The 57,671-nt window shown below is 44.9% G+C and carries 55 protein-coding genes (2 of these 55 cut by a window edge); 32 read left to right on the top strand and 23 right to left on the bottom strand.

Annotated elements, in window-relative coordinates:
* Positions 1–817 carry the 3' portion of a DUF5103 domain-containing protein gene (locus JHD69_RS01460; protein ID WP_199136599.1) on the top strand. Its footprint begins 446 nt before the window's first position, so the window shows 817 of its 1,263 coding nt (coding positions 447–1,263); its start codon lies off the left edge, out of view; the stop codon is at positions 815–817.
* Between the two features lie 69 nt (positions 818–886).
* Positions 887–1,534: a hypothetical protein gene (locus JHD69_RS01455; protein ID WP_199136597.1), complete on the top strand. Its 648-nt coding sequence runs from the start codon at positions 887–889 to the stop codon at positions 1,532–1,534.
* Between the two features lie 4 nt (positions 1,535–1,538).
* Here the strand turns inward: JHD69_RS01455 and JHD69_RS01450 are convergent, their stop codons facing one another.
* Positions 1,539–3,020, bottom strand: coding sequence for an alpha-amylase (locus tag JHD69_RS01450; RefSeq protein ID WP_199136595.1), 1,482 nt, complete (start codon positions 3,018–3,020; stop codon positions 1,539–1,541).
* Positions 3,021–3,200: 180 nt separating this feature from the next.
* Here JHD69_RS01450 and JHD69_RS01445 point away from each other — a divergent pair, with 180 nt between their 5' ends.
* Complete coding sequence (locus JHD69_RS01445; protein WP_199136593.1) at positions 3,201–3,722, top strand: acyl-CoA thioesterase; 522 nt, start codon at positions 3,201–3,203, stop codon at positions 3,720–3,722.
* Positions 3,723–3,759: 37 nt separating this feature from the next.
* Positions 3,760–4,944 carry a cation:proton antiporter gene (locus JHD69_RS01440; protein ID WP_199136591.1) on the top strand — a complete coding sequence of 395 codons (1,185 nt, stop codon included), beginning with the start codon at positions 3,760–3,762 and terminating at the stop codon, positions 4,942–4,944.
* A 340-nt stretch (positions 4,945–5,284) separates the two neighbouring features.
* Here the strand turns inward: JHD69_RS01440 and JHD69_RS01435 are convergent, their stop codons facing one another.
* The 3 genes from JHD69_RS01435 to JHD69_RS01425 all read right to left on the bottom strand — a co-directional run bounded on the left by JHD69_RS01435 (position 5,285) and on the right by JHD69_RS01425 (position 7,546).
* Positions 5,285–5,689: an EVE domain-containing protein gene (locus tag JHD69_RS01435; protein ID WP_199136589.1), complete on the bottom strand. Its 405-nt coding sequence runs from the start codon at positions 5,687–5,689 to the stop codon at positions 5,285–5,287.
* Positions 5,690–5,788: 99 nt separating this feature from the next.
* Positions 5,789–6,499, bottom strand: a complete 711-nt coding sequence (locus JHD69_RS01430) for a LytR/AlgR family response regulator transcription factor (RefSeq protein ID WP_199136587.1) — start codon at positions 6,497–6,499, stop codon at positions 5,789–5,791.
* On the bottom strand, positions 6,500–7,546 hold the full coding sequence (locus JHD69_RS01425) for a sensor histidine kinase (protein ID WP_199136585.1): 1,047 nt from the start codon (positions 7,544–7,546) through the stop codon (positions 6,500–6,502). It lies immediately after the preceding gene.
* A gap of 61 nt (positions 7,547–7,607) precedes the next feature.
* Between JHD69_RS01425 and JHD69_RS01420 the strand changes: the two genes are divergently transcribed.
* The 4 genes from JHD69_RS01420 (at position 7,608) to JHD69_RS01405 (ending at position 11,704) form a co-directional block, all read left to right on the top strand.
* A complete protein-coding gene (locus JHD69_RS01420) occupies positions 7,608–10,175 on the top strand; it encodes an outer membrane beta-barrel family protein (RefSeq protein WP_199136583.1) in 2,568 nt (855 codons plus the stop codon).
* An 81-nt stretch (positions 10,176–10,256) separates the two neighbouring features.
* Positions 10,257–10,778: a hypothetical protein gene (locus tag JHD69_RS01415; RefSeq protein WP_199136581.1), complete on the top strand. Its 522-nt coding sequence runs from the start codon at positions 10,257–10,259 to the stop codon at positions 10,776–10,778.
* 114 nt (positions 10,779–10,892) lie between these two features.
* Positions 10,893–11,213, top strand: coding sequence for an ArsR/SmtB family transcription factor (locus tag JHD69_RS01410; protein ID WP_199136579.1), 321 nt, complete (start codon positions 10,893–10,895; stop codon positions 11,211–11,213).
* The gene (locus JHD69_RS01405) at positions 11,210–11,704 is read left to right on the top strand and encodes an SRPBCC family protein (RefSeq protein ID WP_199136577.1); all 495 of its coding nucleotides are present in this window, start codon (positions 11,210–11,212) and stop codon (positions 11,702–11,704) included. Before JHD69_RS01410 ends, JHD69_RS01405 begins: the two co-directional genes overlap by 4 nt.
* 52 nt (positions 11,705–11,756) lie before the next feature.
* Here the strand turns inward: JHD69_RS01405 and JHD69_RS01400 are convergent, their stop codons facing one another.
* The 3 genes from JHD69_RS01400 to holA all read right to left on the bottom strand — a co-directional run bounded on the left by JHD69_RS01400 (position 11,757) and on the right by holA (position 16,080).
* The gene (locus JHD69_RS01400; RefSeq protein ID WP_199136575.1) at positions 11,757–14,333 is read right to left on the bottom strand and encodes a zinc-dependent metalloprotease; all 2,577 of its coding nucleotides are present in this window, start codon (positions 14,331–14,333) and stop codon (positions 11,757–11,759) included.
* Positions 14,334–14,522: 189 nt separating this feature from the next.
* Positions 14,523–14,882 (bottom strand): VOC family protein, encoded by a 360-nt coding sequence (locus tag JHD69_RS01395; RefSeq protein ID WP_199136573.1) that lies wholly within the window; start codon positions 14,880–14,882, stop codon positions 14,523–14,525.
* Between the two features lie 172 nt (positions 14,883–15,054).
* Complete coding sequence (gene holA, locus JHD69_RS01390; protein ID WP_199136571.1) at positions 15,055–16,080, bottom strand: DNA polymerase III subunit delta; 1,026 nt, start codon at positions 16,078–16,080, stop codon at positions 15,055–15,057.
* Positions 16,081–16,290: 210 nt separating this feature from the next.
* On the opposite strand from holA, the gene JHD69_RS01385 reads away from it, so the two are divergent.
* Positions 16,291–16,752, top strand: coding sequence for a type I restriction enzyme HsdR N-terminal domain-containing protein (locus JHD69_RS01385; RefSeq protein ID WP_199136569.1), 462 nt, complete (start codon positions 16,291–16,293; stop codon positions 16,750–16,752).
* Positions 16,753–16,761: 9 nt separating this feature from the next.
* Here JHD69_RS01385 and JHD69_RS01380 read toward each other — a convergent pair whose 3' ends face one another.
* From JHD69_RS01380 to JHD69_RS01355, 6 genes are all read right to left on the bottom strand, one after another.
* Complete coding sequence (locus JHD69_RS01380) at positions 16,762–17,949, bottom strand: Gfo/Idh/MocA family protein (protein ID WP_199136567.1); 1,188 nt, start codon at positions 17,947–17,949, stop codon at positions 16,762–16,764.
* The gene (locus JHD69_RS01375) at positions 17,949–19,313 is read right to left on the bottom strand and encodes a 3-keto-disaccharide hydrolase (protein WP_199136565.1); all 1,365 of its coding nucleotides are present in this window, start codon (positions 19,311–19,313) and stop codon (positions 17,949–17,951) included. The genes JHD69_RS01380 and JHD69_RS01375 overlap by 1 nt, the downstream gene beginning before the upstream one ends.
* 35 nt (positions 19,314–19,348) lie before the next feature.
* Positions 19,349–20,704: a Gfo/Idh/MocA family protein gene (locus JHD69_RS01370; protein ID WP_199136563.1), complete on the bottom strand. Its 1,356-nt coding sequence runs from the start codon at positions 20,702–20,704 to the stop codon at positions 19,349–19,351.
* 240 nt (positions 20,705–20,944) lie between these two features.
* Positions 20,945–21,484, bottom strand: a complete 540-nt coding sequence (locus tag JHD69_RS01365; protein ID WP_199136561.1) for a hypothetical protein — start codon at positions 21,482–21,484, stop codon at positions 20,945–20,947.
* 3 nt (positions 21,485–21,487) lie between these two features.
* The gene (locus tag JHD69_RS01360; RefSeq protein ID WP_199136559.1) at positions 21,488–22,216 is read right to left on the bottom strand and encodes a hypothetical protein; all 729 of its coding nucleotides are present in this window, start codon (positions 22,214–22,216) and stop codon (positions 21,488–21,490) included.
* A 1-nt stretch (position 22,217) separates the two neighbouring features.
* On the bottom strand, positions 22,218–24,893 hold the full coding sequence (locus JHD69_RS01355; protein ID WP_199136557.1) for a valine--tRNA ligase: 2,676 nt from the start codon (positions 24,891–24,893) through the stop codon (positions 22,218–22,220).
* A 214-nt stretch (positions 24,894–25,107) separates the two neighbouring features.
* Here JHD69_RS01355 and JHD69_RS01350 point away from each other — a divergent pair, with 214 nt between their 5' ends.
* Entirely contained in the window at positions 25,108–25,476 is a 369-nt protein-coding gene (locus JHD69_RS01350) for a VOC family protein (protein WP_199136548.1), read from the top strand.
* Here the strand turns inward: JHD69_RS01350 and JHD69_RS01345 are convergent.
* Together JHD69_RS01345 and JHD69_RS01340 are read right to left on the bottom strand one after the other, a co-directional pair.
* Positions 25,463–26,092, bottom strand: coding sequence for a Uma2 family endonuclease (locus JHD69_RS01345; RefSeq protein ID WP_370583443.1), 630 nt, complete (start codon positions 26,090–26,092; stop codon positions 25,463–25,465). The genes JHD69_RS01350 and JHD69_RS01345 overlap by 14 nt on opposite strands.
* A gap of 30 nt (positions 26,093–26,122) precedes the next feature.
* Positions 26,123–28,093, bottom strand: coding sequence for a heavy metal translocating P-type ATPase (locus tag JHD69_RS01340; RefSeq protein ID WP_199136546.1), 1,971 nt, complete (start codon positions 28,091–28,093; stop codon positions 26,123–26,125).
* Between the two features lie 283 nt (positions 28,094–28,376).
* Between JHD69_RS01340 and JHD69_RS01335 the strand changes: the two genes are divergently transcribed.
* On the top strand, positions 28,377–30,413 hold the full coding sequence (locus JHD69_RS01335; protein ID WP_199136544.1) for a M13 family metallopeptidase: 2,037 nt from the start codon (positions 28,377–28,379) through the stop codon (positions 30,411–30,413).
* Between the two features lie 235 nt (positions 30,414–30,648).
* On the opposite strand, the gene JHD69_RS01330 is transcribed toward JHD69_RS01335, so the two are convergent.
* Positions 30,649–30,987: an MmcQ/YjbR family DNA-binding protein gene (locus tag JHD69_RS01330; protein ID WP_199136543.1), complete on the bottom strand. Its 339-nt coding sequence runs from the start codon at positions 30,985–30,987 to the stop codon at positions 30,649–30,651.
* A 45-nt stretch (positions 30,988–31,032) separates the two neighbouring features.
* Here JHD69_RS01330 and mnmD point away from each other — a divergent pair, with 45 nt between their 5' ends.
* From mnmD to JHD69_RS01305, 5 genes are all read left to right on the top strand, one after another.
* On the top strand, positions 31,033–31,701 hold the full coding sequence (gene mnmD / locus JHD69_RS01325; protein ID WP_199136541.1) for a tRNA (5-methylaminomethyl-2-thiouridine)(34)-methyltransferase MnmD: 669 nt from the start codon (positions 31,033–31,035) through the stop codon (positions 31,699–31,701).
* A 137-nt stretch (positions 31,702–31,838) separates the two neighbouring features.
* Positions 31,839–32,954: an AI-2E family transporter gene (locus tag JHD69_RS01320; protein WP_199136539.1), complete on the top strand. Its 1,116-nt coding sequence runs from the start codon at positions 31,839–31,841 to the stop codon at positions 32,952–32,954.
* Positions 32,938–33,258: a hypothetical protein gene (locus tag JHD69_RS01315; protein ID WP_233165617.1), complete on the top strand. Its 321-nt coding sequence runs from the start codon at positions 32,938–32,940 to the stop codon at positions 33,256–33,258. Before JHD69_RS01320 ends, JHD69_RS01315 begins: the two co-directional genes overlap by 17 nt.
* Position 33,259: 1 nt before the next feature.
* Positions 33,260–34,066: a nucleoside triphosphate pyrophosphohydrolase gene (gene mazG / locus JHD69_RS01310; protein ID WP_199136537.1), complete on the top strand. Its 807-nt coding sequence runs from the start codon at positions 33,260–33,262 to the stop codon at positions 34,064–34,066.
* A gap of 23 nt (positions 34,067–34,089) precedes the next feature.
* Positions 34,090–34,791, top strand: coding sequence for a M949_RS01915 family surface polysaccharide biosynthesis protein (locus tag JHD69_RS01305; RefSeq protein ID WP_199136535.1), 702 nt, complete (start codon positions 34,090–34,092; stop codon positions 34,789–34,791).
* A gap of 125 nt (positions 34,792–34,916) precedes the next feature.
* Here the strand turns inward: JHD69_RS01305 and JHD69_RS01300 are convergent, their stop codons facing one another.
* On the bottom strand, positions 34,917–36,218 hold the full coding sequence (locus JHD69_RS01300; RefSeq protein WP_199136533.1) for a DEAD/DEAH box helicase: 1,302 nt from the start codon (positions 36,216–36,218) through the stop codon (positions 34,917–34,919).
* 139 nt (positions 36,219–36,357) lie between these two features.
* Here JHD69_RS01300 and JHD69_RS01295 point away from each other — a divergent pair, with 139 nt between their 5' ends.
* From JHD69_RS01295 to truA, 10 genes are all read left to right on the top strand, one after another.
* Positions 36,358–36,753: a hypothetical protein gene (locus JHD69_RS01295; RefSeq protein ID WP_199136531.1), complete on the top strand. Its 396-nt coding sequence runs from the start codon at positions 36,358–36,360 to the stop codon at positions 36,751–36,753.
* Positions 36,754–36,789: 36 nt separating this feature from the next.
* Positions 36,790–37,308, top strand: coding sequence for an RNA polymerase sigma factor (locus JHD69_RS01290; RefSeq protein WP_233165616.1), 519 nt, complete (start codon positions 36,790–36,792; stop codon positions 37,306–37,308).
* Positions 37,305–38,636, top strand: a complete 1,332-nt coding sequence (locus JHD69_RS01285) for a hypothetical protein (RefSeq protein ID WP_199136526.1) — start codon at positions 37,305–37,307, stop codon at positions 38,634–38,636. The genes JHD69_RS01290 and JHD69_RS01285 overlap by 4 nt, the downstream gene beginning before the upstream one ends.
* 9 nt (positions 38,637–38,645) lie before the next feature.
* The gene (locus JHD69_RS01280; protein WP_199136524.1) at positions 38,646–39,092 is read left to right on the top strand and encodes a hypothetical protein; all 447 of its coding nucleotides are present in this window, start codon (positions 38,646–38,648) and stop codon (positions 39,090–39,092) included.
* 11 nt (positions 39,093–39,103) lie between these two features.
* A complete protein-coding gene (locus JHD69_RS01275; protein WP_199136522.1) occupies positions 39,104–39,556 on the top strand; it encodes a hypothetical protein in 453 nt (150 codons plus the stop codon).
* A gap of 313 nt (positions 39,557–39,869) precedes the next feature.
* Complete coding sequence (locus JHD69_RS01270; RefSeq protein ID WP_233165615.1) at positions 39,870–42,278, top strand: alpha/beta hydrolase family protein; 2,409 nt, start codon at positions 39,870–39,872, stop codon at positions 42,276–42,278.
* A 118-nt stretch (positions 42,279–42,396) separates the two neighbouring features.
* Positions 42,397–43,260, top strand: a complete 864-nt coding sequence (locus JHD69_RS01265) for a ThuA domain-containing protein (RefSeq protein ID WP_199136520.1) — start codon at positions 42,397–42,399, stop codon at positions 43,258–43,260.
* Between the two features lie 3 nt (positions 43,261–43,263).
* Positions 43,264–43,755: an SRPBCC family protein gene (locus JHD69_RS01260; protein WP_199136518.1), complete on the top strand. Its 492-nt coding sequence runs from the start codon at positions 43,264–43,266 to the stop codon at positions 43,753–43,755.
* 3 nt (positions 43,756–43,758) lie between these two features.
* Entirely contained in the window at positions 43,759–44,232 is a 474-nt protein-coding gene (locus tag JHD69_RS01255; RefSeq protein ID WP_199136516.1) for a DinB family protein, read from the top strand.
* 110 nt (positions 44,233–44,342) lie between these two features.
* Positions 44,343–45,146: a tRNA pseudouridine(38-40) synthase TruA gene (gene truA, locus JHD69_RS01250; RefSeq protein ID WP_199136514.1), complete on the top strand. Its 804-nt coding sequence runs from the start codon at positions 44,343–44,345 to the stop codon at positions 45,144–45,146.
* Here truA and JHD69_RS01245 read toward each other — a convergent pair.
* A complete protein-coding gene (locus JHD69_RS01245; RefSeq protein ID WP_199136512.1) occupies positions 45,136–46,482 on the bottom strand; it encodes an alkaline phosphatase family protein in 1,347 nt (448 codons plus the stop codon). The genes truA and JHD69_RS01245 overlap by 11 nt on opposite strands.
* 77 nt (positions 46,483–46,559) lie before the next feature.
* Here JHD69_RS01245 and JHD69_RS01240 point away from each other — a divergent pair, with 77 nt between their 5' ends.
* The gene (locus JHD69_RS01240; protein ID WP_199136510.1) at positions 46,560–47,168 is read left to right on the top strand and encodes a YdeI/OmpD-associated family protein; all 609 of its coding nucleotides are present in this window, start codon (positions 46,560–46,562) and stop codon (positions 47,166–47,168) included.
* A 38-nt stretch (positions 47,169–47,206) separates the two neighbouring features.
* Here the strand turns inward: JHD69_RS01240 and JHD69_RS01235 are convergent, their stop codons facing one another.
* Positions 47,207–48,421 carry an ABC transporter permease gene (locus JHD69_RS01235; protein WP_199136508.1) on the bottom strand — a complete coding sequence of 405 codons (1,215 nt, stop codon included), beginning with the start codon at positions 48,419–48,421 and terminating at the stop codon, positions 47,207–47,209.
* 80 nt (positions 48,422–48,501) lie between these two features.
* On the opposite strand from JHD69_RS01235, the gene JHD69_RS01230 reads away from it, so the two are divergent.
* Positions 48,502–49,725, top strand: coding sequence for an exo-beta-N-acetylmuramidase NamZ family protein (locus JHD69_RS01230; protein ID WP_199136506.1), 1,224 nt, complete (start codon positions 48,502–48,504; stop codon positions 49,723–49,725).
* 87 nt (positions 49,726–49,812) lie between these two features.
* Positions 49,813–50,733, top strand: coding sequence for a ketopantoate reductase family protein (locus tag JHD69_RS01225; RefSeq protein ID WP_199136504.1), 921 nt, complete (start codon positions 49,813–49,815; stop codon positions 50,731–50,733).
* Positions 50,734–50,741: 8 nt separating this feature from the next.
* Here the strand turns inward: JHD69_RS01225 and JHD69_RS01220 are convergent, their stop codons facing one another.
* Entirely contained in the window at positions 50,742–51,785 is a 1,044-nt protein-coding gene (locus tag JHD69_RS01220; protein WP_199136502.1) for a DNA topoisomerase IB, read from the bottom strand.
* 86 nt (positions 51,786–51,871) lie between these two features.
* On the opposite strand from JHD69_RS01220, the gene fmt reads away from it, so the two are divergent.
* Positions 51,872–52,780 (top strand): methionyl-tRNA formyltransferase, encoded by a 909-nt coding sequence (gene fmt / locus JHD69_RS01215; RefSeq protein WP_199136500.1) that lies wholly within the window; start codon positions 51,872–51,874, stop codon positions 52,778–52,780.
* A gap of 45 nt (positions 52,781–52,825) precedes the next feature.
* Here the strand turns inward: fmt and JHD69_RS01210 are convergent, their stop codons facing one another.
* The 3 genes from JHD69_RS01210 to JHD69_RS01200 all read right to left on the bottom strand — a co-directional run bounded on the left by JHD69_RS01210 (position 52,826) and on the right by JHD69_RS01200 (position 55,720).
* Positions 52,826–53,575: a hypothetical protein gene (locus JHD69_RS01210; RefSeq protein WP_199136498.1), complete on the bottom strand. Its 750-nt coding sequence runs from the start codon at positions 53,573–53,575 to the stop codon at positions 52,826–52,828.
* Positions 53,576–53,842: 267 nt separating this feature from the next.
* Positions 53,843–54,691, bottom strand: a complete 849-nt coding sequence (locus tag JHD69_RS01205; protein WP_199136496.1) for an aminotransferase class IV — start codon at positions 54,689–54,691, stop codon at positions 53,843–53,845.
* Between the two features lie 3 nt (positions 54,692–54,694).
* Positions 54,695–55,720 carry an RluA family pseudouridine synthase gene (locus tag JHD69_RS01200; protein WP_199136494.1) on the bottom strand — a complete coding sequence of 342 codons (1,026 nt, stop codon included), beginning with the start codon at positions 55,718–55,720 and terminating at the stop codon, positions 54,695–54,697.
* A gap of 202 nt (positions 55,721–55,922) precedes the next feature.
* On the opposite strand from JHD69_RS01200, the gene JHD69_RS01195 reads away from it, so the two are divergent.
* Both JHD69_RS01195 and JHD69_RS01190 read left to right on the top strand, forming a co-directional pair.
* Positions 55,923–56,966 carry a DUF6588 family protein gene (locus tag JHD69_RS01195; RefSeq protein WP_199136492.1) on the top strand — a complete coding sequence of 348 codons (1,044 nt, stop codon included), beginning with the start codon at positions 55,923–55,925 and terminating at the stop codon, positions 56,964–56,966.
* Between the two features lie 56 nt (positions 56,967–57,022).
* Positions 57,023–57,671, top strand: partial view of a 1-aminocyclopropane-1-carboxylate deaminase/D-cysteine desulfhydrase gene (locus JHD69_RS01190; protein WP_199136490.1) — the 5' portion only. Its footprint extends 230 nt past the window's final position; only the first 649 of its 879 coding nucleotides appear in the window; the start codon lies at positions 57,023–57,025; the stop codon falls past the right edge of the window.

The raw sequence follows: 57,671 nt of genomic DNA, 5'->3' as shown, positions 1-57,671 counted from the left end.
CGTAATCATTACCCAGCGCTTTTACGTTGTAGACAATTTAGCCAATATTGGTGCCGAGCTGTTGCCAAGCAGCCAGGTAGAATTTCGCAACAGCAAACAGCGGGTAAGCTTTAGCATTTTTCATCAAATGGCTATCCAAAACCCTTATCTGCAGGTAAAGGCTGTGGTGATGCAAAATGGCATTCCGCAAACCGCCGTGGTAAATGCCAAACCTGCCTTTGTAAAACCTGGAACCCTCACCTACAACGAACTGGGCACCAACGAGTTTTGGGCAGGCAACGAGTTCCGCAAATTTGACATCAGGAGCTTCCGGTACAAAGCCGAGCACGTGCAGGATATTTACCGAGACACTGCTATCAATGTGATCCTTTTTGCAGACCAGGCCACCGGCACTGCCCGATACAGCAATCAATTTGACGAAAACGGCGATTTTTTTGTACGCAACCAAGACGGTCGTGATAACATTACCGATAGCGATTATGCCAATGTGCTTTTTACCCTAAGCGCAGTCCCGCCAAGCGCCAAAGGCAGTGCTTATGTAGTGGGCCGGTTTAACAATTATGCCCTCAACGAAGATAGCAGGCTCAATTACGATATCAGCCGCAAGCGCTTTTATGGCAACATCAAGGTAAAGCAAGGTGTTTACGACTTCAAATATGTTTGGGTTGACGGCAATGGCAAATTTGATGATACCGTTTTTGAGGGCTCTTTTTTCGAAACTGGCAATACCTATCAGATACTGGCTTATTATCGCAAGCCAGGTGGCCGTTGGGATGAACTGATTGGCTTTGCCAATATCTCCAATGTCAAAAAATAGAGCATTTGCAGACTGTCAAATCTAAGGCTATTCTGTTATTTTAGGTGCAATCTTCAGCGCTTAAAGTCCATGCCCACAAAGAAAGAATCTACAGACATCCTTCAACCTGTCTCAAACGATAAGGCCATAGATATCCACATTGCCCATAAGCGTGAGGCATTTGATGTTATGCGCGCCAATCAGGATGCCGAAATTGCACATGCACAAGATGCCATTGGCGTACTCAAAACCATCTTACAAACCACCATCATCATTTTTGGAGGCTTAATAGGAAGCTTTATTACGCTCAGCACCAAAGTGAACCCAAGCTCTTACCTGATCTGTTCAGGCATCATCAGCCTCTTGATTATTTGTATCGTCCTGCATTTTACAAGGGCCACCCGAAAGAAAATAGACCAGAGCAACTCCAAGTATGTAATCTACCGCGAAGAATATCATAACGAACGCACCTTTTTAGGCATAGCACCTTTCGAATTCGACATCGATGCTTACAATAAAGCGCACAAGAAAAGTCCATATATACCGGGAGGGGGCTATAAATTCACCAAAAGGATCTTGAACTCGTTTACCTGGATCGTCGTAATTACCGCTTTGATTGGTACCGGCATTGTATGGCTCGCAATTAAAGAAAAAAACAATTCCATCGAAATCAAGAACCAACAAAAAAAGCAAGACCAAACCGAAGCTCCAAAACCTGCAGATACCATTTGTTGCTGATGGCTCAGGCCATGGCCTCTTTAGGCACCCAAACGCTTACGCTGCCTGCATTGCACAGAAAAGTAGCATTTCCATCATCGTCAATTGTAATCTCCTCCTGTCTTTTGCCCAAGGCATCTACAAAAACCCGACCTGCAAAAGCCTTGCCTAGTTGCATTTCCTTAAAGCCTTCGTCGCCGTTGCACATGAGCACGGCCAAGCCAGAGTTTTCGTGTTCGGCATCGCCGGTTCGGGTCCAGCCGATGCAATTGGCATGGTTAAGGTAATCCTGTTGTTCGCCATAGGCCAAATCGCGCCTGATTTTTAGTAAAACAGGCAGTTCGGCAACCGTAGCCAAATCAACCTGTTGCGCCTTGTCTTCGTAGCTGGCACCATAAATATCGGTAAAGAACACACATGGCGTACCTTGTATGCGCAGCAAAATGAGCGCATAAGCCAACGGCCGGAACCAATAGTCGACAAAGGATTCCAGTGCCTGCATGGGTTGCGAATCGTGGTTATCCACAAAAGTAACGGCCAGTTCGGGCCTGCTGCCCACCAAGGTATTATCAAAAATACGGCTCATATCGTAATCCTGACCTTCGATAGAAGCCAGGTAAAGGTTGTGGTGCAGCAACGAATCGAACAGCTGTGTACGGCCACCGGTAATTTCGAGGTACTGATCGAGGTCGCCAACATTTTGGATATCCCAGTTCTCGGCTACAAAGTAGAAGTTCCGACCACATTCTTGCTCCATTTCGTCCATCCACTCGATCAGAAATTCGGGCGAAATGTGTTTAACGGCATCCAGCCGGAAACCATCTACCTTGGTGTTTTCATAATACCATTTGCCCCAATATTTAAGCTCTTCGCGTACAGCAGGGTTTCTAAAATCAATATCGTCGAACATCAGGTAATCATAATTGCCCAGTTCGTTGGAGGGCACTTTCTCCCAGCCTTCGCCATAGCCATTTTCGATCATAAAAATCCCCGACTCCTTCAGGTCTTCTGCCCAATCTACGCCACTAAAGCATTGATGGTCCCAAACAAATTCAGAATATTGGCCTTTGCGCCCCGGAAAGGTAAACCGGGTCCAAGCCTCGATTTCGAACACGTCAGATGTAAATTCGTTTCTGTTTTCTTCGTTTACCCGTCTTACGCTCACCTTCTCAAGCTCGTCACCACCGGCTTTATGGTTAAAGATGGTATCGGCAATGGCCTGCAGGCCCTGCTGGTGCAAAGCCTCAATGGCTTGTTGGTATTCTTCCTTGGTTCCGTATTTGGTGGCGATGCTGTTCTTTTGGTCAAACTCGCCCAAATCGAACAGATCGTAGGTATCGTAGCCGATAGAAAAGGTACCATTTGTGCCTTTATAGGCCGGCGGGAGCCAAAGCCCGGTAATGCCCATTGCGGCCAAGTTTTCAGCCTCTTTTTTTACTTTTGTCCACAAATTATCGGCTTCATTGTAGTACCAGTGGAAATACTGGATAAGCGTTGGGTTCTGCATATTTTTAAAGGCTAAATAAGGGTAACAGGAAAGTGCAATTTATGTTTTAAACGAACTGCTATTTTAGCAATTTAAGCCTTGGCAAACAAGCATTTTGCCATTCTTTACCGTGACCATACGGATGGCTTTTGCCAAAAAGTACAACAAAACCCATCTTTTTTATCTACTTTTGCAGCCATTATGAGTATAAAAGCTAAAAGCCCTAAAGATTCGTTCACGATCATGAACGAGCTGGTATTGCCCAACGACACCAACACCCTGAACAACTTAATGGGGGGACGTTTGTTGCATTGGATGGATATCGCAGCGGCTATTTCGGCACAAAAGCACTGCAACAGGATTGTAGTTACGGCCTCGGTTGACAATGTTTCCTTTAAACAGGCCATTAAACTGGGCGATGTCATTACCATCGAAGCCAAGGTTACCCGTTCGTTTAACACTTCGGTTGAAGTACGTTTAGACGTTTGGGCAGAAAACATCCCTTCTGGCAGCAGAGCGAAGTCGAACGAAGCTTATTATACTTTCGTAGCGGTTGATCAAAGTGGCAGAACCATCCCTGTGCCCGAGTTGAAGCCAGAAACCAATGAAGAAATCGAGTTGTTTAACGGGGCCTTGCGCCGTAGGCAATTGCGTTTAATCTTGGGTGGCAAAATGGAACCCAACGACGCTAGCGAACTCAAGGCCCTATTTTTTAAGGAATAAATCCTGACCATTTGGTCGGCTTAACAACGAAAACGGCATGACGACCTACACTACTTTGATTATTTTAAGCGGATTGGTAATCTTTTCCTATCTGTTTGATTTGGTGGCCAGCAAAACCAAGTTGCCTTCGGTTTTATTGCTCCTGTTGCTGGGCATTGGCCTACGCCTGCTGGTAGACAACCTGCACCTGCAAACCTTCAATTTTTTGCGCATCCTGCCTACTTTGGGTACCGTGGGATTGATATTGATTGTTTTTGAGGGTTCTCTTGACCTTAAGTACGACCAGCAGAAAAACAAAATTATCAAAGGCGCCTTTTTTTCGGCCTTCTTTATTCTTTTGGCCACCATTGCCTGCATTACCTTTATCATTTATCAGGTAACGGGCAGGGAGCTTTACCTCTGTCTCGTTAATGCAGTGCCTTTTAGCGTCATCAGCTCGGCCATTGCCATCCCCTCTGTTGCCGGATTGGGCAAAAAGAGCAAGGAATTTATCGTTTACGAGAGCTCTTTCTCAGATATTTTGGGCATTATCATTTTCAATTTTGCCATTTCAAATCCGCATGTTTCGGCCAGTTCTTTTGCCGCGCTGGGCCTTGACATGGCTATAGTCATTGTATTTTCGGTCATTGCCTGTATATTTTTACTTTACCTGATGGGCAAGATTTCCCATCACATCAAGTTCTTCCTGATCATTTCCATCCTCATCTTGGTTTATGCCATTGGGCAATCGCACCACCTTTCGTCGCTGGTGCTGATCTTGGCTTTTGGCCTCTTTTTAAACAACGCCGATACCATTAGGCATGCCTGGTTCAGAACGGTGTTTTTGTACGAAAACCTGGCCAAAGATCTGTCTCAGCTACACCAGCTTTCGGCCGAGAGTGCCTTTATTATACGCACCTTCTTCTTTGTGATTTTCGGCTTTACCATTAACATTTACGACCTGAACAACCAAAATGTACTGGTTAATGGCTTTCTGATTTTGCTGAGCATTTACGTCATCAGGTTTGTGTACCTCTTGCTCTTCAGGCGGGAGAATGTAATGCCCGAAGGCTTTGTTACGCCACGTGGCCTGATCAGCATCTTGTTGTACTATAATCTGCCTCCCAGCATGCAACTGCCCGAAATTGGCACTTCTTTCTTGTTTGTAGTGGTATTGGGCACCAGTTTGATCATGAGCATTGGTTTATTGGCGAGCAAGAGGAAGTTGGGGGCTGAAGGTTAAAAGTGGAAAGTCGAAGGTTGAAAGTTAAAAGTGGAAAGTTTTAAGTTTTAAGTAGTAAGGAATAAGTTTTAGGTAATAAGTATCGTCATGCTGAACTTGTTTCAGTATTTTAACTAGAGAGACCCTGACCTGTAGCGGAGCGGAAAGCTACGAAGTAAAATAAATTCAGGGTGACGCATTATTAGCTTATTAGCTAATTAATCCTTGCTCCTTTATCCTTTAGCTAACTCACAATAAGACATTCCCCTTCTGTCCTTCGACAGGCTCAGGATGACAATATTTATCTTTGCTCTTTTATCTTTATTTTTGACAACCCACAACTTACAACCGTAAACTCACCTTAACTTCCCATTTCCAGAATCTTATCGAACTCTGTTGCTTTTAGGGGCATCACCGACAAACGGCCCTGACGGACCAAGGAAATGTCTTTCAGGCTTTCTTCGGCTTTGATCTGCTCGAGGCTCACTGGTTTGGCCAGGCTTTGTACAGGCGCCAAATCAACCACTACCCAATTCGGATCGCTGGTGGTTGGATCTTGATAGGCTTCTTTGACCACCTTGGCAATACCAACTACATTTTTGCCTTCGTTGCTGTGGTAAAAAAGCACCAAATCGCCTTCTTTCATGGCCCTGAGGTTGTTGCGGGCCTGAAAATTGCGCACGCCATCCCAAAAGGTGCGTCCGTCTTGGTTAAATTTTTCCCAACTGTATTTAAAAGGTTCTGATTTGACTAGCCAATGGTTCATGTTTCGGTATTTAAGCCCCGAAATTACTAAAATGGAACGGATTTAGGAAAAGGATAATTTTCAATCTGGCAAGAAAACTTGTTAAAATTTATCGTGAATTTACAACCCACAAACCCTTAAAAAGCCTTCTCTAAAATTAGCCGAAATGGGCACTTCCTGATTGCGGATAAAAACCCGATTGCCTTCAATATGGCTGATGTGATTTTTGTTAATGATGAAAGAGCGGTGCACCCGGATGAAACGGTTTTTAGGCAAGACTTCTTCCAAGCTGGTGAGTGTGGCTGTTGGCATCAGTTGCTTATCGCTCAAAAATACCTTGGTATAGTTGCCAAAAGCCTCGAGGTAAAGGATATCATCAAAAGCTACCTTAAAAATTTTGTTATCGCTTTTAATGAACATAAAGTCGTCGACAGGAATTGTTTCGACTACAGGCGTGGGTGTTGTAGCTGGCGCCAGCTTTTCGGCTACTTTATCCACCGCCATTAAAAAACGTTCGAAAGAAAAGGGTTTAAGCAGGTAATCGCTGGCCGAAAGTTCGAAGGCATCAACCGCATATTCCTTGTAGGCCGTGGTAAAGATCACCTGTGGCGCTTTTTTTAGCGTTTTCAAAAAACCAATGCCATCAATTACCGGCATATTGATGTCGAGAAAGATCAAATCGATAGGCTGTTTTTGCAATTGGATGCGCGCCTCCATGGCGTCCTCGCACGAAGCCACTACCTCGAGCAGAGGGTATTGCTTGGCATAGCCTTCAATAATCTGCCTGGCAATAGGTTCATCGTCAACAATCAAACATTTGATGGTGTTCATCTATTTCATTTTTAATTGGAGGCTTACGTTGTACATGCCTTCGTCTTTGCTGATTTTCAATTCGTATTGGTTGGGGTAAAGCACCTTTAGCCTTTGGTATGTATTGCTTAGTCCCAAGCCGCTACTCAGGTTCTTCGTTTTTTCTTCGTGCTCATCAAAACTGTTTCTGATGGAAAACAAAATCCAGTCTTCCCAGGTTTTCAGCGTTATATCGATCACTATTGATTTCTGCGCTGTATTTTTGGAGTGCTTAAAAGCATTTTCAATGAATACGATCAACAACATGGGGGCTATCTTGATGTGCTCTGTGCCCACCTGCTCTAAATTACAGGTCAACGACAAGCGATTGCCAATCCTGATCTTTTCGAAATCGATATAATTGTGAATATAGGCCAGCTCGCTCTTTAACGGAACCAACAGTTCTTTGGCTTCGTAAACCGAATAACGCAACAATTCTGACAGTTTTAACAACAAGTCCGGGATTTTCTCATGATCGCTAATAGAAAGCCCATACATGTTATTGAGCGTATTGAACAAGAAATGGGGACTCAATTGCGATTGCAACAACTGCAGTTCGCTCTTGCTCTGCGTAGCCAAGGCATTGGCTTGATCTATGCGCAAATTGAAGCGTTTAACCAGGAATTTAAGCCAGGCGCCCAAGGCCGAACTCAGCAAAATAAAAAGTGCCCAAAACAACAGCAGGTTAACGGCTGGCAGGTGTGGCAACTGGATATCGGCATGAATAAAAAGCCCTACAAAACAAGCCACTACGACCAAACCTAAGGCTGTAATTGCCTTTTTAAGCAAACGTTCGCTCTTCAATTGCCAAGAATCGGCCAGGTACCAACCCAAATACAAAAACAAGAAGAAAGCAACAGTTACTGCAAAACCAAGCTCTTCGGCATTATTGCCCGATACCAACTTGATATAGAAAAGCGAAGCCCAATACACGGGCACCACAGCCATAACGGTAAAGTAGAACAACAAGCGGTTGCCCCACTTTCGCGGTGTTTTGCCTTTTTTCTGTTGGGTATTGCTTGTATCCATATGGCTTCGATCAGTTAAAGGTGGACAATTTTTTTTGTTCCTTAAATAATTGCTGTCCGAAATGCTCAAATTGCTGATGAAACTCAGTTTTTGGCTGATGAAAAATCTCGACAGGGATAAATCGCATTCCATCAGTTCAAACCCTCAGTTCGTCATTTATTTTTCTACGGCTAAGCATCAAATTGAATTTTTGTTTCAGATCAACAAAAGCAACATGAAAACGCCAGCTATCAAATTCGTCATCGTCTTATTTATTTCGCTATTTGCCTTCTCCAATTCATCTTTTGCCCAGAACAAAGCAATGCGCATTCGTGGTGTGTTAATTGATTCTGCCAGCAAAGCACCCTTAGAATTTCTAACTATTGGATTACTCAATGCTGCCGATAGTCTTTTGCAAACCAGCTTAAGCAAGGCTGATGGCTCTTTTAGCTTTAGCGAATTAAAGGCAGGCAATTACAACCTCCGCATTCAGGGCATGGGCTATAAAAGCAAAAAGATGAGCGTAAGCTTAAGCGAGCAATCGCCTTTACATGAGCTTAATACCATATACATGATCGGAGAAGCCAAAAATTTGCGTACTGTGAATATCACTGGGCAGAAACCTTTGGTTAAGCAAGATGCCGACAAAATCAGCTACGATTTACAGGCCGATCCGCAAAGCAAGGTAAGCAGTGTATTAGAAATGATGCGCAAAATACCTTTCATTACGGTTGATGCCGATGAAAACATCCAGTTAAAAGGCAGTTCGAGCTATCGCGTGTTTATCAATGGCAAACCTTCGGGACTGGTAGAAAGAAATCCGAAGGATATTTTGCGAAGCATCCCTGCTTCTACCATTAAAAGCATCGAAGTGATGACTAATCCATCTGCCAAATACGATGGTGAGGGCTTGGCCGGTATTATCAATATTATTACTGTTAAACAGGCTTTTGATGGCTACCAAGGTTCGTTAAACCTGAACGGAAAAGCACCCATTGGTGGCCCTGGAACGGGAGGCACATTCAGCTTAAAATATGGCAAGCTTGGGCTTACTGCGCTAGCAGGCGCCAGCAGGTTCAATCAGCCTAATACCTTTGCAACAACTAACAGACAAAGCACAAAAAGTTACCTAGTACAGGAGAGCAACCGCAAATCGACAAACAACACGGCCTATTCGGGCATTGAGTTGAGCTACGAATTGGATAGTCTTCATTTGCTTTCAGGGCAGTTTAATTGGAATGGCAATCGGCTTAATGGCTCCGGAAATCAATTGAGCCAATTTTTCGCCAGCAACAACCTCATTCAGCAATACGGCCTGATCAATCAGAACCAACGCAATGGCAATGGTATCGATGCAAGCTTAAATTATCAGTTGGGCTTTGCCAAAAACAAGAATCAGCTCCTCACTTTTTCTTATCGTTACCTGCGCAACGAAGGCCATTTGAACACCGATCAAGATTTCGAGCAGCTTATTAACTACAATATGCCCGCTTTTAGGCAAAGCAATAACGAAGGCTTAACAGAACAAACCGTACAGGTAGATTATGTACAGCCATTTGGAAAATTACTAATGGAAACCGGTTTGAAAGGTATTTTCAGAAATAACAGCAGCGATTTCAATTATTTAGGTTACAACGGCACGAGTTTCGTTTTAGACCCTTCGAAATCAGATAGCTTTGCAAATGGACAAAAAGTTTATGCCTTTTATAATTCTTACGGTTATAATGTGGGAAAATGGCAATTCAGAGCTGGAATTAGGTTAGAAAAAACCATTATCGATGCCAATTTCAATACAGGAAGCCAACAGGTGGTACAAAATTATTGGAATGCCATGCCAAATGCCGCCATCAGCAGAAAATTAAGCGAATTTAGCAGCCTGAGCTTCAGCTACAGTAAGCGCATCCAACGCCCTTCTATTTATCAATTGAATCCTTTTATCGACCGCTCCAATCCAGATTTCGAAAGAATGGGCAACCCTAGCCTACGACCAACCACCAGCGACCTGCTACAGTTAAGCTACCTACGCTCTAAAAAATGGACCTTTAATATTGCCCTTGGCCATATCTTCTTTAATAACGTAATTGGTCAGATTTCTATCTTCGATGCCAGCCGCAACCTTACCTTAACTACTTACGAAAACAACTTTACGGGTGGCATTTATAAGATTAATATCTATCTCAACTATCCGTTAACCAAGCAATGGAACATTAGCCTAAACGCCGACCTGCGCTATGTTGATTTTTCTGCAACCATAGATCAGGCCTTGCTAAACGGTAGTGGCGCTATGGCCTACGCTAATATTTCGAGCGGGTATCGTTTTAACCAAGGCTGGCGTGCAGGGGCCGATTTTACCATGGACTCTGGCGGGGTTTCTGGTGCACAAAGCAGTACCAATGGTTATGTAGGCAATTCTTTCAGCTTAAGCAAGGATCTGTTGCAGAGCAAATTGAACATTGGCATTTCTGTAAGCAACCCTTTTTCCAAATTCAGGGATATAAACGATGAATTAAGTGGTCCAGGATTTAGCCAGCTTAGCCATACCCGCAACTATTATCGGAATTTTGGATTAAGCCTAAACTATCGTTTTGGCAAATTGCAAAGCGAAATCAAGAAGAACAAAAGGGGCATTAAAAATGACGATTTGCAGTAACTAATTACAGAAGCAAGTGAAGAAGAAAACCCAAATAACTCATAGAGATATTTATTATATTAGTTGATTAAGAAATGCTTTATGTCAATACCTCTCCCTTCAAATTTTCCAAAATCAACTTATGCAATTCTTACCTATAAAAGCCTTAACCATTCTATCAATGAAGAGTGGGTTCAATGGGCTATTGAAATGCTGATGTCGGGATTTGATACAGAGCACTTAATCATTCTTGCAGGCGAAAGCGCCCCCTTTAATCAGTTTGAGATGAGAACGTTAACGGATAAGGTTTTACAAGAATTAGCTTTAGATTATAACGATAAGCATCAAATCGCTTATGGGTATTCTTCTTACCTCATACTTGAAGCGCTAAAAGGCAAAATAAAGTATAAAAAAGTATTAGATATTTTAAATGACTTATATGAAGATCTTAATCATGATAAAAGATTACAGCAGTTCTTCCTCCTTTATTGGGCAATGAGCGATCTTCAATATAGTGATGTTCAGTGGTATGTCGATGGAATAAATAAGGAAAATATTCACGAAGAAATTACCCGTTATTTTAAGCAATGGCTTGAAGAATTTGGGCAATACTCAAAGTCTTAAAAGTCTCCTCACTATCACGATAGCTAAAGCTATTTACATTTTTTCAAAAAACATTTGCGCAACCGATTGGTTTCGCTTATATTTGCAACTGAACGGTTGCAAATTATTATTTTTATGAGAAGAGACGTATTCCAGGCCATTGCCGACCCTACCCGCCGCGCCATTATCGGATTGCTCGCCCTACAAGCCATGACGCCCAATGCCATTGCCGAAAATTTCGACAGTACCCGTCAGGCCATATCCAAGCACATCAAAATATTAAACGAGTGCCAGCTTATTAAACAAAAGCAAAATGGCCGCGAAATCTATTATCACTTCAACCCGAAGCAAATGAAAGAGGTTGACCTGTGGATGGAGCAGTTCCGCAAACTTTGGGAAACTCGTTTCGAACAATTGGACAACTTATTGGAAAATTTAGAACCTAAAAAATCATGACAAAGAGAGAAGCTATCTTTTCGAAAGAACCACAAAACAAGAAAATAACCGTAACGAGGTCGTTCGGTGCCGACCTCTCTACCGTATGGAGAGCCTGGACAGACAGTGAAATCCTGGACCAATGGTGGGCGCCTAAACCTTTTAAGGCTGAAACCAAAACCATGGATTGCAAGAGCGGTGGCCACTGGCTCTATTGCATGGTGGGCCCCGAAGGCGAGCGCCATTGGTGCAAGGTAGATTACCATATCGTAAACCCAGAAAGCCACATCAACAGTTCGGCAGGCTTTTGCGACGAAAACGGTACACCTAACCTTGAATTTCCAATCATGCACTGGGACAAGAACTTCAAGGCCGAAGGCAACGAAACCCAGGTTTACATCGAAATCACCTTCGACAAGGAGGAAGACATGAACACCATTATCGGTATGAGCTTTAAAGAAGGCTTTACCGCAGGAATGGAAAATCTGGACGACTATTTGATGTCGAAATAAAACAAAAAGCCCCGAAAATTTCGGGGCTTTTCTGTTTTTCTAATAAAAGTGCTTAGTCTTTTTTGCTGTCTAAAGCCGCCTCGATGCGGTCGGCCAGGTCTTGCAGATGGTATTTGCTTAAGGTATCGCCTTGCGAGCCTGCCGCCGATTTGATGGTTTTATCCAAATCACGCAACTGGCCTTTAACCACCGATACCACATCGCTTTGCGACGCCGACAAACCCGTAGGAATGTTACCGCCCCTGCCGGTTAAAACGGCATTAACCGCTGTTGGTGCTGGCGCAGCTGGTTTCACAATGGCAATCAGCTTATCTACATAGGCCTTTTGCAGGTTACGACGATATACATCGATCGTTGCATTTGATTTCAGCTCAGTGAAGATCGAACCGTTCAAATCGCCAAACAGATCGGTAATTTTGTAAGCCGTGGCACCATCTGTAGCTTCGGCAGCCACCAATTTGCTCAAGGTATTGTTGCTCAACAAACGGCTCAGGGTAGAACCCTGTAACCTGGAAACTACTTCCAATGGATTTTGATCAATGTTATCCAAAATCGACTGGTTCAACATCCATTTTGGCGTTATGAACAATTGCCTGTTCAAGAAGTCCATGGCCTCTTTTTGCGTGGCCGCCGGCACGCGCTCGTAAATGGAACCGGCCTGCTCAACGGTTTTCGGATTTTCGTAAACACCGCCTACATTCTTGGCAACGTGGCCCATATAGCGGCCAAACTGCGTAGTTAACTGGCCATACATATTCGCTAAATTCTCGTAACCTTCGTTAGGCTCTTTAGTCCAAGCTGGCAATTGAGGCAAAATTACCTTGAGGTTTTTGATACCGTAATCGCTGGCTTTCATGGCATTGTCGCCCAAATCTTCATTTTGTGAATGCGGATCGTCTGGGTTAGACTCGGTGCCAAACCATAGGCGTCTGTTTTTGGCCGATTCGATCACCATTTTATTCAAGGCGGCAGTTTCATCGCCGGCACCTTTGCCATCCAGGTATTTATAACCCCACTCAATGGCCCATTTATCATAATCGCCAATGCGTGGATATAAACCTTTCGAAGTAATGTTGTCTTCTGGCTGCGCGACATAGTTGAAACGGGCATAATCCATAATAGACGGCGTGTGGCCATTTTCTTCTACCCATTTTTTGTTGCGCAGGTTTTCTACCGGCACGGTTGAGCTTGAACCATAGTTGTGCAGCAAGCCCAAAGTATGGCCTACTTCGTGCGAAGAAACGAAACGGATCAAATCGCCCATCAATTCGTCACTGAAAGTAACTTTGCGCGCCCTTGGATCAACCGCAGCCGTTTGGATCATATACCAATCGTGCACCAGTTTCATCACGTTGTGATACCAGTTGATATGGCTTTCCATGATTTCGCCGCTGCGAGGATCGGAAATGCTCGGTCCGCTGGCATTGGCAATTTCTGAAGGCTTGTACACAATAGCCGAATGACGTGCATCGTCTATGCTCCAGGTCGAATCCTGTGCTTTGGTTGGTGCCATTTTGCCTACGATGGCATTTTTGAAACCGGCTTTCTCAAAGGCTTTTTGCCAATCGTTTATACCGGCAATCAGGTAAGGAACCCATTTTTTTGGCGTAGCCGGATCGATGTAATACACAATCTGTTTAGCCGGCTCCACCAACTCGCCACGTTTGTATTTGGCCAAATCCTGAGGTTTTGGTTCCAATCTCCAACGTTTGATGAGCTCGATTTCCTTCACCCCTTGCGGGTTGAGGTCGAAATCGGTATAACCAACCGTAAAATAGCCTACACGTGGATCGGCATAGCGGGCTTTCATAGGCACTTTAGGCAAAATCACCATCGAAGTATTGAGCTCTATGGTTGCCGAACCGGTTGAACCACCTGCACCGCCTCCGCCTGCTGGCGCACCACCGCCAAAACCGCCAGTGGTTGCTGCTGATAAGCTGTAGGTTTTAACTGTGCTGATCTCTACGTTCATCGGAAAACTGCGGATGTTTTGAATATAGCTGCGATCGGCCAATTGGCTACCCAACCTGAAGCGGGTTTTGGATATTGGCGAACTGAAATAAAAAATATCGTTGTCGCTGTTGATGTAATCGGTTACATCGATAACGCTGCCGTTTTTGTCGGGCGAATACGCTGCTACGTTAAAAGAAGCCGCAATAGGCTGGATGCTTGAATTTTTCAGGTTCTGGTACATCGACGTCGTGCTATCGGGACTATACGTTTTGAAGCTGATTTTTCGCATAAAAATGCGGTTGTTGGGTCCTTTGTCGAAACGGATTACCGTACTGCCGATGACATCGCCGGCATACCCTTGCGCTGCACGGACTTCGGTACCCGATTTTGAGATGCGGCTTACCACCAAAATGTCTCTGCCTAAAGTGGTATCGGCAATTTCAAAATAGTATTTGTCTTCAATTTTATGGGTAGTAATCATTCCCTTTCGGGTAAGTGCCTTATCGGTAATCACCTGGTTATAAGGTTTAGGCTGTGCCCTCACACCCGAGCCCAGGGCCGCACCCGGAGCCCTGCGGGTACTATCTGTTGCACCACCGCCTTGTGGCCTTACTTGTGCCTGGGTTGCCGCAATGGCGCCCACTGCCAGTAAAATGGTTAGTAAATTTCTTTTCATGTAATAATAAGTTAATTGACAAGTAAATATAAACGACCAAAGAGCCAATTATATCGCCATATCAATAACTTTGTAGTTACAATGCCTAGAAATATTTAGGCGAAAATCACCAGTTGGTATTTGGTGCTGAGGGTGGTTAATGAAGGATTGGCCGGCTTGTTAACCTACAAAACACGACAGCCTACAGACTTAAGCCTGAAACTCCGGATTTTCTATCAGGCCTATTACGTTGTCAAAAGGATCGTAAATACTGCCTACCCAAATTGGGCCGCCCACGTTTTTAGGGGCTTCGTGTACCTTAACACCCAAAATCTCCATCTTTTCGAAGGCTGCTTTGATATCGTCAACGCCCCAATAGGTTATTGATTGGTTGCCATTTTGGTAGCTTGAGGGATCAGGATCGAGGCCGAGTTCGAAACCGCCGACGTTATAGCCTACGTAGAAAGGCTCGTCAAAATAAGGCATGATGCCAAAAACCTGTTGGTACCATTCTTTGGCCTTGGCTAGATCAGTAACATGATAAACAATGGTGCGAAGTCCTTTGAGCATGGGGAATGATTGAATGAATGATTGAGTGAATGAATGAGTGAATGAATGAGTGAATGATTGAAACAATTACCGGTTCTTAGTTGACAGTTAGCAGTTTTGAATTGGCAGTTCTAAGTTAACGATTAAACATTTGTCAACAACTAACCACCCAACAAACTAACATACCAACCAACTAATGGATTATCTTAAACAACATTTCCTTTAACAGCTCACCATCGGTCGTATTTCCGGTGCTGTCTAAACCCTTGCTTTTTAGATCGTAGCTGCGAAGTATGCTGATGATGTCGAAGGTTTTGCCAATGCTGAACGTCCGGGCGGCGGTTTCGTAATCTTTCACAAAATATGGATTTACACCCAGTTCCTTAGCGGCATCGTTTTTATTGGGCAGGTAGTGGTATTTGAGAATTTTGGTAAAATAAGCACTCAAATTGGCCATCACCATCACCATAGGGTTGGCTTTGGGATTGTCGGCAAAATAATTCACAATCTGATTGCATTTGAGCACATTGCGCGTGGCCAATGCCTTTTGCAGTTCGAATACGTTGTATTCCTTGCTGATACCAATATTACGCTGGATATCGTCTGTTTGTATCGTGGCATCTTTGCTGATGTTCAAACAGAGCTTTTCTACTTCGTTGGCAATTTTAGACAAATCGGTGCCCAGGTATTCGGCCATCAGCGCGGCCGCCTGAGGAGCAATTTTATAGCCTTTTTCCTTGATATGGTCTTCGATCCAGGGCATTAGTTTGTAATCGCGCACTGGGTCAGACTGAAAAACCACGCCGTTGTTGGCAATGGCCTTGTATATCTTTTTGCGCTTGTCGAAATTGGCATATTTGTAGGCAAGCACCAAAATAGTGCTCGGCAAGGGCTTCTCAAAATAGTTGAGCGCTACTTCGGCCTCTTTGCTGCTGCCTTCGGTTTCTTTGGCCCATTTCAGGTCTTGGGCTTCTTTCACAATGATAAGCTGGTATTCGGACATCATCGGATAGCGTTTGGCCGCATTTAGAATAGTGGCCATGTCGGTGTCTTTGCCATAGAGCACCGTTTGGTTAAAACCTTTTTCGCCATCGCTCAGCACATGCTTCTCCATGTAATCAACCACCTGGTCAATATAATAAGGTTCTTCGCCCTGCAATAAGTATAGTGGCTTGAATTTTCTTGCCTTTAAGTCTTTTAGGATATCAACCGCGCTCATTGCCGTAAAATTACGATTTAAATTAGATTTGAGGTAGTATATTTGTCGGTGAGATGTGAGATATGAGATGTGAGATATGAGATTTGAGTATTGAGTATTGAGTATTGAGATGCTAAAAGCGGGAATTGAAAACCGTTAGCCTAAAACCGCCTATAGCAAACTGCCAACCGAGAACCGGAACCGGGAACTGAAAACCGAAAACTGCTTTAAATGCCCTTTAACCCTACGCCCCTTAATTTGCCCCCTCATCCCTTTAAGATTACGCAAAAAGAGGATACCTATTTCATTTTCGACGAAATCCGCAAAAAGCATTTGGTTTTAACGCCCGAAGAATGGGTAAGGCAGCATTTTATCCGTTTTTTGGTGAAGGAAAAAGGCTTCCCTACCGCATTGCTACAGATTGAAGGAGGCCTCAGCCTTAATCAAACGCGTAAAAGAAGCGATATTCTGGTCTACAATACGGCCGGCGATAAATTGATGGTTATCGAATGCAAAGCGCCTTCGGTGGCGATTACACAAGCTACTTTTGACCAAGCTGCGCGCTATAACTCGGTTTACAAAGCGCCTTGGCTGGTGGTAACCAATGGCCTGCAGCATTACCATGCCCAAATAGACCATAGCAACGGCCGTTTTTTGTTTGTGGCCGAGCTTCCCCACTATCAGGCGCTTTAATTTAGCTTCCTAATCGTATTCCTTTTTCCAAAACTGGCTTTGCCCCGAATAAATGGCTTCGTTGCACATGGCCACACAAATAGAAGCCTTGGTGCCTGTATCGATGTTCGAAACGGGCATACTCCCTGCTGTTATCGATTCGTAAAAAGCTTTCAAGGCATAGTTAGTACCGTCTATGGTAGGCTTGTCTAAAATCGGGATGCCCCCGTCGGCATGGGGTGCTATTTTGGTGGCACTGGTTACGCCATCAACAATACCCAGTTCTTTGGCCAAAGCCTTTTCAGGATAAAATACCCCCGTATTGGTGAGCAGGGAAACCGTGCCTTTGGTGCCTTTGATCTTGAACAGGTAACCATCATGCGCATTGCCACAGGTGGCTCCAAAATTGCCGATCATACCCGCCTCCTTGTACCTTAAAACGGCCTGCACATTGTCGTAGGTTTCGCGGCCATCCTTAAAGACGTCAATCCCGCCGGTTCCCAAAATTTCGTTGGGTTGCGTTTCGAATGCCCAATTGATAAAATCGATTTGGTGCGACAACAGCTCGGCAGGCAGGCCACCAGAGTATTCCTTGTACATGCGCCAATTGATCTGCCGTTCTAAACCCGGATCGGGTACTGCCCTGCGCCAGTTGCCGTTTCTGTCCCACCGGCAGTCTATCTGCGAAACCTTGCCGATATAGCCACTCTGGATCATTTCCTTTACCTTAAAATACAAAGGCGAATAGCGGTATTGGTAACCCACCTGAAATACCTGTTTAGGGTATTGCTTCACCAGCTTCCTCAATTCGAGCGCCTGACTGGCATTGTAGGTCATGGTTTTCTCTACATAAACGTGCTTGCCTGCCAGCACGGCATCTTTGGCAATTTTAAAATGCTGGTTTAAGGGTACCGCAATAAATACGGCCTTGATATTTTTATTGTCGAGAATTTTCTGGTAGTCTTTTACTGCTTCGGCCGATGCCGGCACATAAGGCTTGGTTTCGGCCAATCTAAAATCGAGCACATCGCAATAAGCAGCTACTTTAAACAGCTCAGGCATAGATCTGACAACGGAAAGCACCCCTTTGCCCCGATCGCCACAGCCAATCATGGCCATAGAAATGGGTTCGGCATACAGGTTGGCCATCAAACGGTCTGACAGCAACAAACCAGACCCCATCAGGGCCGATTTTTGAATAAAAGTACGACGTCGCATTACAAAGTCTTGATTTTGATGCTTCTAAAACTCACCCGGTTTCCATGATCCTGTAACAAAAGGTGCCCTTTAGGCGCCTCGCCAAAATCTTTCCAAACCTTATATTTGCTCAAAGCAACCAGCTTCCTGAATTCTTCAGACCCCCTGGTATATTCCAATACTTTTACGCCGTTGAGGTAATGTTCTACTTTGTTGTTCGGATAAACCACTACCCTGCCGCTGTTCCAGGCACCAATAGGATGCAGGAAACGGGCTTCCTTTTTAGCGGTCATCAAATCGTACAGCGAAGCCAATGTCCTGTTGCCATCCCTGCCCAATTTGGCATCGGGATGCCTCTCGTCATCCAGTACCTGATACTCGAGACCGATGGCCGATCCGGTATTTTTTTCAGACAGGGTGACGAAGTATTTTACGCCACTGTTGGCGCCTTCAGACAGTTTGAAATCGAAAGAAAGATCGAAGGCCGAAAACTCTTCCTTGGTCACGATATCGCCTCCATTGGTTGATTCTGCCCCATCCGACGGCAGCACTGTCAGCTCGCCATTGGCAATGCTCCAGCCCTTTGCCGGGAATGCGGTTTTATAGGCCCCAACCCAGCCTGCATTGGTTTTGCCATCAAACAGCAATTTATAACCATTGGCTTTTTCGTAGGCAGAAAGGTTATTAGGCATAAAATTAACGGTATAAATTCCCTTTGGAAAAGCCTGTGGCTTGAGATTTTCGGTTTGGATGCGGATGTTTTTAAAATAAACCTTTTTGCCATCCAATTTGAGGTTATTGCCAATGCCATGCACCTGCAGGCCAATAAAACCAGTTTGATCAACGGTATCGATAACATAGGCAACCGGAATGCCGTTTACCCAGGTTTTGGTTTCGTTACCGATACATTCGATTTTATAATGGTTAAATTCTTCTACCTTGTAAGCCGATTTGGCTTTCGGATTAAGTTCTAGCGGATAAAGCCACTGCCTTCGGGCCTCGTCGTAGATACCGCCAGTCCACGATCTGGCCGATGGATCTATTTCAACCTGCCTTCCGTACACCATGCCTTTGCCTTGGTTGCCGGCAGGATTAAAATGGCTACGCGTTTGGATACCCGAATTGGTTTCGGTGCCTTCCAGTTTTACATCCAGCTCTAAAATAAAATTGCCGTATTCTTTTTCGGTCACCAAAAAAGAGTTGGGCGAACCTTTGGCCATGGTACCTACAATCATGCCGTTCTCTATGGCATAAGGTGCAGAACCCACAATGGGCTTCCAGCCATTTAGGGTTTTGCCATCAAACAAAGAGGTAGTTTTTTGCGCTTGTACAGCCGTGGTTAGGCCAAGCAGGGAAAGTGCTAAGGTAATCGTGTTCAGCTTCATTATATTGGGGTTATAAATGATAGGTAGATATGGGTTTAATATTTGAAAGTCTTGCCGTTGGCCATTACTTCCTGTTTTTGCTCATCGAAAGTGGCTTTTGCACCGGTATGTACCGCCGCATTGGTCATGATATTGGCTATAGAATGATAGTAACCTGCCTCAACCGGAGCATTTGGCGTTTTTCGACTGCGTACGCACTCCATCCAGTTGCGCATGTGGCCCGAAGTTAGGGGATCGCCACCCATGCTGGCACCGGTAGCCGTCTTGATCTCGGCTTTGGAAAGGTCGAAATTGCCCAACAAATTGGCTTTCATGCCCATAGCGGCCGCTTCTTTCTCGCCCAAGCCTCCTTTTGGCGAAACTTTATTGGTGATGAGGTTGAGCTCTCCGCCGTTCGAATAATACACTTCGCCTACATCGCCTACGCTGTTCTGCATCCTCGAGGTAAAGGTAACCTGAAAGCCATCACTGGTATTGGGTTTGCCATAATCGAATACCGCCACCATGGTATCCCAATTTTTGCGGCCATCCTTCCAAGTGTAGATACCACCATTGGCCACTACGCTGCGCGGATGATGCAACTGCGTAAACCAGTGCACCGTATCAATTTGGTGCGACATCCACTGCCCGGGCATGCCCGAAGAGTAAGGCCAGAACAAGCGGTATTCCAAATATTTGCGAGGGTCCCAGGTATCGGCCGGACGGTTGAGCAGAAAACGCTTCCAATCGATGTCTTCCTGTTTGAGTTTGGCTACCAAGGCAGGTCTGCGCCAACGCCCGGGTTGGTTTACGTTCCACACCAAATCCACCGCTGTAATGGGCCCAAACTTACCCTGTTGGATATATTCAGCTGCATTTTTATAATTCTCGCCACTGCGGCGTTGCGAACCGATCTGTACAATTTTATTGCTGGATTTCACGGCCTTTAAGGCAGCTTTGGCATCATCCATGGTTTCGGCAAAGGGTTTTTCTACATAGGCATCGCAACCGGCTTTTACCGCTTCTATGGTATGCAAAGCATGCTGAAAATCGGCCGTACTGATAATAACCGCATCCAGGTCTTTCATGGCGTATAGTTCGTCGTTGTTGCGACAGCTTTTGATATCGCTACCCGTTTTTTCCTTGAGAAAGGCAGTACCCTGATCCCTGCGGTAGGCCCACAGATCGGAAAGGCCAACCAGGTCAAAATTCAGTTCCTTGTAGTGATTTTGAAAACAGGGAAAAAGCGTTTCCCTAAATCGATCCGAAAAACCGACTGCACCTACACGAACTCGATCGTTGGCACCTATAATGCGGTTATAGCTTTTTGCGCTTGTACTGAGCGTACCTGCATAAGTAGCGGCTGCAAGCAATACGGATTGCTTGATAAATGTTCTTCTAGTGTTATCCATCTCAGAACGGTTATTGAATGAGTGAAAAGTTGATGTTAGGCAGCTTAAACGTTTTAACCTAACCAATAATAAGGTTTTTCAATCAGAATTAATAGCCTGAGCAATAATATTTTAATTACAATAGAAACAAAAGCCTAAAGCCCCCCTAAGCTATAGGGTAAAAGTCATTGATGAACGAAATTAATAGGCCTAAATCCCCAAAACCAATCTGTTCATCTGTGACTAAAACTTATTGTAAAACTACATCGGTTTTACCGCCGTAATAGAAAAGGTGTATTTGCCTATGTCATAACCTTTAAAATCGGCCACCTTCACAAACTTCACATCGGCTCTTTTGCCTTGCTTATACAAGTTGCCGGTAAGCGTATAGTTTTTGTCGAGTGTTACGGTTTTCACAATATCATCGGGCATAATACCGTTTATTTGAAGCTGGATGTAATTTAACAGCGAACCTTTGGGCCTTGCATTATCGTTATAGCCCACAAAAGTGGCCAGCTTAAAAGTTTGTCCGCTTACCAACGTATCGGTTAGGCTTTTGAGCTTTAAAGGCATGTCTTTCAGAAAGTCAGGCTCGTTGCTCAGGTTTATGGCCCAATGCTTAAACTTATCGGTAGTGGCATCCTGGGTTGCCTGGTCTTTGGTCCAATCAGGGTTTTCGGCAATAAACTCGTTTACTTTCTGCTCGATAAAGATGGTTGAACTACTTGTATTTTCTGTTGCTTTTTTATTGGAACAGGCCACCAAAAGGGCTACTGAAAGCATGACCGCTAATTTCTTCATCTTTTATCTTTTTGAGTTGACAATTATCTTTACCAATGTAGGATCGTAAATCTTAAAAGCTGTGTGGTCTGATTGAACCAGGTTTGGCGTCAGTACCGCATCTACCTCTTTAGGGTGCGACTTCATCAGAGGCAAAGCAAAAACTCCCCTCACGCAAGGTATCTGCGCCATCAGGTTGCCCCCGTCAAAACTCATTAAGGTACCTGCATTTTTACCCGCAAAGCCAATGAGCATTACCGGTTTGCCATTCAGCTTATTAAACAGTGATAGCGGACTGCCTAATTTAATGCCATTCTGCAACACATAAGTAGCGCCGGGTTTATCAATAATGATATTCTGAATGGTTTGATAGGGAGGTTTATTCTCCTGCCAATTGATGGTAAGCTCTCCTGCCGTACCTTTCCAAACTTTGGTCGCAAAAGTCTGCTGAAACACACCATTAACTATTACAGAATCAAGTCCTACATTCGCTTTGCCAGCCTTGCGTTCAATAGATTCGTAGGTATCGTCAAAAGTAATCTTCCCTACCCCATCGCAACTTACCAAAATGGTATTTGGATTTGGTTTTAAACCCGTATCGCTCCCAGCAACCGGTGGAGGTGGCACTTCTACCTCTTGCGTAATGGTTGTATCCAGAACCATCGTATCAGCTGTTTCCTGTTGTTTCTGGTTGCTTTGGCAGGCCATAAAGCACAAGGCCAAGCCGGCAAGACCCAATTTTATTTTTTTCATACTAAGCCTCCAAAGCCGCCAGGCTTTCGGTAATGATTGCAATTTTAGATTCAGCATCGGCTTTTTTATTGCGTTCGTTGGCAATGATTTCGGGTTTTGCATTTTGTACAAAACGCTCGTTGCCCAACTTGGCATCAACCGATTTCAGGAAGCCCTGCAGGTATTCCAATTCTTTGCTTAAGCGCTCTTTTTCTGCCTCGGCATCAACGTTGCCTCCTAAACTGATGAAGAATTCGTCGTTGCCCACCATAAAGCTGGCCGCACCCGCAACCTTGTCGTTAACCAACTCGATCTGCTCAATATTGGCCAATTTGAAAACAATGTTTTCCCATTGTTTATAATCGAGTCCAGAATTTACCTTGATTGCCAAAGGCAAAGCCTCTTTTGGCGAAATCTGGCGTTTATTCCTTACGTTTCTGATTTCCGAAACCAATCCTTTAACCAATTCGGCCTCTTTAAGCAAAGCCTCGTTTGCCTGCCCAATTACCGGATATTCAGCCACAATGCAGCAATCCATTTCGGCACGCTCGCCAAACAGCTCGTCGTGGTACAGTTCTTCGGTTAAAAATGGCATAAAAGGATGCAATAACCTTAAAATCTGCTCGAAATACTGGACGGTGATTTTCTTGGTCTCGGCATCAACCGGATGTTGGTACTGGGGCTTGATCATTTCCAGGTACCAGGCGCAGAAATCGTCCCATACCAATTTATAGGTCGCCATTAAGGCTTCGGATAAGCGGTATTGTTTAAAGTTAGATTCGATTTCGGCCAAAGCTTCGCTAAAACGGCTTTCGAACCAGGCGATGGCCTTTTGGTTTGGATTGGCCAAAGTTTCGTCAACCTCCCATCCTTTTACCAAGCGGAAGGCATTCCAGATTTTGTTGGCAAAGTTACGGCCTTGCTCGCAATAAGCTTCGTCGAACATCAAATCGTTGCCAGCCGGCGAAGACATCAGCATGCCCACCCTTACGCCATCGGCACCGTATTTTTCGATCAGTCCAATCGGATCAGGCGAGTTGCCTAGCGATTTAGACATTTTTCTGCCCAATTTATCGCGAACAATACCAGTTAAATAAACATTGGTAAATGGTTTTTTGCCTGTAAATTCACGTCCAGCCATAATCATACGGGCCACCCAGAAGAACAAAATCTCCGGAGCAGTTACCAAATCGTTGGTTGGGTAGTAATAGTTGAAATCTTTGTTCTGGGAATCTTTAAAACCACCAAAAACGGTAATCGGCCACAACCACGACGAAAACCAGGTGTCAACCACGTCTTCGTCCTGCCTGATAAATTCTTCGGCCTGTTTTCTAAAGCCTGACTTCGATTCTTCAGACCACTCGCGACGCTCTGGCACACGGTTGATCAGTTCTTCGATGGCTTCTGCCTTTGTTTTGGCTACAACCGGCTCCTCGTGCTGAAAATACCAGGCTGGAATGCGTTGTCCCCACCACAATTGGCGACTAATACACCAATCTTTCACGTTTTCCATCCAGTGGCGATAGGTATTGATGAACTTTTCCGGGATCAGCTTTACTTCGCCGTTCAACACATCCTCCAATGCCGGTTTGGCCAACTGGTCCATTTTACTGAACCATTGCAGCGATAGTTTTGGCTCGATAACCGCATCGGTACGTTCAGAAAAACCTACCTGCGATTTATAATCTTCTACTTTTTCCAAGTGCCCGCTTTCTTCGAGCATTTTGGCAATCTTTTTACGAGCCACGAAACGGTCTTCGCCAATCAGGATTTCGGCCTTATCGTTCAAAGTACCATCGTCGTTCAGGATATCGATAACCGGAAGCTTGTGTTTTACCCCCAGTTCATAATCGTTCAAATCGTGTGCAGGCGTAACTTTTAAGCAACCTGTTCCAAATTCCATGGTTACATATTCGTCTTGTATAATCGGAATTTCGCGATTGATCAAAGGCACAAAAACCTTTTTGCCATGCAAATGCGTATAGCGCTCGTCGTTAGGATTGATACAAATTGCACTATCGGCCATGATGGTCTCTGGCCTGGTGGTTGCAATGGTCAGAAAAGCTGAAGGCTCGCCTTCGTTTTTCACCTCATATTTGATGTAGTACAACTTTTGGTTTACTTCTTTGCGGATCACTTCTTCGTCAGAAACGGCAGTTTTGCCTGTAGGATCCCAGTTTACCATGCGCACGCCACGGTAGATATTGCCTTTTTTGTACAAATGGATAAAGCTATCGATTACCGCATCAGACAGGTCATCTTCCATGGTGAAACGGGTTCTGTCCCAATCGCAACTGGCGCCCAGTTTTTTGAGCTGGTCTAGAATAATACCACCGTATTTTTCTTTCCATTCCCAGGCGTACTTCAAAAACTCTTCACGGCTCAGGTCTTTTTTGCTGATGCCTCTTTCTTTGAGCATGGCTACCACCTTTGCTTCGGTTGCAATAGAAGCATGGTCGGTTCCAGGTACCCAGCAAGCATTTTTGCCCTGCATACGCGCCTTACGGATCAGCACATCCTGAATGGTGTTGTTGAGCATATGGCCCATGTGCAATACGCCGGTTACATTTGGTGGCGGAATGACGATGGTATAAGGTTCACGTTCATCGGGTGTTGAATGAAAAAACTTTTTGTCTAGCCAATAGCTGTACCATTTGTCTTCTGCGGCCGTAGGGTCGTATTTTGTGGAAATGCTCATGTATATTTGTGTCGATTAAACTACAAAAATACGATTTTGGCAGGAATTTTTAAAGCAGAAAGCGTGCACAATTGGCATTTTCCGGTCGGCAGTTTTTAATGGCGAACCTAATTGACAGATCGTATAAGGTTATCGCAAAGAACACCGGCTAGCAGAGCCTAAACTTTACAACCTTGAACATAATTTCGTAGCTTAGTTCAACTAAAAGCTCAACATGCAACTCGATCGACTAACCCCTTGCCTCTATACTAACCAGTTTGATGCAACTATTGAATTTTACACCCAGCTGCTCGGCTTTACCTGCCTAACCGACCAGCCTACTTTTTGGGCCTGCCTGCAAAAAGACGAAGTACAAATCTTTGTAAGCCTGCCTAACGAACATATCGGTTTTGAAAAAGCCGTTTTTACGGGTTCTTTTTATTTCAACACCCCTAACGTTGATGAAATTTGGGAACAGCTTAAAGACCAGGCTAATGTTTGTTATCCGCTAGAAGATTTTGATTATGGCATGCGCGAATTTGCCATTTACGACAACAACGGCTACCTCTTGCAATTCGGACAGGATTTGCCTACAAATCACTAAATACTTCGTCGAGGCTGAGGCCAAAGCCCGGCAAAACGCTCGAGGTCACAACCTCGCCTAGCGTGTAGATTTTTGAAGGCTGGTAATGACCATTGATTAAGCTGTAAATTAAAACGGTTTGATCGCTTTGGCTTACCACCCAATATTCTTTTACGCCAAACTCTTGATAGATTTGGTATTTGTACAACAATTCCTTTTTGTTATTGCCCGGCGAAAGGATTTCGATAACGAGATCTGGCGCGCCGAGGCAACCTTTATCATCGAGCTTAGATTTATCACAAACGACGCAAATATCGGGTTGCAACACGGTATAAATAGCTTCGTTGGCTGTACTTTCTTTGGGAAAACGCACATCGAAAGGAGCTGTATAAGCTTTGCAAGGCTGATTTTTTAAAAAATTGGCGATTGGAAGAAACAGGTTTCTCGAAATTTCCTGATGCAAACGTGATGGCGCAGGGCTCATCTTGAAGACCTTGCCTTTAATCAATTCTACGCGATCATCAAAAAGCCAGTTGAGGTAATGGGCATAGCTATAGGTTAGCGACAGGTCAATATCATTGAACTGCCACACCTTTTCGTAATCGTCAGGGATTTTATATTTAACATGCTCCTTCACAGATCAAATTTACTAAAATTAATAGCAAATTCAAAATTTCATCCTTTGAATTCTCACCGCATTTAAAATCGCCAGAAATGCGACGCCAACATCGGCAAAAACAGCCTCCCACATAGTGGCAAGACCACCAGCACCCAAAATAAGCACCACAGCTTTTACCACAAAGGCCAGGCCAATGTTCTGATAAACCACGCGCTTGGTGGCTTTGCCAATTTTAATAGCTGTAACAATCCGGCTCGGCTGGTCGTTTTGAATCACTACATCAGCCGTTTCGATAGCCGCATCGCTACCCATGGCCCCCATGGCCATGCCTACATCGCTAAGCGCCAGCACCGGTGCATCGTTGATGCCATCGCCTACAAAGGCTACCTGGTTTGCCGGATCTTTCTTGATTTCTTCCAACCTGCTTACCTTATCTTCGGGCAACAAATCGCCATAGGCCAGGTCGATACCCAATTCTTTAGCCAGCTTCTGCGTAATGGCCGTTTTGTCGCCACTTAGCATCACCACCTGCTTGATACCGTTGGCGTGCAGTTCATCAACCGCCTGCTTGGCATCGGCTTTTACCTCATCGGCGATGATAGCATAACCGGCATATTTGCCATCCACAGCCAACAGCACAATGGTTTCAACTTGTTCGTTGATCAAATCAGGATAATCGACACCTAATTTTTTAAGCAGCTTGGCATTGCCCGCACTTATTTGTTGCTGGTCGATAAGCGCCGTTAAACCATGACCTGCAATTTCTTTCACTTCGGTTACAGCTAGCAACTGCTTATCGCCATAATGGCTTACAATGGCTTTGGCAATGGGATGGGTAGACTGCGATTCTAATGAGGCCAACAAGCTCATGAACCTGGCTTCGTCAATTTCGGCCTTGACTTCTTTCACCTTGAACACACCTTGGGTTAAGGTACCGGTTTTATCCATCACCACTACATTAAGCTGGGTGATGACATCGAGAAAATTAGAGCCTTTAAATAGGATTCCGTTCGCAGAAGCCGCACCAATACCGCCAAAATAGCCCAAAGGTATAGAAATAACCAGGGCACAAGGGCATGAAATGACCAAAAACACCAGTGCACGGTACAACCAGGTCTGAAAATCGTAATTGGCCACAAAAAAATAAGGCAAAGCCACCAGTGCTACTGCCAAAAAGAAAACAATTGGCGTATACACGCGGGCAAACTTGCGGATGAACAACTCTGTTTTGGCTTTTCGCGAAGTTGCATTCTGCACCATCTCCAAAATACGCGATAAGGCACTATCGGCAAACTTCTTGGTCACTTTTAACGTAACCACCTGATCGAGATTGAGCATACCCGCCAACACCGCTTCGCCCTGGCGAATGGTTCTTGGTGTACTTTCTCCCGTTAGGGCAGCCGTGTTAAAGCTGGCGTTTTCGCTCAACAATTCTCCATCCAGGGGAGCTTTTTCGCCCACTTTGAGCTGTATGGTTTCGCCTATGGCTACAGTATCGGGCTTCACGGTTTCGAATTTACCGTTGCGCTCTACGTTAGCTACATCGGGTCTCACATCGAGCAGGGCTTTGATATTTCGCTTGGCCTTGTCGACCGCAGCGCCCTGAAACAGTTCGCCGATGGCATAAAACAACATCACGGCTACAGCTTCGGGATATTCGCCCAGCGCCAGCGCGCCAATGGTTGCCAGCGACATCAATAAAAATTCGGTAAAAATATCGCCCTTGACGATGGTCAATACAGCTTCCTTGATTACTGAAAAGGCTACCATGGCATAAGCCAGCAAATACCAGCCTGTACGTAAGTAACCCGTAAAAAAGCCCAATTTAAAATGATCGAAGGCAATAGCGCTCAACAGCAGCATCAGACTTAAGATAGCCGGCAAATAGGTTTTGATGGATGAAGCATCGCCATGGTCATGGTCGTGCCCGTCGTCGTGGCTGTGCTTGTGTTCGTGGCTGTGCTTGTGTTCGTGGCTGCAACAGCCGTCTGTATGTGGAGGATGTTCGTGTTTTTCCATTTCTAATTTAGAATTATTCAAAATTACATATTAAATCACTAAAATGGGGCTTTTTCATCGCTGATTTTTAGCGCCGTACAATAAAAGATGTTAAAATATGTTAAATAAGTATATAAAGCTAAAACAATGAAATCGTTCAGATTAACCCTATTTAATATTGACATTTTCCGCAAAATTGGCTTAAGCAAAATCTATTACTGGTTCAACAAGTAATATTTCTATTATCATGCCTTAGTTTATTGGGTAATTCTTAATTTTCATCTTTAATTATATCCCATAAAGTATGAAAATTCAATTGAAAAGTTATTTTGCGGTGGCAGGTATTCTGGCGGGTAGTTTTGTGGCTTCGGCGCAGAACGCACCAAAAAAATACATCGACCCGGCAAATATGGATCTGAGTGTGAAGCCGGGCGATGATTTTTATCAGTATGCCAGCGGAACCTGGATCAAAAACAACCCTGTTCCGGCCAAAGAAACGCGTTGGGGATCTTTTAACGAACTCCGCGAATTTAATGCCCAAGCGGTGAGAAGCTTGGTAGAAGCCGCTGCTGCCGACAAAAATGCACCTGCAGGTTCAGTAACCAAACGCGTTGGCGATTTCTATGCCGCCGCCATGGACAGCGTGACCATCGAAAAACTGGGCTATACCCCAATCAAAGCCGATCTTGAAAAAATCAAACAAGTAAAAGATGTACAGGGGCTTTTAGACCAAATCGCCTATATGCGCACTTCGGGCGTTGGTGGTGGCCTATTTGGTTTTGGGGTTGGCCAAGACCGAAAAAACGTAACCAAATACCTGGTTAACATTTCGCAGGGCGGTACTACCTTAAGCGATCGCGACTATTATTTAAAAGACGACCCACAAAGCCAAAAAATCAGGGCAGCCTACCATACCTACATGGTTAAGCTGTTTAGTTTGGTTGGCAATACCGAAGCCGTAGCGACCCAAAAGGCAGAAACGGTTTTCAGACTGGAAAAAGCATTGGCCGAAATCCAGATGAGCCGCATCGAAATGCGCGACCAATACAAAACCTACAACAAGTTAACGGTTGCCGAATTCAACAAAATTACGCCAAATATCAACTGGACAACCTTGATGCCTAAATTTAAGGTAAATGGACAGGATACAGTATTGGTTAACTCACCTTCTTTCTTCAAAAACCTGAATGGCATGCTAACTTCGGTTCCGTTGGCCGACTGGAAAACCTATTTGGAGTGGAACGTATTAAAAGGAGCTGCCAACAACCTGAGCTCGCCTTTTGTAAAAGCAAGCTTTGCCTTTACCCAGGCACAAACCGGACAAAAAGTACAAACCCCACGCTGGCAACGCATGTCGGCCTTAACCGATGGCACAATTGGCGAATTGTTGGGCCAATTGTACGTAGCCAAATATTTCAAGCCAGATGCCAAAGTGCGTATGGACCAAATGATTGTTAACCTGCGCAAGGCCTTCGAAATCAGGATCAACAACTTGGATTGGATGAGCGATGCCACCAAGAAAAAGGCCTTAGAAAAACTGCATGCCTTTACGCCTAAAGTGGGTTACACCACCAAATGGCAAACCTACGATGGCTTGGTAATTAACAGGGGCACTTATTTCCAAAACCTGCGCAATGCCGGAGCATGGGGTTACAATGAAATGGTAAACCGTTTGGGCAAGCCTGTTGACCGTACCCGTTTTGGCATGACGCCTCCAACGGTAAATGCTTCTTACAGTCCAACCATGAACGAAATCGTATTTCCTGCCGGAATTTTGCAGTTCCCGTTTTTCGATCCAAATGCTGACGATGCGGTGAACTATGGTGGTATTGGTGCGGTAATCGGCCATGAAATGAGCCACGGTTTTGACGATACCGGAAGCCAGTACGATGGATCAGGCAACCTTAAAAACTGGTGGACCGATGAAGACCGTGCAAAATTCAATGCCAAAACCAAGGCTTTAGGCGATCAGTTCAGTGCCTACACGGTAGTTGACACCATCCATGTATTGGGTAAATTGACCATGGGCGAAAACATTGGTGATTTAGGTGGCCTTAACGCGGCTTATACCGCCTTCAAAATGACCAAACAAGGCCAAAGCAATGAAAAAATCGATGGTTTTACCCCCGATCAGCGTTTCTTTTTGTCGTGGGCCCAGGTTTGGAGAGGCAACATTTTGCCAGAAGCCGCTGCCCAATTGATCAAAACCGATCCGCACTCGCCGGGCCCATACAGAACCATTGGTGCCCCTGTAAACATGGATGCCTGGTACGAAGCTTTTGACGTAAAGCCTGGAGACAAACTCTATAAAAAACCAGAAGACAGAATAAGACTCTGGTAAAACATTAAACAAAGAAAAGCCTCTCAAACGATGAGAGGCTTTTTTTTATAGAACAACTACAGATATAGAGCAGCAATAGCAACTTGTGTTCATTTCAAATCAGCCTTAGCGGTATCGCCTATAAAAAATCTGTCAAGCTGTGGCTAACCTTAGCTATACCCACAACCACAACTCAAAGGACTGTATTCTTGGCCAGTTAGCCTAAAACCAAACCTGTTAAGCTGCAACCAAAAAATTATTTATACTTCTCCTGAATCTTTTTAGGCAACTTAGCCAGCACTAGCGCTCTCGAGGTCATCACCCTGTTCTTCAATTCTTGTTCAGTCAGGATATCCAAACGATCAATCTGTACCCATTGCCTCTTGGCCATGTGCGAAGCCTGATGGATGCCGTTCCTTGCCACCAGCCTATCAAACTCTTCCGGTTCGCATTTGGTAGAAAAGCTGTTTCCCTCTTCCAAGGCAACAATCACAAACATCTTTTCTTCGATCATGAAACAAAGGTGTTCCCATTTCATGCCTTCGGTTGTTCCAGGCAAACTGAGGCAAAACGTTCTAAAACTTTCTATATTCATACCTAAAGATAATTGATAGCGACTGTTTTTTAGCAACTTTGCAACATGAATATCTTAACCCAAACCGCCGATGGCTCCAACACCTTGTTTAACGAAACCATTGGCGAGCACTACCACTCTGCACATGGCGCCCTGCAAGAAAGCAGGCATGTTTTTATCGAGGCTGGATTAAAGTTTGTCCTTGGCTTAAATCCATGTCAGGCCATCAGCGTGCTTGAGGTTGGTTTTGGCACCGGATTGAATTTCATCCTGAGCAAGGCTCACTGCGAAGAGCAGCAGCAGGGGCTCGATTACACCGGCATCGAAGCATTTCCACTGCCTTTAGCCACTATTAACCAAACCGGTTACAGCGACTATGTTCCGGCAACAAGCTGGCAAGAATTTATAATCAATTACGAACAGGCACTACAAAGCAAAACACAACTTTCTGCCTTTTGCAACTTACGCATTGCCCATACCACCCTTGCCGATTTTGGCACCAATCAACAATTTGATCTTTTGTATTACGATGCTTTTTCGGTAAGGCATCAACCCGAAATGTGGACCAACGAACTGATTGCACACGCATGCAGTTTTCTCAAACTGGGAGGTACTTTTGTGAGTTATGCCATCACCGGAAACCTAAAAAGGGCCCTCAAAGCCTGTGGCATGCGCATCGAAAAACTTCCGGGCGCGCCCGGCAAAAGAGAAATGATCAGGGCGACTAAAGAATAACTTCATTGGCAATTTTTGGTTTGCCAAAACCATTCTTCGCACTTAGCTGTTTTGAAGTAGCAAAAAAGATTCACCAAACCAACAACTCTTTCCAGTCTACCGAATTTTCACCTATATTTATTTCAAATTTACCAGCTATGAAGGAAGTTTCCTTACCTTTTGTCGCCCGGCTAGCGCTGGCACTCCTCTCAATTATCATGATTGGCTATTTGGCCATTTTGGGAAAAAGCCTGCTATCGCCTTTGCTTTTTTCATTGCTCATGGCTTTTTTGCTGTTGCCTTTAGCCAACTTTTTAGAACGCAAGCTCAGGTTTAAGCGCAGCTTGGCTTCCATTGCATCCGTTATTGTAATGATTGCCGTCATTTACGGCATCATGTATTTTTTTGGCACACAATTAAGCGAACTCTGGAGCGACTGGCCTTTGCTGGTTAAACAGCTTACAACGGCTTTTCACGACATACAGCATTGGATTTCGAGAACTTTCCATGTTAATACTTACAATCAGGAGGCTTACCTGAGCAACAGCGCCGAAAAGGCCTTGGCTACAGGTGCAACCCTGGTGGGCTCTACCCTGCTTACCATTTCTTCGAGCCTGCTGTTCTTGGCTTTCACCTTGCTATTTACGTTTTTCGTGCTCAATTACAGGCGCCTGCTGTTTACCTTCCTGACTACCGTTTTTGCCGAAAAACATAAAACTAAGGTGACCGAAATTGTAAGGGAAATACAACAGATCATCAAAAAATACATTACCGGCCTGTTTATACAGATGCTGATCGTATCCACGCTGATGATTGTTACCCTTTCTTTGCTGGGCGTAAAATATGCGATTTTGCTGGGCCTCATTGCCGGTATTTTCAATATCATTCCTTACCTGGGCATTTCTACGGCGCTGCTCATCAGTGCACTCATCACTTTCGCCACCGCCGGCGCAGCCAAAGCCCTGTTTGTAATCCTAGCTTTTGTGGGTGTACACACCATCGACGGCAACCTGCTGATGCCTTTGGTAGTAGGTTCGAAAGTAAAAATAAATGCCCTTTTTGCCTTTATCGGCATTGTAGTGGGCGAAATGATTTGGGGTATTTCGGGTATGTTTTTATGTATCCCCTATTTGGCCATGCTTAAAATCATTTTCGAAAGGGTTGATGGTCTCACCCCTTGGGGGCTTTTGCTCGGCGAAGAACAGAAATCAACGCCACGGAAACGGAAGGTATACAGGATAACAAAAAAGATAAAACTTGAAGAAGCCGAATAACATGCAAGAAAACGGGAGCAAATCGCCACACATCCTCAATACATCGGCCAACTTGCTGGGTTTTTGTTTTATCGTGCTCACTTCGGTCAAGATTTCAAAGCTCAGCCAATCCACCTATATAGACGAAGGCGCCGCATTGGCCGTTATTTCGTTTATGGCCAGTTGCCTGCTTTCTTTTTTGAGTATGCAGGGCACCCCACTACGCACCAAGAAAATGGAACGTTTAGCCGATATCATGTTTTTGTTCGGACTTATCGTACTTTTGCTCACTACGATTATGATTACTTTCAACATTATCCATTAATATGCCCGCCAATATTCCGCCACCAGCTAGCCAAAGTCCAGATGCCGCCTTTTTAAGATTGCTTACCGTGCTCGATACCTTGCGCACCCAATGCCCGTGGGACAAAAAACAAACCATGGAAACCCTGAGGCACCTTACCATTGAGGAGACCTACGAGCTGTCTGATTCGATTTTGGATGGCGATATGCAGGAGGTTAAAAAGGAACTGGGCGATTTGATGATGCACCTTGTTTTTTATGCGCGCATTGCCAGCGAAACCGATCAGTTTAACATTACCGATGTGCTAAACGGCGTATGCGATAAGCTCATCAGCAGGCATCCGCATATTTATGGCGACGTGGAAGTGAACAGCGAAGAAGATGTAAAACGCAACTGGGAGCAGCTCAAGCTTAAAGAAGGCAACAAATCTGTTTTAGGAGGCGTACCCGCTTCATTGCCGGCCTTGGTTAAAGCCAGTCGCATACAGGAAAAAGCACGTGGCGTGGGTTTCGACTGGGAAGAAAAAGAACAGGTTTGGGCCAAGGTTGAAGAAGAGCTGCAAGAATTCAAAGACGAGTTTAACATTGCCGAAAACGAAACCATCGATACCGAAAAGGCAGAAGGCGAGTTTGGCGACCTCCTCTTTTCTTTAGTCAATTATGCCCGTTTCATCAACATCAATCCTGAAAACGCCCTCGAGAAAACCAACAAAAAATTCATTAAACGCTTCCAGTTTTTAGAAGGAAAGGCCAAGGAAAACGGCAAAGCCCTGCAAGACATGACTTTGGCCGAAATGGATGTTTACTGGAACGAAGCCAAAAAACTTTAAATTTACCCGCTTAACCTATCCACATGAAAAAATTGTACGCTCTCCTTTGCATGACACTTTTTGTGCTACAAGCCAGTGCGCAAAGCGACAGTACCCACAGCCATACCCTGAACAAAACCGAAACCGACGATTTTTTCACAGCCGTCTTCAAAAAGAAAAACCTCATTAACTTCCCTATTTTTAGGGCTTACACCTATAGCGACAAAAGTGGCACTTATTACGTAGCACTTTCAGAAAGTTCGGACAAAATCAAAGCGAAAGATACCATCAACAACTCCATTAAAGCCTTTAATTTTAAGGCAGATAAAGGCGTGGCAACCAAAAAATGGGAAATCAACGATTTTAAACTACCAGACGCCAAGGGCGCAACAGTTGAAAGTTCGATATGGTTCTGGACCAAGTACTGCGAGTTTACCGATTTGGATGGCGACGGCTTGATTGAACCGATTATTGTGTACGGTACTTTTGGCAATAACGGCTACGACGACGGCCGCTTGAAGATTCTGATCTATTACAAAGGCCAAAAAACAGCCATCAGACATCAGAACGGGGTATTAGATGGTGAAAGAAAAACACAAGTAGACCTAACTTTTTACAGTTTGCCAACCCAGGTACAGGCTCATGTTAAGGAGCTGATGGAAAAAATGGTGAAGAATAACCATGCTATTTTTCCAAGCAAATATTTAGATAAAATGGCTAAAAAGACAACGCAAATTGTCGATTAAAAAATCAATTGCAGTTGAGGCAATGCGGCTTATGCTTTTTTTTGCAATTTAAGCTTGCCGGTAGTGCACAGCGATCGATTTGAGTACCTGCTCAGCCAGGTTTCCAGAGTTTTAAAGATTTGCGCTTAGCTGTGCTTTTTCTTCTTGCTCATTACGGCTTTTTCGCCGGCACCAAAATTGCTGGTCTTGGCATTGCTTTTCTTCTTTTCGTGAAAGGCGGCCCTGCGAAAAGCTTCCTCCTCGGCTTCTTCCTTGCTCAGTTGCTTTTTTGAAGTATTTTCCCTGGGGGTTTCTTCAATCAGCAGGTCGTCTGGCAATTCGGCTATTTCCAATTTCTGACCGATAGCCTGTTCTATCTTACGTACTTCGGGCAATTCCAAATCGGTGGCAAAAGTAATAGCCATCAGCTCCTCCGAATCCTGTTGCCTGATTATGCGATGCAGATAGGTTTCCCTTTGTGCAGGCAACTCAAAATGGAATATAAACGGAATACCTTTCAAATCGAAATCGCTTAGCATTTCATTGGCTACAATCAGCACACGGGCATTTGGCGTTGCCTTAAAAACTTCGACATCATCAAAACCGGCCTCGTCAAAAAACAGGGGCTTATACACAAAAACATCGCTGGCCTTGCCGTCAAAAAGGTCTTTGGCCAGGGTTTGCGCGGTTAATCGGGTATTGACAAAAACGACCACCTTATCAAACACTTCGCTGTCTTTAAGCAAAAGGTTAAGCAGGTTGAGTTTTGTTCTAAAGTTGGGTACCTGATACAATAGTTGCGGCTGGGTTTCCACTTTGTTTTCGCCCAGGTCTTCTACCTCTATCAGCGTTGGAAAACGCATAAAAGCACTGATCATTTTCTCCAGCTTTTCGTGCATTACCTCGGTAAACACCAGGTGCTGGCATTTTTGAATGCTGTTGGCCAATTCGTTAATCGGCAGCTGCATACCCTGTTTCACCATTTCGGCCGCATCGTCGATAACCATCAGCTGAATTTTATTGGTGTTGAGCCCCAATTTCAGGTAAACTGCCCTTGCCCTCGACGGAACAGCCACTACGATATCGCAGCCATCGGTCAGCTCGTTCACCTGATTTTCCATGCTGTTATCGGCATGGATGCCCACAATACGGATGGTTTGGTTTCTATTCAGCCGTTCAAATTGGGCAATTGTTTCTTCCACTTTTTCTTTGGTAGGCACCAAAATCAAGGCCCTTGGTGCTTCTTCGAACCCATATTTGATGCGCATTAAAGTAGCCAGCACATAGGTAGTGGTTTTGCCCGCACCCTCTGGCCCTATGGCTATGATATCTTGTCCGCCAATAATGCGCGACATGCTTTTAGCCTGTATTTCCTTAGCATTTAAATAGCCCAGTTCGGTCATTACCGAGTTGAGGGGCTTGCTTAATTTGAGTTGTTCTAAAGACACCGTTATTATATTGAAAGGCAAATTTACGAAATATAAAGGGTAGGCTGGCCAATTACAGTGCATCTATCTGTTCTTTTTTAGAAAAGCCTGTAGCGTTTGGCCTCAAATCAGCGTATGGCTATTATAAAACAAACTAAACATGAGAAGGATCTTATACTTATCTGTACTGGCTCTGTCTTTTTCGGCATGTAAAAAGGATCCAGGCCAAAGCGCATTTAATGGCACATATGTGGGCACTTTTAGAACCATTGTTGATGGTAAAATGACGAGCAGCGAAGCTAGAATAGTATTTAAGGGCAACCGTTACCAAAGCCTAAAAGGCAGGGGCAGCGGCAAATTTGTGCTGGTAGATAAGATGGTTCGATTTACCGATGAGAACATTTGGACGGCTGATTTTGACTGGGGGCTGATATTAAACAACGATTACCAATACGAAACCAAGGGAGATAGCTTAATTTTGGACAAGATGATACCTTATCATCCCAGTCAAGTTTACAATTATTACCAATATCGTTTAAAGCGCATCAGACAATAAATGGCCAAGCCACAGGCGACTCCTCTTAACGACTTATTGAGAAACTGTAAAGATGGAAATCTGCAGTTTCAGGAATTGCTGTACAAACAGTTTTATGGCTACGCATTGGGAGTGGCTTCGAGGTACCTGATCAATCAGGAAGACGCCTTGGAAGTGGTTAACGATTCTTTTATCAAGGTTTTCAAATCGTTGCATACGTTTAGGGAGGATGCCGATTTCAAGGCCTGGTTTAGGAAAATATTAGTCAACACCTCGCTCGACCATAAAAGAAGGAACATGCGTTTCAATCAGGCGATAGAAATGGTAGATACCGAAGTACAAACTACCTACCATTCGGCAATCGATCAGCTTTCGGCCAAAGATATCCTGAAGTTGATGAAGAACCTGAACGAAACACAGCATTTGGTTTTTAACTTATACGAAATAGACGGCTATAGCCACAAAGAAATTGGGGAGATGCTGAATATCCCCGAAAGTTCGTCGAGAACTTACCTAACCAGGGCAAAACAGGCCCTGAAGAGTTTATTGAGCAATTATTCAATTTATACACGATGAAGCAGCAAGATGAAGAACTAACAAGGCATATTAAAGCCCTGTTTGAAGATGTGGATGATGGCCTAAGTGAAAACGGCTGGGCCGAACTGCGCAAAAAATATCCTGAAGCGCCAAGCAAAAAATTGCCTATCTGGTGGCTTTCGGGCATTGCGGCCTCTATTTTAGTAGTGGCCGGCCTCTTCTTGTTTACGCAAAAAAATAGCCCAAAAATAGAGCATACCGATTACCTGACAAAAACACCCAAAAAAGAGCAACCCGCTTACAAAGCCGATGATACTTTAACCCCAAATTCGCCTGTACAAACCGAAAGCACCGCAATTGTAGCCAACCAAAAGCCAAGTCGGCAAAAAGGAACTTCGCCAAATCAAGATTTAAGGTTTGCTCATCAAATTGCTAAAAACCCAAAAGACAATCCAAGCAGCGTTGTGCCGGTCAATGTGGCTCTGGTGCAAAAAGATAGCATCTCGAAAAATATAGTGCCTCCGCAGCAGGTTATTGCCAATCAGCCAGCCCCAAATCCGGCTGCTAACCCGCTAGTTGTGGCGGCCGTGCCCGATCAGCCAGCCAAGCCGATTAAAGACAATGCGCCCCAGAAAAAAACCACCGAAGAATTTTTGAAAGCGCAAAGCCAGATTTTGATGGCCAGTGGCAACAACAAAAAAGAAGATAAACAGCAAGAACTCAGCAATTCTTTCGATGTATATACCGGCACCTTTGTAAACTATTATGCCAACAATACGGCCAAAGTAAATGCAGGTTTCGGGGTCAATGCCAACATCAAGGTAAGCCAAAGCCTATTGGTAAGCGTGGGTGCCGGACTCAGCCAGAACAGGCTTTCTTACGATAACAACCGCACCGTTCCGCAAAATTTAGCCAGCGATGTGTCTAACCAAGCCATGGCCTACAATGTAATGAGCCGCGAAAGCCGCATCAGCGACATCAAGGTAAATGCCCAACTGCTAAGCATAGACATTCCCATTACCGTTAAATTCTATCCGGGCAAAAAGAAGAATTTTTACCTGGCCACGGGCATCAATTCCAACTCCTACTTACTTCAGCGCTACACTTATGACTATACCGTTCAAAATTCGGCTGCCTTTGTTAAAAGTGTTCCCATTGAAAAACAAACCGAAGAGAGCAAATTTAAGGGCTTCGATTTTGCCAATAGCGCGATTATTGCGGTAGGCCTTAGCCAAAGCATAGGCAGAAACACGATTATTTTCGAACCTTATTTTAAGCCAACCATTGGCAGCATGGGCGAAAAAAACCTCAAGATCAATACTGCGGGCATTAACCTGAGATTCAATTTTACTGGCCAGAAAAAATAAACCAAAATCATGAAATCTTTGCAAAAAACAAGCTTTAAAGCCAATTTACTGGTCTTTGCGATCGCCATTGCACTGGTAGGGTGCAAAAAAGACAAAGCTGTCGATCTTTCGGGCAATTATACCCTTGTCCAAAACAGGCCCATCGAACTGAACCCCAAAGGCCAAACGGCTGTCGAACTTGTTGTAACGGCCATCGAAGATACCCGTTGCCCGCCCAATGCTTTTTGTGCACTTGCCGGATTGGCCAAGGCAACCGTTTCTATCAAGGATATGGGCATTGCACAAGAAAAGAACCTTACCCTTTACATTGGCTACAACCTGCCGAAGGCCCAAAAAGACCTCGCCAAAATCAATATCAATGGTACCAGCTACATTATCCAGCTCAGAGACATCACTCCTTATCGCGGTACCGATACCGGCGAAAAAACGGCCTACCTCATGTTAAGCAAGCTTTAAACCCTAACTCCATGAAAACATTGAAACAAAATCCATTGCCAGGAAGCTTATTTGCACTTTTCTTGCTCATTATGGCCATCGCCTGCAAAAAAGACAAAACGGCAGACCTTTCCGCACAGTTTACGGTAAGCCAAGCCCAAACCTACGAGTTTAAGCAAGGCGACAAGGTGATAACAACGGTTGCTTTAACCGCGGTACAAGACAGCCGATGCCCCTTATATGCCGATTGCATCTCGGCAGGCTACGGAATGGTTACGCTTAAAATCAAAGACCTGAGCATAGGCTCCGAAAAAAACCTTAGCCTTTACATTGGAGGCGCTGTGCCCAAAGACCAAAAAGACTTGGCGCCAATTACGCTAAACGGCACCAATTACATCATCCAGCTCAAAAACATCAGTCCTTTTCCACAGGTAAACACGCCACACACACCAGCTATTGCCCTGCTTGCACTAACCAAGATCTAAGGCATAAAAAAAAGCAGTCGTTTTACCAACCGAAGTCAAGACGCTTACTGGATTCCTTCCCAAGAGGCTGGCATGTTAAAGCAAAAACATGCCAGCTTTTTTGCTACAGCCCATCAAAGCTGTTTGGCACCGTATTTAACCTTAGGCCGATTTCATCAAATTTTTGATACAAATTGCTAATCATTTAAACAATGTGTAAGTTTAAGAGCCTATTTTAGGCAAGCCCTAACCGAAAACTTATCCTTATTCAAATGAAACAGCGTGCACAATGGCGCATGATTGCTTCATCATCATTAAAAACAACTTAAAGCTGATGAAAAAACTACTACTCAATTTATTCTTGATTGCCCTTGGCGGAAGTGCTTATGCGCAGGATGCCGTGAGCTACCAAATGCCTCCAAAGGCAATTGCCGATCTGTTGTTGGCTAAGCCAACACCAGGCGTAAGCATAGACAGCAAGGCCGAATGGATGCTGTTCAGCGAGCGCAATTCCTACCCTTCTGTTGAGGAGCTCGCCATGCCCGAATACCGCATTGCCGGCATGCGCATCAACCCGAACAACTATTCGGCCAGCCGACAAACGTTCATCAATAATTTTACCCTTAAAAACATTAAAACAGGTAAAACGGCAACGGTTATTGGCTTGCCTACGCCTTTGTATGCCGGCAACGTAAGCTGGAGCCCAAGCGAAACCAAAATTGCCTTTACACAGACTACCCAGAACAGGGTTGACCTCTATGTAATCGATGTAGCAACGGCCAAGGCCACCAAAATTAACAAGCAGCCTCTAAATGCCATTATGGGTGGTGGCGCTACTTGGGTTGACGACAATACGCTACTTTACCGCGTAGCTACCAAAGCGGCCAGCTTGGCGCCAAAGCGTCCGTTAACACCAAAAGGACCAACCATCCAGGAAAACCTGGGCAAGGCTGCCCCTAGTGCTACGTTGCAGGATCTGATCAAATCGCCGTTCGACGAGCAGTTATTCGAATTTTTTGCGACCTCGCAACTGGTACAAAACAAAGGTGGCGTAGAAACACCGATTGGCAAACCAGCCATTTACAGTGGCATTTCGCTCTCGCCCGACAAAAACTACATGATGGTAAGAACCATTAAAAAACCATTCTCTTACCTGGTTTCGGCGGGTGGCTTCCCTTCGGTAGTAAACATTACCGACAGAACTGGAAAAGTGGTTAAGCAACTGGCCGATTTGCCTTCTACCGAAGTACGTCCATCAGGCTATGACAACGTTCAAAATGTGCCTAGAGGTTTCGATTGGCGCGACGACGAGCCTGCTACCATCGTATGGGCCGTTCCATTAGACAGTGGCTTGATTAAAAAGAATGTTGAATACCACGATCAGGTTTTATCGCTCTCGGCACCTTTTAACGGTACTCCAAAAGAGCTTTTGAAAACCAAAATGCGTTATGGTGGTATCAGCTGGGGCAATGCCTCGTTGGCTTTGGTTAGGGAAAATTCGAGGATCAAACAAACGTCGAAACTAAGCCGTTTTAATCCGAGTACCGGAGCTTTAGAAACCTTGTACGAACTGAACACTACCGATGCCTACAACAACCCGGGTATGCCGGTTACCGAAAAGAACAAATACGGTCGCCAGGTAATCCTTACCACCGATAACGGCACCAAATTGTTGCTCAACAATCCTACTGGTGCTTCAGAAAAGGGAGATTTGCCTTTCTTGGTTAAATTTGACCTGGCTACCAAAAAATCGGAAATCCTTTGGCGTTGCCAACCGGGCTCTTTCGAAATGGTGACCGATGTTTTAGATCCTCAAAAGCTGGTATTGCTTACCCGCAAAGAAAGCCAGAAAGACGTGCCAAACTATTTCATCAAAAACCTGATTTTGCGTGTTGCCGACAGGCAGATCACCAATTTCACCAATCCTTATACCCAATTGGATGGCGTTACCAAGCAAAAAATTTCCTACAAACGTGCCGATGGCATTGATTTAACAGGCGATTTGTACCTGCCAAAAGGCTATAACAAAGATAAAGACGGACCATTGCCGGTATTGATCTGGGCCTACCCACGTGAGTTCAATTCGGCTGCTGATGCGGCTCAGGTACGCGGCTCTCAAGACCGGTTTACCACCATCAGCTCTGGTGGTCCCTTATTCTTCGTTACCCAAGGCTACGCCATTTTAGACAATGCCGAAATGCCGATTGTGGCCAAAGACGGCAAAAAACCCAACGATACTTTTGTAGAGCAACTGAAACTGAATGCCGAAGCCGCCATCAACAAATTAAGCGAAATGGGTGTTGGCGACAGAAACCGCATGGCCGTAGGTGGCCACAGCTACGGCGCCTTCATGACTGCCAACCTGTTGGCGCATACCAATTTGTTCAAAGCAGGTATTGCGCGCAGCGGTGCCTACAACAGAACGCTTACGCCTTTTGGCTTCCAAAACGAAGACCGTACCTATTGGGAAGCGCCTCAGCTGTACTATGAAATGAGCCCATTCAGCTATGCCAACAAAATCAAGACCCCAATTTTATTGATCCACGGCGAAATGGACGACAACCAAGGTACTTTCCCGATCAACAGCGAGCGCTTGTTCAATGCCATTAAAGGCTTTGGTGGCACTACGCGTTTCGTGTTCCTGCCTTACGAGGCGCACGGTTACCGTGGCAAGGAAAACATCCTGCACATGCTTTGGGAAATGAACACTTGGCTCAACACTTACGTTAAAAACGCCAAATAATAAAAATTACCGCATGATAAGCTTGCCATCGCTAAGTTGGCAAGCTTTTTTATTTGTGCTCTTTCTTGATGTGCCAAAACAGTATCTTTATTTAATGAACCCTAACCCCAATTCACGTATGCGACGATCCTTTAGAAACAAACTATTAGCCCTTGCCCTCATCATTTGCTGTGTCCTATCTGCAAACAGTATCTACGCGCAAAAAAAATCAAAATTCAACGTCATTGCCTTTTACACCGGCAAAAACGATATGGCCCATGTAAGCTATGTGCACGAAGCCAATCAGTGGTTTCCTAAAATGGCCGCAAAATACGGTTTCAGTTACGACTCTACTGCCAACTGGAACAATTTAAATGCGGCATTTTTGGCCAAATACCAAGTGGTGCTCTTTTTAGACACCCGACCTGAAAAGCCCGAACAACGCCTTGCTTTCGAAAACTACATGAAAACCGGAGGCGCCTGGATGGGCTTTCACTTTTCGGCCTTTGCCCTTACCCCTTCTGCCTACGAACAAAACTGGAACTGGTACCACAACGAGTTTTTAGGTACTGGCCAATACGGCAGCAACACCTGGCGGCCAACTTCGGCCATCTTGAGGGTTAACCGCAAACATCCAGCAACCAAAAACCTGCCCGAAACCTTTAAATCGCAACCCAACGAGTGGTACAGATGGGAAAAAGACCTGCGCAAAAACCCAAACATCGATATTTTGCTCAGCATCGATTCGACCAGCTTCCCTTTGGGCACCGGTCCTAAAGCATACGAAATTTGGCACACGGGCTACTATCCGGTCGTATGGAGCAACAAAAACTACAGGATGATTTACGTAAACATGGGCCACAACGATATGGATTATGAACACCAATACGGCAAAGATGTTAAAACCCTATCCTACACTTTCGACAATGACATTCAAAACCAAATGATTATCGATGGGTTGCTGTGGCTTGGAAACGGCAAAAAAACAAAGCCTAAAAAATAAGCCATGGAAAATTTTGACTGGACTTCCTTTACGCTCCGAATAGCTATCAAAGCCGATATGCAAACCATTTACAAGGCCTGGGCCACTAAAGAAATAGAAAAATGGTTTTTGAGCGAAGCCGACTATTTGGCTAGCGATAACCAACCTATCGATGCGACACAATTGGCCACAGTTGGCCATAGCTACGTTTGGCGCTGGTTCCTTTACAACGATGTGGAGAAGGGCCAGGTAACACAGGCCGACGGCCAAACTTTTTTTGAATTTACCTTTGCCGGAAACTGCCTTGTAGGCATTACCTTAGCCCAAGAAAACGGATATACTGTAGTAACCCTTACCCAAAAGAACATCCCTACCGACGACAACAGCAAAAAATATATCCGTTTAGGCTGCCATGGAGGCTGGTCGTTTTATTTGGTCAACCTCAAATCGGTATACGAGGGCGGCTTGGACTTAAGAAACAAAGACAATCGCTTTAAACCTATGCTTAACAATTAAATGATGGAAAAAATTTTAGAAGTTATCCGCGCCTCGCGCAACAAATTACTGAGTATCATTGCCGATCTTTCTACGGCAGAGCTGAACCACATCCCGCAGGGTTTTAACAATAACCTGGCCTGGCAGGTTGGCCATTTGGTGGTAAGTCAGCAGATTTTGTGCTATCGACTATCGGGCAATCCTTTCGTCATCGAAGAACACTTGATCGACCTTTACAAAAACGGCTCTAAGCCCGAAAGGCCTTTCAGCGATGAAGAAATAAGCCAAATGAAGGCTTACCTGCTCAGTACTATCGACCAGTTGGAAGCCGATCTCAAAACCAACAAATTCGACAATTATTCGCCTTACACCATTTCTACCTATCCGGGCCTGAGCCTACAAAACGTTAAGGATGCCGTAACGTTTATCGTATCGCACGATGGCCTGCATTATGGCTGCAGCCTGGCTTTAAAGAAATTGGTAAAACGGGTAGCATAAAGCCGATATGGTGTTTTAGCCCTAGCTTAACAGATTTTTACCAAGAATCTCTTGGATTAGGGCTATTACTCGTCTTTCGAAAACTAAAAATCCATGTATCTTTGCAGGGCATGAGATACTTCTTCCACATCGGCTACAACGGCCATTACTACAATGGCTGGCAAAAACACCCCAAAGCGAATAGCATCCAAGAAGTAATCGAGGTCAAGCTCAGCCAGATTTTTAAAACGCCCCTCACCATTGTGGGCTGTGGCCGCACTGATTCGCAGGTACATGCCAGCCAGTTTTTTTTCCATGTAGACCTGCCACAGGCGTGGGATTACGACCTCCTGTTCAGGCTCAATACCCTATTGCCACACAACATTGCCATCTTCGACATCATTCAGGTTGAAGAAAAGCGCCATGCCCGTTTTGATGCCGTGCAGCGCCAGTACGACTATTACCTGCATACCTACAAAGACCCATTTTTAAGTCAGCAAAGCACTTTTTACCGGCATAAAGACCTGAATTTGACCGAAATGAAAAAAGCGGCCAGCCTTTTACCTCTGTATAAGGATTATAGAGCGCTTTGCACTTCGCCCGACAAAAACGAACACACACTCTGCTACGTACGCGATGCCAAACTATTCAGCTCGGCCAATGGCGATCACATCCGTTTCCATATTTCGTCTAACCGTTTTTTGAGCAAGATGATCAGGATCATTATGGGCAAGCTGCTTAAAATTGGCCGGAACGAATTGAGCGTAGCCGAATTTGAAAGCTACCTGATCAACAAAACGCCACCAGCCTTACTAGAACCTGCCCATCCAACCGGATTATACCTTTCTAAAGTAACTTACCCCTACCTCGACCTGCCTTTGCGATCGGAGTTTGCAGGCCTGCAAAGCAAGGATTGGGTAGAAATTATTTCGTAAACAATCCCTGGTACAAAATACCATCGGCCGACGGGAAATCGAAGGCCAAAAGCTTGGCAATGATGGGTGCAATGTCTTCTTCGCCCATTTGCGGGATCACTACGCCTGGTTTAATGCCCTTGCCAAAAATGACAAAGCCGGTTTGTATTTCCTTAAAATCGGGAAAGTAACCATGTGTGCCTCCCTTTCCAGGCTTAACCAGCTCGCCTTCGGCCGATGGGCCAAAAGAAACACCTTGTTCGGCAGTTAAGGCCAGGGCTGCATTCGGATCGGCACCTACCTTGTCGAGCGCAACCCTATCTACCACTTTAAACAAGCGTTGCTGGCCAGCCGTTAAGCCGTTCAGCATCGATTTAACCTTATCCAGGGTAGCCTTGTCTTTGGGATCTTTTAGGTGCAGAAACGCCGAGCCGCCACTGGCATGAAAATAGGCTTTCCAGCTGTCTTTTTGGGCAGGATCGTACAACCCGGCCTTAGCCAGCAACACATTGGGCGTAACCTGGGTGTGTACGTCAACAAAGCCATGGTCGCCAGTTACAATAATGGTGGTATTCTTTTTAATGCCGGCTTTTTCTGCCGCATCGATAATGGTTTTGATGGCCCTGTCGGCACCGGCTACCGCCGACCTAACCTTTGGGCCTTCCCGGCCTTCCTCATGCTCAAAATGATCAACCTGCGCAATATGAATGGCCAAAAACGAAGGTTTGTATTTTTGGATCAGGTAAGAAGCCATGCGCGATTTGTTTTCGTCGCTCGAATAATAGTCCAAATCGGCACCACCTTGGCCTAGTTTGCCCGTGGCAAGTTCCTGTACTTCTTCAAACAAACCTTTGGGATTGGCCACATCGGCCAAGGCCTTGATTTCGTCGTTCTGCCCACCTTTGTTTTTGGGCAAATACCAGTACTCGGGCAGGTTATAGGTAATAGGCGCACCAAGTGTTACCGGCCAACCTACGCAAGCCGTAGTTAAACCAGCCTGTTTAGCCGCACTCCAAATGGTAGGCACTTTAATGCTCGAGTAGTCCCAGTACCATTTGCCGCTAATGCCCAAAGGCTCTACAGGCGTATTGTAATAGATGCCATGTTTTGATGGTTTTACGCCTGTTAAAATCGTAGTATGCGAAGGATAGGTAACCGTTGGAAAAACACCACGAACGCCTTGGGCATAAGATCCCGTTTGCATGGCCTGGCGTAAATTGACCATGGCCCAGCTCGGATCCATATAAAATTCTGGCCTCAGGCCATCGACGCTGATGACAATAACGTGGCTTTCTTGTGCTTGAAGCATCGTTGACAAACCACAGAACAACAAGAGGGAAAATAGGGTTTTCTTCATGATTACGGAAAATAGAATTGCCCAAAGCTAGGGACCCCATATAGGTTAAAGGTAAGGCGAAGGTTAAGAAAACGTTAATGGCAGCAACTGATAGGCTAAGTGGCGACCTGAGTTCCAAAGCAAAAAACATTTTCATCTCGAGGCATTTTTTCGGAACTTCGTTCAGCCTTCGGCTAAACCTTTTCCATATGCAACACGAAATCATCAACCAAAAATACCTTCTAAACAAAATGCCTGGCAAAGGGGGCTGGACGTTTATCGTGATTTCGGAAATACCGAAAGAAAAAAGAGGCTATTTCGGCATGGTTAAAATCAGCGGATGGATAGACAGCTATCAACTCGACAATGTAAACCTAATGCCCATGAAAAACGGCAACCTGTTTTTACCGGTGAAAGCCGAAATCAGGAAACACATTGGCAAGGAAGCAGGCGCTTGGGTAGATTTGGTTTTGTACAGCAACACGGTTGCACGGGCAGAGCACTCGTTAAGCACCGAGGAAGAATTTCTTTTATGCCTGGCAGATGAACCTCTGGCCCTTAAAACCTACCAAAAGTGCAGCAAGGAAGAGCAACAAGCTTTGATCAGCTGGATTGATGGCGCCAAAAACGAGGACGCCAAAGTGGAAAGAATGGTACAGGCCATAGATCGGCTAGCCATGAACCAGAAAATGGATAAAAGAGATTAGTATTCTATTAATCGTTGGTGAAGAACACCAACGAAAGCCTACTTAAATCTGATGGCTTTTAATGGACTGATTCTGCTGACCAGCAATGATGGAACCAGCAAGACCAGAAAACATACCACAATGGTGGCCAGGTTAAGCAGTACCACATCAATAAAGTGTACTTCAATAGGCACGTAGGAGAGATAGTAATTGGTTTGGTTCAATTTAAACACTTCCGTATACTGTTGCAAAAATGCAAGACCAAGTCCTAAAATATTGCCCAGTATCAGGCCAATGCCTACCAGGTAGATGGCATTATACAGGAAGATCTTCATAATGCCAACATTAGCCATGCCCAACGACTTAAGCAAGCCAATCATGGTGGTACGTTCTAAAATCATGATCAGCAAAGCCGTTACCATGTTAATTACGCCCACAATCATCATCAAAACCAACAGTACCTTGGTATTTACATCCAACAACGAAAGCCAATTGAAGATTTCAGGAGTACTTTCTTTTACCGAACGCGATCGCAACTTGAGCTCCAAATTGGCATAAACATCATCCGCAGTGGCCTTAAGTTGAGAAAAGTCTTTCACTTTTACTTCAATCCCTCCCATCTGGTTAGGAGCCCAATTGTTTATGCTCCGGATGATATTGATGCCACCAACGGCAAAATTCTTGTCGATATTTTCGATGCCTACATTGAAAATACCTACAATCTTGAACTTTCTTTTTTTGGGCGGATTCTGTACAAAATGCATCAGAAAACTATCGCCAGTTTTAAGCTTCAGCCGATTGGCCGTATAGCTCGATATCATGATCTGGTTAGCGCCACTATCGGCAAAGTTGATGACGCTCCCACTCACCAAGTGCTTTTTCAGAAACTGCCAATCGTAACTCGCATCTACGCCTTTAAAATTGATGCCCTCTACCTCGCCATTGGCCGAAATGATAGCTGGTTTGGTGGCAAAAGGATAGAAGGAAGCCAAGGCATGGTTGCTTTTGAGATACCTGAGGGTAGTATCGTTGGGCACAAAAGGCGATTTCTCGAAAGAACCGTTCAAATCAAAGCGGTAAATCTGAACATCGCCGATAAAACCCCGTACCTTATCCTGGATTTCGGTTTTGAACCCTTTGATAATGGCTACCGAAAGAATCATGACGGCGAGGCTAAGCATAACGCCAGCAATCGCTATGCGCACAATGAGCTTCGAAAAAGTCCGCTCAGATTTGATGGCCATCCGCCTCGCAATGAAATATTCTATATTCAAGTTTTGTAATAAGTTGTAACTTAGCAAAAGTGCTGATTCAATTTTGAACTCGCACATAAATCTTTAAAAAACCTGATGTGATGAAGAAATTTGCCGCTGTTTTTACTTTCGTATTTGCCCTTTTAACCTTAGGTGCCTGTGCACAGGAACGCCAGGCAAAAAAAGCTATCGAAAAACCGGGACTGAAAACCGGAGCCGACCAAACCGAAAAATATGTGCCTCTCTTAAAAGGCAAACGTGTAGGTATGGTGGTTAATCCTACTTCTATAATTGGCAAGCAGACCTCGGTAGACAGCTTATTGAAACGTGGCGTTAACATTGTAAAAATCTTCGGCCCGGAGCACGGTTTTAGGGGCAATGCCAGTGCAGGCGTTCATGTTGACGATGGCGTTGATACCAGAACGGGTATCAAAGTGGTTTCGCTGTATGGCAAGCACAGCACGCCTACCAAAGAAGAACTGGCAGATATAGACATTATGGTTTTTGACATTCAGGACGTTGGCGTACGTTTTTATACCTATATCAACACCTTGCAGCATGTAATGGAAGCCTGCGCCCAAAACAACAGAGAACTGATGATTTTGGATCGCCCCAACCCGAACGGCTTTTATGTAGACGGCCCGATTTTAGATCCGCGTTTCAAATCCGGAATCGGCCTACAACCCATTCCTATTGTACACGGCCTGACGGTTGCAGAATATGCACAGATGCTGAATGGCGAAGGCTGGCTCAAAGATAAGCTCAAATGCAAGCTGCAAATCGTTAAAAATGCCAATTACAATCACGATATGCCTTATGAGTTGCCGGTAAAACCTTCGCCCAACCTCAATACGGCGCAAGCCATTTTATTATACCCCAGCACTTGTTTGTTCGAGGGCACCTACCTTAACCACGGCCGCGGCACACAATTTCCTTTTACCGTAGTTGGCGCACCTTATTACAAGGGCATTTATGCATTCTCCTATACACCAACCAGTATCAAAGGCATGGCCGAAACGCCCTTGTTTCAAGACCAGGTTTGCTACGGACTTGACCTGAGAAATTACGATACTTCAAACTTTAGGAAGACAAAAATGTTAAACATTAGCTGGTTGATCGAACTCTACAAAGCCTCGCCCAAAAAAGAAGATTTCTTTAACAGCAAGCTGAGCAAGGAAATGGGCACTATTGAGCGCTTGGTTGGCGTAGATACCTTCAGGCAGCAAATTATTGCCGGAAAATCTGAAAAGGAAATCCGTGCAAGCTGGGAACCAGGACTAAGCAAGTACAAGCAAATGCGCAAAAAATACTTGCTCTATCCATAAAACAGGCAAGCAACTTTCAGCACCTGTTTATCCCGTTAAAAAAGCGCTCAAAAAGCAAGTTATCAACCGTACTAAACCCTTGTTAAAGTGACCGATCAAACCAAAATAGTTGTTGCAGGCATTGGTGGGGTTGGTGGTTATTTTGGAGGTCTACTGGCCAAAAAATACGCCAACAGCGCTGTTCAGGTATCTTTTATTGCCCGTGGCGAGCATCTCGAACAAATTAGGGAACGCGGCTTAACGGTAATCAAAGGCGAAGTATCTTTTATTGCCCGGCCTTACCTGGCTACCGACAATGCCAACGAAATCGGCCTGGCCGACTACATCATCATTTGTACAAAAAACTACGATCTAGACACGATCATTGCCCAGCTAAAACCCTGCATTGGCCCACAAACCACAATATTGCCTCTGCTCAACGGCATTGAAGGCGCCGAAAAAATCAGGAGCTTATTGCCCCAAACCACCGTGCCTTCGGGTTGCGTGTATATCGTTTCGGCCATAAAAGAACCCGGTGTGGTAGAGAACATTGGCCATCAGCAAAAACTCTTTTTCGGTATAGACCAGGTTACCGACGAACGGCTTAACCAGCTTCAACATTTCCTGAAAGCGGCTGGTATTGAAGCCACGCTCACCTCAACAATTTCGAAAATCATCTGGCAGAAATTCATCTTTCTTTCATCGCTGGCTACGGCTACTTCCTATTTTGACCAGCCCGTGGGGGAATTATTGCAAGCAAATCGCGAAACTTTGGCCAAGCTGATTACCGAAGTAACAACCTTAGCCAAGGCCAAGGGCATTGCTGTTGATCCAGACATTATGGACAAGTCGATGGCGCACTACGAAGCCCTGCCTGATCAGGCCACCTCTTCCATGCACCGCGATTTTATGGCCAACAAACAAACCGAACTCGAATCGTTAACAGGTTATGTGGTTAGGCAAGGCAAGCTATTGGGCCTTGATTTGCCGACTTTCGAAAAGGCTTTTACAGACTTAAGTCGCAAATAACCAGATTTTTAAACAATACTTGCCTTTTTCAAAAAGCGCAGGAGTACCTTTTCGTCGTTTTGTATGGCTTTGGCCTCTTGGGCATCAGGCTGACTAATTTGCTTCAGGTAAGGTTGCAGCCGATCTTCCTCGAAAGCCACCAGCAATTGCGGATAAACATAAGCACTTTTACACACGGCACGGGTGTTGCCCAGCTTGCCCGATACACAGTCGAGCATCTCTACGATGATCTTTTGTTTCGACATTTCCGGGTAACGCTTCGTTAAATGGGCCAATTGCCTCAAGGCCTCCAAGGTACCGCCCCAGGTCCTGAAATCCTTTGCCGTAAAATCGCTACCGGTAATTTCGCGGATGTAATTGTTGATCATTCCCGAATCTACGGCTTGATGTGTTTTGCCCTGGGTATAAAACTGGAATAGCTCCTGCCCGGGAATATCCTTGCATTTTTTAACCAGTTTGGCCAGGTTTTTATCGCTTAATGCCACCTCCTGACTTACCCCTTTCTTGCCTACAAAAGTCAAAAACGATTGATTGCCTTGCTGCTTAAAATGTTTATCGCGCAGCGTACTCAAGCCGTAGCTGCCATAGTTCTTTTTGTAGCTTTCGTTACCGATCCTGATCAGTGTTTTTTCGATGACACGAATACAGATGGCCAATACCTTTCTTTGGTCGAAGTCTTTTCTGCTCAAGTCTTTGGACACCTGCTTACGGGCCTTGGGCAAAGACTTGCCAAATTCAAGCAGCCTGAAGTACTTATGATCTGATTTTCTGCTGGTCCAGTCGGGATGATAGCGGTATTGCTTGCGTCCGGCCGCATCCAAACCCACAGCCTGTAAATAGCCATTCTTTTTGGGCGAAATCCAAACGTTGGTCCACGCTGGTGGCAATACCAGTTTTTGGATTCTTGCCAAATCGGCCTCGTTTTGTAGCCGTTTGCCTTGGGTATCTTCATAGTAAAAATGACCTGGCTTTCCCTTCCTGCAAAACCCAGGCATAGCCGGGTTAACATAAACCAAACTGCTTGAACTGAGTACTTCTTCGGTTGAAACCATGGAAACAAGATAAATTTGAACGAATTTTAGTTATTTTTGTATGGAACAGCCCCGATTTTCGGTTGCTGAGAATAAACAACATTCTGATGAAAATAGTTTTTATGGGTACGCCCGATTTTGCCGTTGCTTCTTTAGATGCCCTGTTGCAGGCCGAGTTCGATGTTGTTGCCGTAGTAACCGCCGCAGACAAACCTGCCGGGCGCGGACAAAAACTAAGTGAAAGTGCTGTAAAAAAATATGCGGTAGCAAAAGGTATTCCTGTTTTGCAACCCCTGAAACTCAAAGACCCTGCATTTATCGAAGACCTGAAGGCCTTTAAAGCCGATCTGCAAGTGGTGGTTGCCTTCAGGATGTTGCCCGAAGTGGTTTGGAACATGCCACCCAAGGGTACTATTAACCTGCACGCCTCTCTGTTGCCCCAATACCGTGGCGCAGCCCCAATTAACCATGTTATTATTAATGGCGAAAAGGAAAGTGGCGTAACTACCTTTTTCTTAAAACATGAAATTGACACCGGCGACATCATCTTTTCTGATTCTGTGGCCATTACCGACGACGAAAGCGCAGGTTCATTGCACGACAAGCTGATGGATTTGGGTGCCCATTTATTGGTGAGGACCGTAAAAGCCATCGAAGCCAACGATTATAACGAGGTACCGCAGCCAGCAAGCGACGAACTTAAAATGGCACCAAAAATTTTCAAGGAGTTTTGCAAGATCGATTGGAACCAACCTAGCCAAACGGTTTACAACCACATTAGAGGCTTAAGCCCTTACCCTACCGCCTTTACCACTTTTAATGATAAGGCTTTGAAAATATTCGGTGCCGTTTTGGAAGAAAAAGAGCCCGGAATTTCTGCTGGCGCTTTTTTAACAGATGGCAAAACCTTCTTGAAATTTGCCGCCAAAGACGGTTTTTTAAAGGTAACCGATATACAATACGAGGGTAAAAAGCGCATGCTGATCGAAGAATTTTTACGAGGCATGCGCCTGTAAATTTAAAACAGGCAGGCCGAAACGACACTGCCTGTGATCCAAAAACTACCGGTTATAATTGTCGATAGCTCTTTCCATGTTTCTAGCACCCGACCGTTGGATCAGAAAGCCTCCCACGCTTAAACCCGTACCAAGCCCCAGCAAGACAAAGCTTGGGGTATAGTTGCGGTCTTTATAGGTTGGCATGCCCCTGTAGGTGCTGCCGTTTTGCTTAAAGGGATCGCCAGAAACCAAAGTAACCACGCCCGCAAGAATGGCCGCGCCGGCGGCCACGTACATCACCGTGCCTGTAGTCATGCTTTTCCTGTAGCTTTTGAGCAGATCCAAACTCTGCGGATTGTCGGCCATATCGGTGCTGAGGTTGGCGTAATTAACCCTTTTCAAATCAGCAAAGCCTTTGTTGTAGAACATACGCCTGCTTACCGGCTCGCGTCTATAGCCACTAAATCGATAATCAACCCCATCGTAGGGTATATCTTGGTAAACAATCTGCTGATACAGGTTGATTTTTCCTTCGATGATCCTCTCGGCAAACGATGCTTCGCCAAAAAAGTTGAGCTGTCGGGTATTGGCAAAGAAACCCCTTTCGTTGTTGAAGAATTTGACCTGCCCCAGCGGCACGCTTCTCGAATCGGCACTTAATACCCAAGAGCCTAAAAAATTAGGCCGCAAGCGGACTTTTTGTGCATGAATTGTAGAATCGGAATAGAGGTACAGGTAGTTTTTGCTTTCGTTCACTTGCGAACGAGCGTTCAGGCCATAGCAAGCCATCACGATGATGAGTAATTTTTTCATATCGGTTCATTTTGTGTGTAACCAATAATACTAAAATTTTACGAAGAATGCTTGGCTAACTGTAATTTAATCAGGTAAAATATACGATGGAAACAGGGAAAGACAACAGGCCAGAAGGCAGAAGGCGGAAAGTTGAAAGTTAAAAGTTGAAAGTTGAAAGCTACAGGCAATGAGAATCCAGGTTTTTCTTTCATGAAACAATCCTGCATTCCTATAAAACCAATGTCCGAATGAACCAATACCCCAATGAACTAATGAACCAATGAACTAATGAACAACTAAAAGATTAAGCTTTTCGTTCAGCACTTTGGCTACTTCGTTAAAATAGCGTTTTTTGCCATAGCCCATTACCCAGCGTATGCCGCTGCTGGCATTGGTTACGAATACTTCTTCGGCTTCCTTTAAGATTTCAGGGCTAATTTGGGCCTCTATTAACGGCAATTGATGGGTTTTGGCCAACTGTAGCACTACATTGCGCATCACGCCTGCCACGCAGCCTTCTGAAAGTGCTGGGGTATAGATCTGTTTCTGGTAAACCACAAATACGTTCGAGCTCATGCTCTCGCATAAAAACCCATTTTGGTTCAAAAGCAAGGTTTCGTCTAAACGATGCTGTTGCTGAAAAAGCGCCGCCATTACATAAAGCAAGGCATTGCTGGTTTTATAATTGGCCAGCTTGTTAATGGGTTTGGCAATTTCGTCGTATACATCGATAATCAGTCCCTTCTTGTTCAGCTCATAAAAAGGTCCTTCCAAAGGCATGGCTTCCAGTACATAGCCTACCTTATTGCTTTGCGGGGTGTACAGGCCTTCGCCATCGCGGTAAACCGCCAACCTGAAACGGACATTGCCATGAAGCCTGTTCTTTTTGAGCAGTTCGGCTGTCTTCTGTTTCAGGAAATAATCATCGAGCAAGGCATAGCCTTCCATTTTTAGGGCCTTCATGCCGGCTCGTAGCCTATCGGCGTGCAATGCCGCAAATTGCAGCTTGCCATTGCACATGCGCATCGACTCGAACAGGCCATCGCCGAATTTAAATGCACGGTTGCTCGCCTTGATGATCGCTTCATCGGCCGCAAAAAATTCGTCGTTATGCAAAATGTATGGCGACATCATGGGTTAAGCTTGTTGGGCGTAATTACGCCATTTGGTTAAAACAGCCTCAAAATCGGTCGGCAAAGGTGCTTCAAATTCCATGTACTTTTGGGTACTGGGATGAATGAAACCCAGCGTTTGTGCATGCAGAGCCTGGCGTGGCATGATTTCAAAGCAATTGGCCACAAACTGTTTGTATTTGTTAAACGTGGTTCCCTTTAAAATCTTGTCGCCGCCATAATTGGCATCGCTAAACAGCGGATGGCCAATATGTTGCATATGTGCACGAATTTGGTGTGTACGACCCGTTTCCAACTGGCAGCTGATCAGCGTGACATAGCCCAAACGCTCGAGCACCTTATAATTGGTAACCGACCATTTTCCCTTCTCTTCATCATCGTACATGTCCATTACAATCCTGTTCTTCAGGCTCCGGCCAATGTAGCCTGTTATCCTTCCGTCTGTTTCAATATCGCCCCAGGCCAGCGCCACATATTTACGGGTAATGCTATGGTCGAAAAACTGTTTGGCCAGTTTGGTCATGGTCATTTCGTTCTTGCTGATGAGCAAAAGGCCAGAGGTGTCTTTATCGATGCGGTGCACCAGCCCGGGCCTGCCGTCATTGCCGGGCAAGGTAGGCAATTGTTCAAAATGATAGGCCAAGGCATTAACCAAAGTACCGGTGTAATTGTTAAAGCCGGGGTGTACCACCATGCCGGCAGGTTTGTTCACCACCAGCAGGTCGTCGTCTTCATAAACGATATCGATCGGAATATTTTCTGGATAAACCTCGGTATCACGGGGCGGATGGGCAAATACGATGGAAATCTCATCGAAAGGCTTTACTTTATAGCTCGACTTGACAGTTTTCTTGTTCACCAGTACATTGCCCGCATCAATGGCATTCTGAATACGGTTGCGGGAAGCATTCTCTATACGGTGCATTAAAAACTTGTCAATGCGCAGCAACGACTGTCCTTTATCAACAACAATATTAAAATGCTCAAATAGGTCCTGCTCTTCTTCCTGCTCAATTTGATGGTTCTCCATGGTGCAAAAATAGGATTAACAATTTGATAATCCCGAAAAAAACAAATTGGCTCGCTATTTGTTGATATACCGTTGTAAAACTGAACTAATAGGCGGGCGCATGAAAAACTTTACTCAAAATGTTAAGATTATTTTAAACTTTTTTCCTTATCTGATTAGAAAGATATACTTTCGGCCTTAAAACCAAACAGATATAGAAAAAATGAAAACAAAATTAGCTGCGCTTAAGATTTTATTTATCCTAAGCGCATTTTTATTTCCGGTCAGGCTCCTGGCCCAACAAGATGTAGAAGGCTTATTTAAATCAGGTCCGGAGGATGCAACCAAACTCATCAACGCCTATATGAATCCCTTGTTTAAAGGCTTGGGCGTTGGCCTAAATTCGGGCTGGAACACGACCGCCAAGAGCAATGGATTTTTGCGTTTCGATTTGCGCATTACCGCTACCGCAGCTTTTGTGCCTACGGCAGACCGTACCTACGATGTGAATACATTGGGCCTGCAGAACATCAGGCCGGCTACGCCAGGAGGTCCGAGTATCGGCCCTACCGCTTTTGGCAATGACAGCCAAGGTGCCAACATGCGTTTATATGCCAACGGAACACCAACTACTGAAACCTTTAAACTGCCGCAAGGCACTGGGATCCATTTTGTGCCTTCGCCACAAATACAGCTGACCATGGGTTTGCCTAAAAACATCGATGTATCTTTGCGCTATGTTCCCAAAATCAAATTGGGCAGCGATGCCGGAAAGATCGACCTATTTGGTGCAGGTGCCAAAGTAGAACTATTGCCTCTCCTCATGGGCAAAAGCCAAAAGCTCATGCCTTTTGATATAGCTGTTGCCTTAGGCTTTACCCGCCTAAACTACAGCTTGCCTTTGCAGGTAAACACCAATGCCCAACACTCGAACCAAGAGCTCAACATCAAAGTTAACGGATTTAATAGCGAAGCCATTATCTCTAAAAAACTCCTGTTTTTTACCCCTTTCGCCAGCGTTGGCTACAACAGTTCTTCGTCTAGCCTAAAAGCTTTAGGCGATTACGAATTTTCTACCCCAACCGCACTCAATCCCAATCAAACCACCACTTACACTGATCCTATTTCCATTAAAAACAACTTAGACGGATTTAGGGCTTCTGTAGGCTTTCAGCTTAATATGGCCTTTTTCAGGGTTTACGGCTCTTACACCACAGCCAAGTACGACTATGCCAACGTAGGTATAGGCTTTGGTTTTGGCAAATAGCCTAAAATTTTAAAACCTCGATAAAAAAGCTTCTCTTTGGAGGAGCTTTTTTTGTTATGCAGATTTACAGTCCGGTTCAGGCCCTTAATTTTGAGCACCTCCATCCAATTTGGGTTAAGCGCGACGACCTGATCGACCCTTATATTTCTGGCAACAAGTGGCGCAAGCTGCAACATATCCTTGCCGATGCCCAACAGCGAGGCCAAAAACACCTGGTAACTTTTGGCGGGGCTTATTCCAACCACCTGGTGGCAACAGCGGCCGCGGCCTCCAGACATGGCTTTCAGTCTACGGCCTTTGTACGGGGCGAAACCGTACAGAACGAAATGCTCCTGCTCTGCAAGTTATTTGGCATGCAACTCATTTTTGTAGATAGAGAAAGCTATAAGGATAAGCGGAACCTGTTTGACAAACATTTTGCCACTAACCAAACGGCCTATTTTATTGACGAAGGCGGAGCCAGTGCCGAAGCGGTACGGGGTTGCGCAGCCATCATCACCGAACTGCCCCTAACCTACAACCATATCTTTTGTGCAGCTGGTACAGGCACTACCGCGGCCGGCCTGTTGCAAGGAATTAATGCCCAACAGCTACATACCCAGCTACATGTAGTGCCTGTACTTAAAAACGGTGGTTTTATAGCCGACGAAATCGCTAAATACGAACCCAATTTGAGTAGGCTTACTTTACATACCGACTATTCTT

Source organism: Pedobacter sp. ASV12, assembly GCF_016429155.1.
Taxonomy (GTDB): Bacteria; Bacteroidota; Bacteroidia; order Sphingobacteriales; family Sphingobacteriaceae; genus Pedobacter.
Note: the sequence above shows the minus strand (reverse complement) of the source record. Positions and strands in the feature narration are given on the sequence as shown.

What these genes read in the sequence shown, in the direction of transcription:
- JHD69_RS01455 (WP_199136597.1), top strand. Translation starts at nt 887, where the DNA reads ATGCCCACAAAGAAAGAATCTACAGACATCCTTCAACCTGTCTCAAAC.
- JHD69_RS01450 (WP_199136595.1), bottom strand. Translation starts at nt 3,020, where the DNA reads ATGCAGAACCCAACGCTTATCCAGTATTTCCACTGGTACTACAATGAA.
- JHD69_RS01445 (WP_199136593.1), top strand. Translation starts at nt 3,201, where the DNA reads ATGAGTATAAAAGCTAAAAGCCCTAAAGATTCGTTCACGATCATGAAC.
- JHD69_RS01440 (WP_199136591.1), top strand. Translation starts at nt 3,760, where the DNA reads ATGACGACCTACACTACTTTGATTATTTTAAGCGGATTGGTAATCTTT.
- JHD69_RS01435 (WP_199136589.1), bottom strand. Translation starts at nt 5,689, where the DNA reads ATGAACCATTGGCTAGTCAAATCAGAACCTTTTAAATACAGTTGGGAA.
- JHD69_RS01430 (WP_199136587.1), bottom strand. Translation starts at nt 6,499, where the DNA reads ATGAACACCATCAAATGTTTGATTGTTGACGATGAACCTATTGCCAGG.
- JHD69_RS01425 (WP_199136585.1), bottom strand. Translation starts at nt 7,546, where the DNA reads ATGGATACAAGCAATACCCAACAGAAAAAAGGCAAAACACCGCGAAAG.
- JHD69_RS01420 (WP_199136583.1), top strand. Translation starts at nt 7,608, where the DNA reads ATGCTCAAATTGCTGATGAAACTCAGTTTTTGGCTGATGAAAAATCTC.
- JHD69_RS01415 (WP_199136581.1), top strand. Translation starts at nt 10,257, where the DNA reads ATGTCAATACCTCTCCCTTCAAATTTTCCAAAATCAACTTATGCAATT.
- JHD69_RS01410 (WP_199136579.1), top strand. Translation starts at nt 10,893, where the DNA reads ATGAGAAGAGACGTATTCCAGGCCATTGCCGACCCTACCCGCCGCGCC.
- JHD69_RS01405 (WP_199136577.1), top strand. Translation starts at nt 11,210, where the DNA reads ATGACAAAGAGAGAAGCTATCTTTTCGAAAGAACCACAAAACAAGAAA.
- JHD69_RS01400 (WP_199136575.1), bottom strand. Translation starts at nt 14,333, where the DNA reads ATGAAAAGAAATTTACTAACCATTTTACTGGCAGTGGGCGCCATTGCG.
- JHD69_RS01395 (WP_199136573.1), bottom strand. Translation starts at nt 14,882, where the DNA reads ATGCTCAAAGGACTTCGCACCATTGTTTATCATGTTACTGATCTAGCC.
- holA (WP_199136571.1), bottom strand. Translation starts at nt 16,080, where the DNA reads ATGAGCGCGGTTGATATCCTAAAAGACTTAAAGGCAAGAAAATTCAAG.
- JHD69_RS01385 (WP_199136569.1), top strand. Translation starts at nt 16,291, where the DNA reads ATGCCCTTTAACCCTACGCCCCTTAATTTGCCCCCTCATCCCTTTAAG.
- JHD69_RS01380 (WP_199136567.1), bottom strand. Translation starts at nt 17,949, where the DNA reads ATGCGACGTCGTACTTTTATTCAAAAATCGGCCCTGATGGGGTCTGGT.
- JHD69_RS01375 (WP_199136565.1), bottom strand. Translation starts at nt 19,313, where the DNA reads ATGAAGCTGAACACGATTACCTTAGCACTTTCCCTGCTTGGCCTAACC.
- JHD69_RS01370 (WP_199136563.1), bottom strand. Translation starts at nt 20,704, where the DNA reads ATGGATAACACTAGAAGAACATTTATCAAGCAATCCGTATTGCTTGCA.
- JHD69_RS01365 (WP_199136561.1), bottom strand. Translation starts at nt 21,484, where the DNA reads ATGAAGAAATTAGCGGTCATGCTTTCAGTAGCCCTTTTGGTGGCCTGT.
- JHD69_RS01360 (WP_199136559.1), bottom strand. Translation starts at nt 22,216, where the DNA reads ATGAAAAAAATAAAATTGGGTCTTGCCGGCTTGGCCTTGTGCTTTATG.
- JHD69_RS01355 (WP_199136557.1), bottom strand. Translation starts at nt 24,893, where the DNA reads ATGAGCATTTCCACAAAATACGACCCTACGGCCGCAGAAGACAAATGG.
- JHD69_RS01350 (WP_199136548.1), top strand. Translation starts at nt 25,108, where the DNA reads ATGCAACTCGATCGACTAACCCCTTGCCTCTATACTAACCAGTTTGAT.
- JHD69_RS01340 (WP_199136546.1), bottom strand. Translation starts at nt 28,093, where the DNA reads ATGGAAAAACACGAACATCCTCCACATACAGACGGCTGTTGCAGCCAC.
- JHD69_RS01335 (WP_199136544.1), top strand. Translation starts at nt 28,377, where the DNA reads ATGAAAATTCAATTGAAAAGTTATTTTGCGGTGGCAGGTATTCTGGCG.
- JHD69_RS01330 (WP_199136543.1), bottom strand. Translation starts at nt 30,987, where the DNA reads ATGAATATAGAAAGTTTTAGAACGTTTTGCCTCAGTTTGCCTGGAACA.
- mnmD (WP_199136541.1), top strand. Translation starts at nt 31,033, where the DNA reads ATGAATATCTTAACCCAAACCGCCGATGGCTCCAACACCTTGTTTAAC.
- JHD69_RS01320 (WP_199136539.1), top strand. Translation starts at nt 31,839, where the DNA reads ATGAAGGAAGTTTCCTTACCTTTTGTCGCCCGGCTAGCGCTGGCACTC.
- mazG (WP_199136537.1), top strand. Translation starts at nt 33,260, where the DNA reads ATGCCCGCCAATATTCCGCCACCAGCTAGCCAAAGTCCAGATGCCGCC.
- JHD69_RS01305 (WP_199136535.1), top strand. Translation starts at nt 34,090, where the DNA reads ATGAAAAAATTGTACGCTCTCCTTTGCATGACACTTTTTGTGCTACAA.
- JHD69_RS01295 (WP_199136531.1), top strand. Translation starts at nt 36,358, where the DNA reads ATGAGAAGGATCTTATACTTATCTGTACTGGCTCTGTCTTTTTCGGCA.
- JHD69_RS01285 (WP_199136526.1), top strand. Translation starts at nt 37,305, where the DNA reads ATGAAGCAGCAAGATGAAGAACTAACAAGGCATATTAAAGCCCTGTTT.
- JHD69_RS01280 (WP_199136524.1), top strand. Translation starts at nt 38,646, where the DNA reads ATGAAATCTTTGCAAAAAACAAGCTTTAAAGCCAATTTACTGGTCTTT.
- JHD69_RS01275 (WP_199136522.1), top strand. Translation starts at nt 39,104, where the DNA reads ATGAAAACATTGAAACAAAATCCATTGCCAGGAAGCTTATTTGCACTT.
- JHD69_RS01270 (WP_233165615.1), top strand. Translation starts at nt 39,870, where the DNA reads ATGAAAAAACTACTACTCAATTTATTCTTGATTGCCCTTGGCGGAAGT.
- JHD69_RS01265 (WP_199136520.1), top strand. Translation starts at nt 42,397, where the DNA reads ATGCGACGATCCTTTAGAAACAAACTATTAGCCCTTGCCCTCATCATT.
- JHD69_RS01260 (WP_199136518.1), top strand. Translation starts at nt 43,264, where the DNA reads ATGGAAAATTTTGACTGGACTTCCTTTACGCTCCGAATAGCTATCAAA.
- JHD69_RS01255 (WP_199136516.1), top strand. Translation starts at nt 43,759, where the DNA reads ATGGAAAAAATTTTAGAAGTTATCCGCGCCTCGCGCAACAAATTACTG.
- truA (WP_199136514.1), top strand. Translation starts at nt 44,343, where the DNA reads ATGAGATACTTCTTCCACATCGGCTACAACGGCCATTACTACAATGGC.
- JHD69_RS01245 (WP_199136512.1), bottom strand. Translation starts at nt 46,482, where the DNA reads ATGAAGAAAACCCTATTTTCCCTCTTGTTGTTCTGTGGTTTGTCAACG.
- JHD69_RS01240 (WP_199136510.1), top strand. Translation starts at nt 46,560, where the DNA reads ATGGCAGCAACTGATAGGCTAAGTGGCGACCTGAGTTCCAAAGCAAAA.
- JHD69_RS01230 (WP_199136506.1), top strand. Translation starts at nt 48,502, where the DNA reads ATGAAGAAATTTGCCGCTGTTTTTACTTTCGTATTTGCCCTTTTAACC.
- JHD69_RS01220 (WP_199136502.1), bottom strand. Translation starts at nt 51,785, where the DNA reads ATGGTTTCAACCGAAGAAGTACTCAGTTCAAGCAGTTTGGTTTATGTT.
- fmt (WP_199136500.1), top strand. Translation starts at nt 51,872, where the DNA reads ATGAAAATAGTTTTTATGGGTACGCCCGATTTTGCCGTTGCTTCTTTA.
- JHD69_RS01210 (WP_199136498.1), bottom strand. Translation starts at nt 53,575, where the DNA reads ATGAAAAAATTACTCATCATCGTGATGGCTTGCTATGGCCTGAACGCT.
- JHD69_RS01205 (WP_199136496.1), bottom strand. Translation starts at nt 54,691, where the DNA reads ATGATGTCGCCATACATTTTGCATAACGACGAATTTTTTGCGGCCGAT.
- JHD69_RS01200 (WP_199136494.1), bottom strand. Translation starts at nt 55,720, where the DNA reads ATGGAGAACCATCAAATTGAGCAGGAAGAAGAGCAGGACCTATTTGAG.
- JHD69_RS01195 (WP_199136492.1), top strand. Translation starts at nt 55,923, where the DNA reads ATGAAAACAAAATTAGCTGCGCTTAAGATTTTATTTATCCTAAGCGCA.